Source organism: Pseudoalteromonas galatheae, from assembly GCF_005886105.2.
GTDB classification, from domain to species: domain Bacteria; phylum Pseudomonadota; class Gammaproteobacteria; order Enterobacterales; family Alteromonadaceae; genus Pseudoalteromonas; species Pseudoalteromonas galatheae.
In genome coordinates, this window is record NZ_PNCO02000001.1 from 3,820,001 (window position 1) to 3,876,017 (window position 56,017).

The window sequence follows — 56,017 nt, forward strand, 5'->3', positions numbered from 1 at the left end:
TAGCCCTAGGGGAACCTGGGGCTGGATCACCTCCTTATACGATTTAGAACTTATTTGTTCGAAGTGTCCACACAGATGATTGTTGCTTGGCCTGATGGCTAAGTGATATTGCTCTTTAAAAATTTGGAAAAGCTGAAAAATTAAATTCTGATAGATAACATAAAGTTATTTATCGAGTTTTCGAAAGAAAATGCCGATTAATCATTTCGATGATTAATTAGCGTCTACTTTAGTATTCAATATTAACTTCTGGCGAAGTTAAACTGTCTTTGACGATACAAACCATTTTGGGTTGTATGGTTAAGTGACTAAGCGTACACGGTGGATGCCTTGGCAGTTGGAGGCGATGAAGGACGTACTAACTTGCGATAAGCCTAGTCAAGCCAGTAAGAGGCGCTTGAGACTAGGATTTCCGAATGGGGAAACCCACCTGCTTGCAGGTATCGTTAACTGAATACATAGGTTAACGAGGCGAACGCGGAGAACTGAAACATCTAAGTACCCGTAGGAAAAGAAATCAACCGAGATTCCGAAAGTAGCGGCGAGCGAAATCGGAGCAGCCCTTAAGCTTTAGTGTAGTTAGTGGAACATGCTGGAAAGCATGACGAAACAGGGTGATAGTCCCGTACACAAAAACTTATCTAAAGTGAAATCGAGTAGGTCGGAGCACGTGAAACTTTGACTGAATATGGGGGGACCATCCTCCAAGGCTAAATACTCCCAACTGACCGATAGTGAACCAGTACCGTGAGGGAAAGGCGAAAAGAACCCCTGTGAGGGGAGTGAAATAGAACCTGAAACCGTGTACGTACAAGCAGTAGGAGCCTACTTGTTGGGTGACTGCGTACCTTTTGTATAATGGGTCAGCGACTTATATTCTGTAGCGAGGTTAACCGTTTAGGGGAGCCGTAGCGAAAGCGAGTCTTAACTGGGCGCTTAAGTTGCAGGGTATAGACCCGAAACCCGGTGATCTAGCCATGGGCAGGTTGAAGGTTGAGTAACATCAACTGGAGGACCGAACCCACTAACGTTGAAAAGTTAGGGGATGACCTGTGGCTAGGAGTGAAAGGCTAATCAAACCGGGAGATAGCTGGTTCTCCCCGAAATCTATTTAGGTAGAGCCTCGGACGAATACTTACGGGGGTAGAGCACTGTTAAGGCTAGGGGGTCATCCCGACTTACCAACCCTTTGCAAACTCCGAATACCGTAAAGTACTATCCGGGAGACACACGGCGGGTGCTAACGTCCGTCGTGGAGAGGGAAACAACCCAGACCGTCAGCTAAGGTCCCAAAGTGTATGTTAAGTGGGAAACGATGTGGGAAGGCTAAAACAGCTAGGAGGTTGGCTTAGAAGCAGCCACCCTTTAAAGAAAGCGTAATAGCTCACTAGTCGAGTCGGCCTGCGCGGAAGATGTAACGGGGCTAAACATACCACCGAAGCTACGGCTGCGTACGTAAGTATGCGGGGTAGGGGAGCGTTCTGTAAGTGGCTGAAGGTGTGCCGGGAGGCATGCTGGACATATCAGAAGTGCGAATGCTGACATGAGTAACGACAAGAGGAGTGAAAAACTCCTCCGCCGGAAGACCAAGGGTTCCTATCCCATGTTAATCAGGGTAGGGTGAGTCGACCCCTAAGGCGAGGCTGAAGAGCGTAGTCGATGGGAAACGGGTTAATATTCCCGTACTTGGTATGAATGCGATGGGGGGACGGAGCAGGCTAGGCAAGCATGGCGTTGGTTGTCCATGTGAAAGGCTGTAGGCTGGTGACTTAGGAAAATCCGGGTTGCTAAGGCTGAGAGTCGAGACGAGCCACTAAGGTGGTGAAGTTGTTGATGCCCTACTTCCAGGAAAAGCCTCTAAGCTTCAGTTCATACTGAATCGTACCCTAAACCGACACAGGTGGTCAGGTAGAGAATACTAAGGCGCTTGAGAGAACTCGGGTGAAGGAACTAGGCAAAATTGTACCGTAACTTCGGGAGAAGGTACGCTCTTGTTTGTGAAAGACTTGCTCTGTAAGCAAACGAGAGCCGCAGTGACCAGGTGGCTGGGACTGTTTATTAAAAACACAGCACTGTGCAAAATCGTAAGATGACGTATACGGTGTGACACCTGCCCGGTGCCGGAAGGTTAATTGATGGGGTTAGCTTAGGCGAAGCTCTTGATCGAAGCCCCGGTAAACGGCGGCCGTAACTATAACGGTCCTAAGGTAGCGAAATTCCTTGTCGGGTAAGTTCCGACCTGCACGAATGGTGTAACCATGGCCACGCTGTCTCCACCCGAGACTCAGTGAAATTGAAATCGCAGTGAAGATGCTGTGTACCCGCGGCTAGACGGAAAGACCCCGTGAACCTTTACTACAGCTTGGCACTGAACATTGACCCTACATGTGTAGGATAGGTGGGAGGCTTTGAAGCAGGAACGCTAGTTTCTGTGGAGCCGACCTTGAAATACCACCCTTGTAGTGTTGATGTTCTAACTTAGGCCCCTGAACCGGGGTTGAGGACAGTGCCTGGTGGGTAGTTTGACTGGGGCGGTCTCCTCCCAAAGAGTAACGGAGGAGCACGAAGGTTTGCTAAGTACGGTCGGACATCGTACGGTTAGTGTAATGGTAGAAGCAAGCTTAACTGCGAGACAGACACGTCGAGCAGGTACGAAAGTAGGTCATAGTGATCCGGTGGTTCTGAATGGAAGGGCCATCGCTCAACGGATAAAAGGTACTCCGGGGATAACAGGCTGATACCGCCCAAGAGTTCATATCGACGGCGGTGTTTGGCACCTCGATGTCGGCTCATCACATCCTGGGGCTGAAGTCGGTCCCAAGGGTATGGCTGTTCGCCATTTAAAGTGGTACGCGAGCTGGGTTTAGAACGTCGTGAGACAGTTCGGTCCCTATCTGCCGTGGGCGTTTGAGAATTGAGAGGGGCTGCTCCTAGTACGAGAGGACCGGAGTGGACGAACCGCTGGTGTTCGGGTTGTGATGCCAATTGCATTGCCCGGTAGCTACGTTCGGAACTGATAACCGCTGAAAGCATCTAAGCGGGAAGCAGGCCTCGAGATGAGTTCTCACTTTGACTTAGAGTCAACTGAAGGGCCGTTGAAGACTACAACGTTGATAGGCGAGATGTGGAAGTGCTGTGAGGCATTAAGCTAACTCGTACTAATTACCCGTGAGGCTTAACCATACAACGCCAAAGTGGTTTAGTGACAGAAGTTAATAGACTGAAGTAGACAAAAGAATTTAATAAGCTTTTTCCAGATTTAAGAATTAAACAAGGTGACCAACCTCAGCGGTATCGCGAAATCGGTTCACCTTGCGCAAATGGAATGCTCGTGCGAGGCACGATGTCATTAGACATTTGCACCCAGATTTCCTGATGACCATAGCGTTTTGGAACCACCTGACCCCATGCCGAACTCAGAAGTGAAACAAAACAGCGTCGATGATAGTGTGGGCTTCCCATGTGAAAGTAGAACATCGTCAGGGCCTTATTAAAGAAACCCGTTGCAGCAATGCGACGGGTTTTTTGCTGTTTGGGGCATAGAGATTTGAGATATAAAACCTCGCGAGGTAAACTCGCTCCTACCACAGCATCAGCACTGACCAGTGTGGTCGGAGGTGGTTTACCCACCGAGCTGTTGGGCTCCCCAAACAAAGAGAGTAAAACATCCTAGTTCGTAGCGAGCCAGGGCCTTATTAAAGATCGCGAGGTGAACTCGCTCCTACCACCGCATCAGTACTGAGCTGCATGGTCGGAGGTGGTTTACCCGCCGAGCTATTAGGCTTCCCAAACAAAAAGAATAAAACATCCTTCTTCGTAGCGAGCTAGGGCCTTATTAAAGATCGCGAGGTGAACTCGCTCCTACCACCACATCAGCACTGAGCAGTATGGCTGGAGACGGTTTACCCGCCGAGTATTTGAGAGCATGAGGCAGCTATATGGTTTTATGCAATAAGGGCTATAAGGAAAGGTTAATTAACGATATGATGGGTTAAAAACAGGGGCCTTAGCGTGTCATTTCATTTAATTGCACTGTTGGTAATATTTGCATTGTTTGGCACTTCAGCCACTTACTTAATTCGTTTTATGTATAGCTATTGGATTAAGAAGAGGCTTGAAGTGAAGTATATTGTTAACGCGAGTATTTGTGCGGTTTTAGTGATGGTGATCTCAGTGATCAATGAGCTTGTTCGATGACCTGAAGGCTCACTAGTTTATAGAGGTACTGCCTGACAGGTATGCGCAATACATAGTGTTTGTATTGGCATCACAGGTTCACAACTAACCGCTGGTGCTTTTTCTTTGTTATTCAGCTTTTCTTGCTCTGTAATAGCGCTAACGACAGTTTCTACATCTTGCTCATCAGTATGCTTCGTTGAATAGATCAGATATTCCCTTGGTCCACCACAGGTTAATCGTTCACCTACCCCAATTACTTTACACTGGTAGCTTGCATCACAGCCTAAATGTGCTCTTATCTCGGTGAGTGTATGCGCAGTATTAGAGCGACTTGTGGCATCGCTTGGCGTCATTTCACAGCCTGATAATGCTGCAATTAGTGTGCCGATGCAGGCGAGAGAAATAGCTAACTTCATTATTGCCTCTAGTATGTAGGACGACTATTTTCTAGTTTAACACACTTATTTTCAACGCATTGCGTTGCGGGTTCAATTAAATGCTGACAGATACTCATCATTTGATTTTGCATATTATAGGCGCGCTCTAATGTAGTAATTTGCTCCGCTAATTGTTTTACTTGTGCCTCATCTGCTGATTTAGTTGAATAAACCTGATAAGAGGAAGGGCCGCCACAGGCGCGATCGCCAACGGCAATGACTTTACACTGGGTATCGTTATCACAGCTTTTGTCGGCCACGACGTTTTCCAATGATTGTTTATGGGCTTTGATATCAGAGATGTCGAGCTTTTTACCCTCTTGTTGAATAGGTAAGCTTGCTTCTTTTGATTCTTTAATTTCAGTGTGCTTTTCGCTTACAGGTTTGGTTTCCTGCGCTTTTTGTTCAGTGGTTTCTTTTTTAGTTACCTCTTCTTGGCAGCCAAACAGCAAAAAGGTTGCGAGTAAAGTGGGGATCATCTTATTCATTATATGCTCTCCTAATGTTTGCTAATTAAACTACGCAAGTCTTTAAGGAATAGCAAGTTCTGCAGCCTGCATACACTATATGTGATTGCAGGCTGTGAACGACAGCGTTATAAACCGCCTTTGGTGAGTTTTTGCGGATCGAGTAATGATTGGAGCTCGTGTTCACTCAGATCGGTTTGCTCAGCAGCGACCTCAATAATTGGACGTCCTTCTTTGTAAGCAAGCTTGGCAATTTGTGCTGCTTTTTCATACCCGATCACAGGATTTAACGCGGTAACTAAAATCGGGTTTTTAGCGAGCGCCTTTTGAATATTCTGCTCATTCACTTTAAAGCTTGAAATAGCTTTGTCTGCAAGTAGCCTCGAGGTATTCGAGAGGATCTCAATACTTTGCAAAATATTTAATGCAATCAATGGCAGCATAACATTCAGCTCGAAATTGCCTGACTGGCCCGCAACACTAATCGTTGCGTCATTACCGATGACTTGAGCACTGGCCATTGCTGCCGCTTCTGGAATAACGGGGTTTACTTTACCTGGCATGATTGAAGAGCCGGGTTGTAGCGCCTCAAGCTCGATTTCACCTAGGCCAGCAAGCGGTCCTGAATTCATCCAGCGTAAGTCGTTAGCTATCTTCATTTGTGCTACTGCAAAGGTTTTAAGTTGGCCAGAAAGGCCCACAATCGCGTCTTGTGAACCGATGTGATAGAAAAAGTTGCTACCTTTACTGAAACGGATCCCGATGTTAGTGCTCAGGTTTTGGCTAAATAATTTTGCGAACTGTGGATCGGCATTAATACCTGTGCCTACCGCTGTTCCACCTTGACCTAACTCGTAAACCTTTTCTAAGGAATGAACAATGCCCTGACAAGCGTTATCCACCTGCGCCTGCCAGCCACTTAATGTTTGTGCAAAGGTCACCGGCATTGCATCCATCAAGTGCGTCCGGCCAGTTTTGACATGATGACCAACTTGCTCTGCTTTTTGTTCAATACTACGAGATAAGTGTTTTAGTGCTGGCAGAAGGTCATACACTGCTGTGATTGCACTACTCACGTGAATCGCTGTTGGGATCACATCGTTTGAGCTTTGGCCCATATTAACGTCATCATTAGGATGAATTGCTACGCCGCTTAATTCAGTAGCCAACGTAGCTATCACTTCGTTGGCATTCATATTGGAACTGGTACCAGAACCAGTCTGAAAGACATCTACAGGGAATTGGTCTAAGTGTTTGCCATCAATTAGCTGCTGACATGCACTCACAATTGCTTTTGCTTTATCACTTGATAGATGGCCAAGGGATTGATTGGTTTCTGCTGCAGCTTGTTTGATATAGGCCAATGCTTTGATAAAGCTAGTTGGCATTGTGATCCCGCTAATAGGAAAGTTATTTACAGCGCGCTGTGTTTGCGCCTTGTAGAGCGCATGCTCAGGAACATCTAATGTTCCCATACTATCGGATTCTTGACGAAATGTAGTCATCGTTGCTCCTAATAAAAAGGGTTAAACTGTTGGCAGGTTTGGCACGCATCTCGCTGGAGCTTCAGAAATTGCTGTGACGAAGTATGGTGCTGTTTATAAAACCGTTTTAATGCCAGCAAAGGTTTAAATAATTGATCCATGCATTGTTTACGTATGGCTGTATCAACGAGTGGATCGGCAATCTGTTCTAACAGTTCGGACAATGTATTTTTAAGATAAAGCTCTTGCAGCAGCGGGTTATTATGGCGCTCGTACCATTTCGCCATGCCTATGCCTGCCGCAATATATTCCGCAACCAAGAGTGGTGCTTCAAGTTGTGGTCGCTGGCAGTGGCGATTAAGCTTCGCACGGTAAGTCTGTAATAAAGTAGCTAGCTGCATGAATACAAAACCAAACGATGTAATGATAATGGTTATCATTACATCGTTTGTTTGGCAATTCAAGCTTTAGTATTTGCATTGCCAATCAATTTGTTTAGCATTCACCATAGCAGCCCACTATGAGTCTGAAATGAATTTAAAAAGAGTGATTGAGTTAATTATAGCCGAGGAGATATTGCTGCTCTGAATGCTCTTTCTCTTGTTCTTCGAGTTGCATTAGGTTGGCGACTTCTTGTCGGTAAGCGCGACCTTTAGTGAAGGTATTTTTACGCTTCTTCAGGACGAGTCCCTCGCTTTTAAGTTGGCTTGGCATTTGGGTGATCTCTGAAATTTTCATGCTCGCTTCTCCTCTTGGTACACTTTAAACTTAGCAGAAGTTGTACCAAAATAAATTTCTTTTCTAATTTTAATTGCTTAGTAGAAGTTTTAGCTGTTTGCCTTGCAATTGAGATAAATTCTTGCCTCAATGAGGCGCATAAACCGATCAAAATAGTGCAAACGAGATGACAAAACCTTACTCTCAAGCGTGTGAAAACAATAAACAGCCAATATTAGAAAAGCTCACTCCTTATCTAAACAAGTCTTTGGAAGTGCTAGAAATAGGCTCTGGTACGGGCCAGCATGCGGTGCACTTTGCTGCGACGTTACCACATTTAACGTGGCAGACAGCGGACCGAGAGGTCAATCACGCCGGTATTCAAGCGTGGCTTGATGATGCAGAACTTGAAAACGTTTTACCGCCACTGGCGCTAGACTTACACCATGCGTGGCCTGTTAATCAGCGTTATGATGTGATCTATACTGCTAATACTTTGCACATTGTGTCATCAACGCTCGTTGAGCGCTTAATCGCAGGAGTTGGACGACACCTTAAAGAAAGCGGCTACCTGATAGTTTATGGGCCTTTTAATTATCAAGGTGAATTTACCAGCGAGAGTAACCGAGAGTTTGATACGTATTTAAGGTCACAAGACAAAGAGAGTGGCATTCGCGATCAAGAATGGGTATTGGCGCTTGCGGCAGAGCAAGGACTTACACTACAGCAAGACTATGCGATGCCGGCTAATAATCGCTTATTGGTGTTTAAACGGTAGTTTTGCTCGACACTCGGTAAAGTAATGCTCGAGTGCGTCAGCTTCGCGCTTGGTAAAATCCTCAAGCGCTCGCTGAAAGTCAGGTTGAAATAAGCGGTGATACGATTGCCTCCACACCGGTTCAAAACCCCTCACTAACTTGTGCTCGCCTTGAGCACCTGCGTCAAAGACAGCAAGCTGATTCGCAATGGCGTACTCTATGCCTTGATAGTAACACAGCTCAAAATGCAAAAAGTCGTAACTATCCTCAATTGCGCCCCAATAGCGACCATACAAGGTATCACCATCCACAAGATATAAACTGGTGGCGATAATTTCGTGGTTTAAGTAAGCGCAGCAAAGACGAAGCTTATCTGGCATCGAGGTGATAACTTGCTGAAAAAAGTCGCGAGAGAGATAGCCGTGGTGTCGCGATCGTTTAAGGTAGGTGAGCTGGTAACTGAGAAAAAACGCATCGAGTTGTGCTGTGCTGATTTCTCTGCCAACAGTCCAACTTATGTTAATACCTTGGGCGGTCACAGCTTGGCGTTCTTTTATGACCATTTTACGCTTTCTTGATGTGAGTCGTGCGAGAAAATCATCGAACTTGGCGTAACCATGATTATGCCAATGAAATTGCACATTGCGGCGCATCGTTAAATGACTCTGAGTGAGAAAGTCGCTTTCACGACAAAAGTTAATATGGACTCCACTAATGCCCAGTTGGGCGAGGCTCGTGAGCGTAGCGTCAATATATTCAAGCAAGCAAGAAGACAGTCGTTTAGTTAATATTCTTGGCCCTTGAGTTGGCGTAAAGGGAACGCCACACAGCCATTTAGGATAGTAGTCTAATCCATGGCGCTCGTAGGCTTCAGCAAAAGCCCAATCAAAAACGTACTCGCCATAAGAGTGCGATTTAATATAACCTGGCAAAATTGCAACCAACTCGCCTTGGCGTTCAATCATTAGGTGATGCGGTATCCAGCCAGTCTCTTTACTGGTGCAGCCGCTTAACTCTAATGCAAGTAGCCAAGCGTAGCTCGTAAATACATGTGATGGTGAAACACAGTCCCACTGTGCTTCTGTCACTTCAGTTAGAGAATGAATAAACCTATGTTGGTACTCAGTCATTGTGGCCGTCAAAAAATGCGAGCAGTGCTTGCTCAAAGTTACTGTAATCAGGGTTAAAAGTGATCCGTGCAAGCGAAGCGTATTGCGTCATGCTTTTTTCGTGACGCTCGCCAAAATGGACGGTTTTACCTGTGCGGCAGTTAATAAAGGCCTGGTCTTCTAAGTGGTAACTGGTGCAGTTACGATAAGGCCCTTTGCGGCCGTAAAAAATATGTTCAGGTGGTTGCAAAATACCAATATGAGACATATCGATAATATTGTCGGCTTTCACACTCCGATACTCCACTCCTTGCTTAGTCGATAGTGTTTCCGAGTAGATAAATTGGGTCAATGTTGATTTAGGTTGCCACTTTTCTAGCAGCTTTGCCGTTGCGTGATTGTCTATGGTGGTATCGACATCGCTATAGCTGATAAACATCGGTACATCTGGCAAAGTGGTGAGTGATTTGAGTGGCGCCATAGCTTGATGGGCTAACGTTGCGCCATGCCATGGGAAAGATTCATATTTGGCGAAATCCAAATCTGCGTCTTCATCTATCCAATTGACAAATGGCACGTAATCAATCCATTTGGCTAGCCAACCGTTCTTATTATGTGGCTCCGTAGCGGGTGAGATAAGTGCAACAGAGCCTAAATTATTAGGCTTGTGCTTCGCTATGCTACTTAGCACCAAGGCAGCACCAGTGGAGTAACCAAGCACGGAAAAATGCGTAAAATCTTGGCTCGTCTGTGCGATGGCATAATCCGTGTGGGTTTGCCAATCGTCAATATCAACTTCGGTTAAATCGCTTGGTGCAGTCGCGTGGCCTGGCAGTAACATGGTTCTGACATTGTATCCTGCTTCATAGAGTGCTGCCGCAAGGTAGTGAAAAGTAAAAGGAGAATCGGTCAGACCATGGATAAGTAAAATGGCTTGATCTTTGTTGTCATGCTCAAGTGAAAATGGCGCGATTAAGTCACTTACCTTGGGGGTTGTCAGGTTGAGTAATGTTGCAATAGGCGTTATTAAGGGGCATGGCAGTGTGGCGCGGGGGTTGCGGCTTTCAATAAGTTGCTTGGTCGAACGAATATAATCGTTATAGTTTTTTATATTCCCTACATCGACTGTGACGGGGCCTTTATCGATTGCATCGCGGAATAATCCCGACTTTTTGCTCTTCGTGAATAGCGACATATCACTCACTTGGGTAACACAGTCTTGTGCGATGACCAAAGGTGAGGCAAGCAGGCTAAAAGCAAATACTGTGGAGGTAAGGTAGTGGCGCATTGTCGGTCCTTATGAGCATAAAATCACATGCAGTATAGCGAGAACAGATGACGATAAAAATGGTTAGCGGATCGGTAATATGCGTTTTGCAAAAGTTTGCTTTAGTACAATCGTTGATTCAATCCCGCTAATTACCTTACAGGCCCCCAGTTGATGTTTGGCAAATTGTTCATAGCTGGGCAAATCCTTTGCTACGATTTCCAGTAGGTAATCATAACTTCCGGAGATCACTGAACAGCTGATCACCTGATCTTCAGATTCCACGTGTTGTTCAAATAAATGCGCTGCAGTTGCGGTATTTTCACTGAGTTTTATAAATGCATAAACCAAAATACTTAGGTCAACTTGCGCTCTATCCAGTGCCGCATGATAGCCTGAAATTACTCCTGTATCTTGCAAGCGTTTTACGCGTCGAAGACAGGGAGTATCGGAAAGGTTTGCCTTTTCGGCAAGTGAGGCATTACTCAAACGTGCATTATGTTGCAAGGCGTTAAGGAGCAATTTGTCCTTGGCATCTAGATTTACCGACATAAACCAAATAAAAGAGTGATTCTTGCTAATCAGTATTAAACTTTTAGAGAAAATTGGCAAATTATGCTCGTGGTGATTTGCTAGCCTTAACTGTGGAATAATCACGAGAAGTAATCATGAGTCCATTAGCCGTACAATTTGACGCTTGGATTAGAGGTCCGTTTGTTGACCTTAACGACAAGCTTGAACATCTTTATTGGCAGCAACAGGATAAAGCAAATGTTGAAGGCGTTGGTGAAACGCTAAAAGCACAGTTATTAGAAGAAGGTAATCAACTGATCCAAGCCTTGCTAGAAGAAGGCAATACCGACGAAGGCTTTGAGCAAGCATTCGACTTACTCGGTAACGTTGGTCTATTTATGGCTGCATGCAGACGCCACGAAATTACCGAGCCAAGCCGTGAAAAGGTGTCTCCACTAACGCAAGCATCGGCACTAGCCATGCATATTGGTGCCTCTTTGGGGGTTACGCCGCGCTTCGCAACGGCTCATCTCACCACACATAACCGCGCAATCAACGGCGTGTATAAGCGCTTTACTTCTCATCCGGCAGAGCGCTTATTCATCGACTACAATACGCAGGCCATTCTTGCCTATAAACGTGCGTCTGAATCGTTAATGAAAGTGCATCATTTGGGAATTTCTCATCCCATGTCATTGGTGCTACTCAAACAAGTTAAGCAAGCGCTGCTTGAGGTGATAGAGTCTAATCGAGAGTTATTTAAGGAGCTAGATACCGAGGCATTCTTTTACGTTGTACGACCCTATTACAAACCTTACCGAGTTGGTAAAGAGGTCTATCGTGGTGCAAACGCTGGAGATTTTGCGGGTATCAATGTTATCGATATGATGTTGGGGTTATGCCCAGCTAATGATATTAGCTATGGTCAAATGCTGGTGGAAAAATTCCTCTATATGATGCCAGAAGACCAAGCAACCTTGCGGGAATGCATGCGCACGCCTAATTTAATGGATGCGTTTCTGAGTGCATTGAAAGGGCCGAAAAGTGATTGGTTTGGCCCCGCCTGTAGTTTGTTTGTACAAGTGTGTAAGCTGCATGGAGATACGGCCATACAACATCACAATCAACTCGTCGAAAAGTATATCGCCAAACCTTCGCAAGCAATGCAGCAACAGCACTTAAGCAAAGTGACCGCCAGTGGTCCACCGATTGAAGTCTTACTCAAAGAACTCGCAGACTTAAGAGATAGGCGAGCCGCTGCCGAGCGCGATGATATCTTTACTCGGCATCACGACTTAAAACGATTACGCCAAGCAATAGGGATTAAGCATGAAGCAATATAAGGATGATTTTCACCTGTCTACGGGTCCCTATTTATTGAGTCATTCTGTTGGTTGTATGTTGAAATCTGCAGCGGAAGATTTTCATCAGCAATTTATGGTGCCGTGGCAACTACAAAACCAGGAGCCTTGGCAGCAGTGGCTAAGCGGTATTGATCGTTTTACTTCGTCCTTAGCCTCCCTATTACACACTGATCCTCGCTTGTTTTGTCCGCAAGCAAATCTTTCCAGTGGTTTAACGAAGTGGGCGATGAGTTTACCCGAAAGTGGCATTCGCAAAGTGCGCGTGTTAATGAGTGAGCAAGACTTCCCCAGCATGGGGTTTGCGTTACAAAACGCGCTGGACAATATTGAGATTGTTTATATTCCCGAAGCGATGAATATGCACGACCTTAGCGTGTGGCAGCAATATATTGACGAGCAAATTGACTGGGTATTTGTCAGTCATGTTTATTCGAATAGCGGTCAGCAAGCCCCTGTCGCCGACATCATTGGCCTTGCTAACCAATACGGCTGTAGAAGCATTATTGATATCGCTCAGTCACTTAGTGTATTACCAATAAATTTAAGCGAATGGGGCGCGGATTGCGTTATAGGCTCTTGTGTGAAATGGAGCTGCGGTGGCCCTGGCGCCGGTTTTATCTGGGTGAATGAGGATGTTTTGCCTTATTGCGAACCAAAAGACGTTGGCTGGTTTTCACATCAAAATCCATTCGAGTTTGATATTCATCATTTTGCGCTGAGTGAAAGTGCGCTGCGTTTTTGGGGCGGTACACCAAGTGTGGCACCTTATATCTATGCGGGGCATAGCCTTGGCTATTTTGCTGAGCTCGGGGTTGAGCAAGTAAGAGCGTACAACTTTGCTTTGTTGTCTGAGTTACAAGCGGCATTACCTGAATTTTATCGCTCTCCTACAGCACAGAGTGCTTGCTCTGGGACCGCTATTTTGCATTTTGGCTCGCGGCATGAGGCAGTGATGGAGCAGCTTAAGCGTGCAGGCATTGCTGTGGATAATCGTCGCTACGGTATTCGCGTCTCACCACATATTTACAATAGTCAGGAGGACATTGCGCGGTTGGTGCAGGTTATAAACGAAAGCTAGCTTCCTAATCCTAGTGCTTTTTTGGTCTTCTTCTTCACCGAGCGCCAATGTGTCATTGGCTGCTTGGGCGCGTGCGCTATCAATGCGTTAAAATCAATTTCTTCAGCAAGTACCTCTCCTTGGTGTGCCAAAATCACGGAGTGGGGTTTTAGTGCCTTTACTTTGGCAAGAGATTGGCGATACAAGCGTGGATAGAATACCGGAAAAGGCGCAACAAATTGTCCTTTCACTTTTACCGTCAAATCCGCCACATAGATGCGCTTACTGGGGAGATGATACAAACTCAAATCTCTATCCGTATGACCGGGTGTGTGTATCGCTTGCCATTCGTTAAAGTAGGGTAAGCTATCACCATCAGCTAGGAAAAAATCTGGTGATAATTGTCTTGGATACCAAAGGTTACGTTTGGCCTTGCGCTTTCGCCCAGCAACCCAAAGTGCCAGCGCCATATCGGAGAGATGCATCATGACACCATCAATACCTCGATACCACTGACTGGGGGCATTTGCGGTCGCAATCTTTGCGCCCGTGAGTTTTTTGAGTTTGTGCGCGCCACCGGCATGATCTGGGTGCATATGCGTGACCACAATCAGCTTTAGTGCGCTTAATGGTTTTTGCAATTGCAGGATGTAGTTGCAGACCAACTCAACATCGGCACGACAGCAACCATCGAGTAATAGCAGATCCGTTTCGTGCTCGACCAGATAAATATGTTGAATATAACCTTCTAAGACATGGATTTTCATTCGTCACACTCATTTCCCCAATCAGATCTCAACATAGCATAGGATAAAGACATCTGACCAGTTGTGTATGGCAGTGATAAATCGCAGACATAAAAAAACCGCAATTAAGCGGTTTTCTTATAAGTGATGGCGGAGAAGGAGGGATTCGAACCCTCGATAGGGCTACAAACCCTATACTCCCTTAGCAGGGGAGCGCCTTCAGCCACTCGGCCACCTCTCCGACGCAATACTTTAAAAATGGCGGAGAGATAGGGATTTGAACCCTAGATACGCTATTAACGTATGCCGGTTTTCAAGACCGGTGCTTTCAACCACTCAGCCATCTCTCCATGGGCAAAGATAATACTTAGCGATTTAGGCGCTGTAAACCGTTTTTAAACTGTTTGCTTAAAAAACGTTCTAAAAGTGAGGTTTTTTTTAAAATTGTGCTAGAAATTAGCGGTTTGTCGAAGAGGTTTTGTACAAAAGTGCTGGTTGAATAGGTGCTTTTATGGTCTATTGAAACAAATGCTGACGAGAGCATGGCGGGTTGGGGCGCCATGCTCTGTGCAGACTTACTTATACATAATCACGTCTTTTAACGCTAAGTGTTGACCACATACTGCCAACCACTTCGTCCAATTGATACGACGTTGTTTAGTTGGTTGTGTTTGGTTAAACGTGTTTTGTGATGGGCTGCAAGGTGCAGCTGAATTAAGCATGTCTGGCTCCTAATAAGTTATGATTGAAAACGAGGTTATTTTGCCCGCAATTTGTTTAAATTTAAAACGATAAAAATTGATGTTTTCGGATAAAAATAACTAATGAATTAATGCTTTATTCATTTTTGTTTTAATGGCTTTTTTGAATGGTTATGCATAATTGTGATTGTCTTAACTAGGCTTTACCCCCAGTTATTATAAGTGTTTGTGGTTTTTGCTTTTTATTTTGGGTTTTAGTTTTGGTTTTTTATTCATATAAGTTGAGTTTTTGTATTTAAGGGGTTTTATGCTGGTGGTAGTCAACCCTTTAGCGGGTGCTGAGGGGAAAGCGCAAATTGCATGGTTAAAGCAACAATTAAAACAACAGCAGTTGACAGCAACTTGGTTTAATACCACTGGAAACTTTGTCGCAGATAGGGAGGCAATTGCTCAAGCCGCGACGGCGGGAGCTAGCGTGGTGGTGATTGGGGGAGATGGCACTTTGCACCTAGTCGCCAATGCCATTGCTGAACGGGATAACACGCTTGCGCTGCTGCCAGCGGGTACTGGCAACGATTTTGCTCGGCAGTTTAATTATTCCAAAGTACAGTGGCGAGCAGCTGTATTTTCAGACAAGTTTACAAGTATTGATTTGGGTAAAGTGGACGGACGCTGGTTTGTCAATGTTGCTGGGATTGGCTTTAACGCGCATGTGATGAATAACCTAGGACAAACCAAACGTTTGGGAAAGTTGAGCTATACCTATGCGGGACTAATGTCGCTGTTTACTGCCAAGCTCATTCGCTATCGCAGCAAAAAATGGCCTGAGCAGGGTATGATGTTGTTACTTGCGAATGGCAAACACTTTGGGGCAGGGTTAACTCCCGCCCCAATGGCTTGTCTTGATGACGGTCAGTTAGAGCTGCTGTGGTTTACGCCGCAAACGCATTGGCAGCGAGTGATATTATTTGTCAATATGCTGCTGAAACGTCATATGGGCACGAGAAATGTGCATCACAGCCGCATTACTGAGCTTTTTATCGCACAAGAGGGGTATGACATTGAGGCGGATGGTGAGATTGTTGGGTGCACGCCTGCAACGATAACCTGTCGCCGCCGGGCGCTGTGCATAAAAAAAGCGCCATTATAAAATGGCGCTGGAAAGTAAGAAGCTAAAGCATTGGTAAGACTTCAACTTCTAACTGGGGACCGAATGGACAGCCAAGCGTAGATGCGATCTAAAGGTGTGAGTACAATCGCATTACCTAGGATGACCAAAATAAACCCAATAAAGGTGTTTTGCTGCCACTCAAAGCCTTCAAATAAGGTACTCAATGCCACGGCAACAAAAGGAAATAACACTATCAAATAACTCGCTTTCTCAGGCCCAATATTCTTGAGTAGTGAGAAATAACAACCAAAGGCAATAACGGTGCCAAACACGCTGAGGTAAATCAGAGACCACCAATATGATGCCGGCGCTTGGTTGATAAACTGATGTTCACTCAAGGCGACATAGGTTGCTAACATGACAGCGCTGTAAAGCATGCCCCAAGCATTTCCCGCCATAACATCAATTTGCTGATTGGAATTGCGTACGCTCACCATATTTCCGAGTGATGCGACCACTGTTCCTAATAAAGCTAATGATAATCCCAAGAAGGCCTCGCTTTGCAAATCAAATGCGACCAAATCGTGCCAAAACAAGCTGACTATCCCAAGCGTGCCCAATGACGCACCAAAGTAAATTCGTTTTGCAATAGGTTTGGCAAAAAATAACTTAGTATTGACAATGTTAACGACCAATAATAATGAAAACGCAATTGATGCCATCGCTGACGTTAGATGTGCCTGAGCCCAATATAAGAAGAGATAGTTGGCACCAAAATTACATAGCGCTAAGAGGATAAAAAAGCCGTGATCTTGGCGGGAAAAGCGCATTGGCACACGCTTATAGATAACAAATGCCCACATACAAATCGCGGCGAGACCAAAGCGGTAAAACAGTGACACAAACTCGTTGATACTGCCAAGTTGATATTCAATGGCAAGCCATGTTGATCCCCAAATCAACACAGTGATGGCATAAAGAAATAGATTTTTCATGATCGGCTCTAGATTTAAACAGCAGTGGAAGTCTGTAGTTTACGCTGTTATTCTGTATAAGCTATATACAGAGTTTGCTAATTTATACCTATACAGATTATTGCTTATGAGTACCGTTATTCAACGCCAACATTCCGCCTTTCTCTATCAGCAGGTGATCCAAATGATCTTGTCGATGGCAGAACAAGAGTCCATTTTACCGGGCGAAAAGCTTCCTTCATTGCGTGTTATGGCGCAAAACTTAAATGTCAGTATTCCAACGGTAAAGCAGGCCTATCAAGCACTTGAAGACCAAGGAAAAGTGGTTGCCAAAGAAAAGTCAGGCTACTTTTTATGCCAAAGAGCTTCGCACAACGACTCGCCAAAGCGTGCGAGATTACCCGCCAAACCCGTAGTGGTTAACAAGCAGGCGTTGATTGAACAAGTCTATAATGGGATCCATCAGCCACATGCAATCCCTTTAGGTATCGCTAACCCCATTGCCATCGCTGGTACTGAGCAAGTACTTGCCAAAATTATGCGCCGTGTAATGAAAGAAGCTGGGAATGAGCTCATCAATTATGGTCCTATGGATGGTTTAGATAGCTTAAAAAAGCAAATCGTGCGGCGTTATTTGGATATGGGCTTAGCAATAGACATGGATGAAGTGGTGATCACCAATGGCGCGCAAGAAGCATTAGCGATTGCGTTACAAGCGGTAACTAAGCCTGGAGACGTGATAGCGATTGAATCTCCTTGTTATTTTGGCATTGTTGAACTGGCTGAAAACTTGGGACTAAAGGCCATCGAAATCCCTGTTTGTCCGGATGACGGCATTTGGCTGAGCGACCTTGAGCGTGCGCTTGAAAAACATGATATTCGAGCTTGCGTGTTTTCTACCAGTATTAGTAATCCGCTCGGTAGTTTTATGCCAGATACGAGACGTGCGCAGCTGGTGGCACTATTAGAGCAACGTGGCGTGGTGTTGATAGAAGACGATGTGTATGGCGATTTATATTTTACCGAGCAGCGTGGCATACCAGCACAAGCATTTAGTCAAAAGGGCTTAGTGATCACATGTGCCTCATTCTCAAAAACCGCTGCACCTAGCTATCGAGTGGGCTGGATGGTTGCCAGTCAATTTAGTGCAAAAGCAAAGCGCATAAAACGTGCGTTGAGCTGCTCGTCATCTTTAATGAATCAATGGGCTCTGGCGGACTTTCTCAGCTCAGGGGGTTATGAGCGCCATTTAAAGTTGGTTCGTAAACGGTTAATTGAGAATCGAGATCGCATGATCCAAGCGGTGAATGCCGCATTTGGTAGTGAGGTAAGAGTCAGCCGCCCGCAAGGTGGTTGTGTGCTGTGGCTAGACTTAGGTAAGCATGTTGACGGAGCCTTGCTGTTCCAAAGAGCTTTGGTGTGTGGGATCAGTATTACGCCTGGTACGCTATTTAGTGCCAGCAAAAAATATCAAAATTGTATACGTATCAGTTATGGCTTGCCTTGGGGGAATTCGGTAGAGCAAGCGATTAAAACCCTGGGTGAGTTGGCCGATGCACAAAGAAAAGGGTTGGCATAACGTACCCTTAATTAAATTGTAAGTTATGCCAACGTCGGATTATTTAAATTTAAACAGTTGGTACTCTGACATGGCAGGGATAGACTTTGCGACAATGGCCTCGTTTTTCGCTATTTGTTCAAAGTCGCCACACAGTGCATCTGCTTTTTTCTCAATAGATTCTGCTTGTTGTTCGACCTTAGTTTCAATTTGCGTTGCGAAGTTTTCCATCCGTTGTTCAAAGCTGCTTATATCACCGTTTGCATCCGACATTTCGTTGCCAATTGCAACCAATAAGCTACCTATCGATTGCATCATGGCTCCCTGTACTGCCGTTTCGATTTTTTCTTCAAACTGACTATCGAAGTTTTGGCCAAACTCATCAAAGGTCTGCTTGCCCATCACGAATGCACCTTGCTGATAAAACGTATTTTGCACTTCCGTTTCGAGGTCATCGATCACTGCATGAATACTATCTAAACTGGTTAAATTAAAGGTTTGCGCTACTTCATTAAGGGCAACGCCCGCTAATTTTATGCCTTCAAAAGCAATATCAGCCACTTGTGGTAGGCGGCCTCTTAGTTCATCACCATATTGCGTGAGCATCGTTTTTTGCTGCGTATCGAGTGCAATGCGCTCGCCATTGAGTGTCAGTTCGCCAAGGTTGTTGATCTCAGCTGTTTTGTTTTTGGCTGTTGTGATCACCAAGTTATCAGGCGTGATCCTAACGTCATTTTGAAATTCTACTTCACAATTGTCACCGCTAAACGTGATGTTATTTTTTTCGTGTGCAGCGACAGTGGCTGTCATCATCGTTGCTGCTGTTAGTAGTAAAATTTTATTCATGGTCGATCCTTATTGGCTCAGTTACATGCTTTTTGTATCAAGAACAATGCCAAATATTAGTTGTATTAAGATCAATGCTTTATGTTTTTTAATTGAAAACTTATGTGCTCAAAAAGTGACGGAATTGACTAAAATATAGTTATTTTTATCAAAAAGAATTAGCAATAAAAAATTTTTATTGTAAGGATAAGAAACTCTCACTTTTCAGAATGACAATTTAGCGCTAAATAGTGATCTTGAGAGATGGCTCTCATTTTATTAATGACTATTTTATTTTGGAGTAAGTTGTGGGTAAGACATTCTCTTACGATGCGCTTGATGATGATTTTGCAGACGATGAATTTGAAAAGTTGGGTCGTAACCAACATGACAAGCAAAAGCGTAAAGTCAAAAGAAAGCTAGACGACTACTTAGAGCAAAAACGCCTACGTAGAAATCTAGGCGATGATGATTTCGACTATATTGATGATTGATCACTAGACGTCATCTACCAGTCTAGCACTGACAGTAATTCAATTTGGCTATGTGATTAAGCAGGGCTATGGGTTACTAGGTGCATTGTCTGAGTTACTGCGTTGTTGGTGTTCACTAAACAAGTGACGAAATATTCAGATAGTAAGCAGCCGCAAATATGCGGCTGTTTTGTTTTTATACGATTGGTATTAATCTTTAAAAGATTTATGGCAGTCTTTACAGCCTTTTGCCCAATCTTTAAATGCAGAAGCAATCAGCTTTTTGTCGCCAGAGTCAGCTGCAACAGCCAGTGCTTGAGCATACTCGGCAAATTGCTTGGCTTTGCCATCGAACTCAGCTCTGTTTGACCAAACGGCTGGTAGAGCATCAGTGTTGCCTTTGTCAGAACCGTCAATGAATGCTTCCCAAGGCATTTGCGATAATTGCGCAGCATTGTGAGCACGTTGTTTAAATACTTCAGCATCAAATGGCACTTTGCCTTTTAGCATGTCGCCCATATTACCAATCTGGAAACGGATCAATTGAAAAGATGCTTTGCGATATTCAATCGCATCTTCAGCTGATTCAAACATGGTGTTAGCTTGCGCTGTCGCGGCAAGGCAGCTAAATAGTGTGACGGTAAGTAGTTTCTTCATAGTAAACCCCTAATATTTTTCCCTATTTTCAATGTAAATTACAAATATAATCAAATAACTGCGATTAGTGCCCTGTGACGGAGGCAGCTAGTTTTAAATAGTCAGCTCTCTATGTCTTTGAATATCATACCCCTGCGCATACTGCGGGTGGCTAAAAAGATTTCTCCAAGCAAAGAGACAAATGCGCCAATGAGCAGCACCATAGCGGCGATAAAACAAGACGATAAAGTAATGCCTAATGGCATACTGTACAAGTGTGACATGAACAGTAGCATAACCACTGCACATACAAGCAACGCACTGAGTACACTCATGCTAAATGCAACGTGAATAAAGCGAGACCGTTTTAGCAGTGCACGCATTTCTCGACTAAAGTGCATTTTTAGCTCTTCATCTTGCGTGGTATTGATCTTTCGGTCAAGTAAACGAGCTCTATCTGTGATCCGTGCTAAACGGTTTGATAGCACTCCTAAGGTCGCAGCAATACCCGTAATTAAAAATACAGGGGCAACGGCGGTTTGGATAACTTTGGCCATCGTGAGAATGCTAACGACTTCTGGATTCATATAGTTACCTCGTTAATTCCAGTTTAGTTTTGATAAAGTGTTGGGTTGCTCACCGATGAGGGTTTGCATCACTTGGTTATGCTCATCAAGCAAGATGACTCTTGGAATGCCTTTGTTGGCATACGTGTTGTAAATATCTCGATTGGGATCGGCAACAAGATGTATGGGCAATTGCATGGCTTCGTTGAATTGCTCAAGCGTAGTGTTATTTTCTTCTCGGCCGATGGCAACGATGGTTAAATCTGCTTGGGTGAGTAGTTCCGATTGTTTTAGTTCGCTCAATAGACGCTGCGAATCAGAGCACCACGTCGCGAATAAAATTACGAGTTTTTTGTGTTTAGTATCGAACCGAATGGTTTGGTTTTTTATATCCGTAAATTGCAAGTGCTTGAAGATGTCACCGGTATGGATGTAGGTCTGATAGTCATCAGCTGCTTGTGGTAGCGCCTCGTTTGAGGCTTTACAGCCACTTAATCCGGAAGTGAGTACAGTACTGAGTAGTAACATTTTTATTGTTGTTTTCATGTCTATTCCTTGTTGCCGTGTCAGTGTTTTTGAAGTCTTGCACGCATTTCAGTATATTGCCCCACTTAGATGATTTCTTAAAGTCCAATTTCTTGTAGCCGTAGATATGATTTACCTTTCTTTATTTGGGCTTGCTTTTATTGCTGCAACCCTATTACCTGCGTCGTCTGAGCTAGCACTGAGTGGGCTTGTTGCGAAACAACAGGGCGGACTGGTTTGGTTATGGCTGGCCGCTACAGCGGGAAATTTACTTGGTAGCTGTATTAACTATTATCTTGGTTGGTTTATCGTTAAATGGCGGGATAGGCGCTGGTTTCCAGTTTCTCAAAAGCAGTACGATAAGGCTTGTGGGTTGTTTAATCGTTACGGTAAGTTTTCATTGCTATTTGCTTGGCTGCCCATAGTCGGTGATCCTTTAACTGTGGTCGCTGGATCTTTGCGGACCTCTTTTGGGTGGTTTTTTGTGTTAGTCGCGCTCGGTAAAGGTACCCGTTATGCTCTAGTGATCTACCTTGCTCTTCAGGTGGCTTCATAAGCTCTGAAGGCAAGGAGGGAACTACCAGTGTCAGCTCGCTTAGTTCCTGTGCCAATCAAGTGTGAGCGACACTGAGTCAGCGAAACGCAAAGCGTGTGGCTTATCTACGGTGACTTTTGCATAGGTCACGTCTTGATGTTGATGACATTCAGCGAGTATGTCAGCCACTAACTTCTCAAGTAACAAAAAGTGGCCTTCTTCTACTCGCGTGATGACCGCTTTAGTTACCGTTTTGTAATTAAGCGCATGGGCCACGTTATCATGATCTAAACATGCCGTATCAGCTGGGTAGTGAATTTCAATATTGATCACGACATCTTGCTTTTTCTCCCGCTCTTCGGGATTAAAACCAATAAAGGTACGTAATCTTAAATTTGTCACCTTGATAATGGCATTCGACATAGCGTGTTTATCCTTTCACTAACTGTAAAAACTCGTTGCGGGTTTTGGGGTCGCTTCTAAAGTTACCAAGCATGACTGACGTTCGCATGCTAGAGTTTTGTTTTTCAACTCCACGCATCATCATACACATATGTTTGGCTTCAACGATCACGCCAACGCCTTTTGCGCCAGTGACTTCCTCAACGGCCTTGGCGATTTGATGAGTTAGCTGTTCTTGGATTTGAAATCGACGGGCAAACATATCAACAATTCGGGCAAATTTAGATAAGCCAAGCACTTTACCGCTAGGTATATAAGCAATGTGGCAACGACCAACGAAAGGTAGAAGGTGGTGCTCACACATAGAGTACAATTCTATATCTTGGACCAGCACCATATCATCGGCATCCGAGCTGAATACCGCGTTATTGGTGATTTCATCCAGTGTTTGACGGTAACCCTGAGTCAGATATTCCATCGCTTTCGCTGCGCGCTTTGGTGTGTCTAATAACCCTTCGCGGTCTGCATCTTCACCCACGGCTTCAATAATCGTTTTATAACTCTGTTGTAATTTGTCTTGCATAATGCGTTACCTCAAATGGCGGCCACCGTCGATTTGTACCGTGCGTCCTGTCATATAGTTGCTAGAGAGTATCATATCGACACTATTGATAACTTCTTTGCTACCAGGCTCAATTCCCATAATAGACTTTTTCAAAGTTTTTGCCTTGTACTCATCACTATCGTCTTGATTAAAGATGATGAGAGAAGGTGCGATGCTATTCACTTTGACTTTAGGTGCAAACTTAGCGGCAAATGACCGAGTTAAGTTATCTAATGCAGCTTTACTAGCGGCATAGGCAATGTGTTTTGGACTGCCTTTTTCTACTACATAGTCAGTAATATGGATCACATCACTGACGTTATTGTTGGCAGTCAATAAATCGCTCAAGGCATGATTGATCAAATAAGGGACTTTAGCGTGGATCCGCATCATATTATCGAATAATGCTGAAAAATCAGGGTTGTTAGCTTCACAATCCCAGCTCGATGCATTGTGGATGATAGCACTGAGGGTGCTGGTATGAGCACGAATTTGATTGTTGAGCTGCGTGATTGCTTCTGGCTCGTCAAAATCAGCCTTGATACAAATGGCACCTAGCGATTCTAGTTCATCGATAATTTGGTGTCTGGTGCGATACGTCAGTATGACGGCTTGCTGTTTAGCGAGAAAGTGTTTCACCAAAGCAAGTCCAATGCGCTGTGCGCCACCAGTAATTAAAATAGGTGCAGCTGCTGGGCTCATAAGTTAATCACCTTGTGAATTGAGAGGTTAGGGGGCAGGATGAATAATTAACTAGTTATCTCCTGCCAACAATACTATTGTTCGTCGTATACCGTAGGAATTGGTTGACGCTTGTGTTGTGTACGCTGATAGATGGCAATAAGTTTGTCGCTCACTTCGCTACTAACGGGCTTACCTTCAAGAAAGTCATCAATATTGTCATAGCTTAGTCCCAGCGCTTCTTCGTCAGAAAGGCCTGGGCGGTCGCACTCAAGATCGGCTGTTGGCACTTTATGTACTAATCCAGCAGGCGCTCCGAGAAAAGCAGCTAGTGCGCGAACTTGGCGCTTTGACAAGCCAAATAAGGGCGCTAAGTCGCAGGCGCCGTCACCAAACTTGGTGTAAAAGCCGGTGATGTTTTCAGCGCTATGATCGGTGCCGACCACTAAACCACGAGTCAGGCCAGCGATTTCATACTGCGCAACCATGCGCTGGCGTGCTTTTACATTTCCTTTAATAAAATCCACGCTGGCTTGTGAAGGCAGTGATATGCTTCCACCCGCCATAGCAGCGAGCGCCTGCTCGTGCATGGCATCAGCTGCAGGTTTGATATTGACTGTTAAGCGCTGACTAGGTTGGATAAACTCAAGTGCTAGTTGAGCTTCATCTTCATCAGCTTGAACACCATACGGCAAGCGCATAGCAATAAATTTATAAGCCCCAGTATCATGCTCAGCATTGAGTTCATCGATAGCTAGCTGGCATAGGCGTCCACAGGTTGACGAATCAACGCCTCCGCTGATGCCAAGCACAAGAGTGAAGCAGCCAGAGGCTTGTAATCGTGCTTTTAAAAATGAGACACGTCGTTTGACTTCAAATTCCGGGTCAATAATTGGCTGAACTTTCATTTCGGCCATGATTGCTTCACGCATACTGGTTCCTCAATACTATCGGGGCGACAAACCTCTATTATGTTGGTGCTGACGCGCTTTTTAAAGCCCTAAATGTGCTTTGATGGTGGCGAGTTCTTGCTTTAATTGTTCAATTTCTGCAATCAAGCTTTCGATTTCACTGTCATTTTGTGTGCCTGCTAAAGATTCTGCTGAGGTGGCTGCAGGTTCAACTACTTGATCGCCAAACAAATGTTGATATCGACTTTCTCGTTTTCCAGGCTCTCTGGCGAGCTTAACCACATAATCATGTTCTTGCATCGCACTTAATGTTGATTCAACATCTTGTACGGAACTAAATTCTGCGAGACGGTTGCTGCGGGTGCGCAGTTCACCGGGGGTTTGTGGGCCACGCAATAACAATAAACAGATAATCGCTTTTTGTTTTGCGTTGACTTTAAGGTGACCAAAATCACTGTTACAAAAACGCTGACTATACTTGTCGACGCGACCTGACAGTGCCTCGTCACAGGTAATTAAGCGTTTTTCTTGTAGGCGGGTCAGTGTGTCTAGTACGTCATTTTGAGAGAGTTCCATCACCGGCTCGCGATTCGATTTTTGATTGCACGCATTGGTAAGGCCGTTGAGTGACATTGGATATTGTTCTGGGGTGGTGACTTGCTTTTCGATTAAGCTACCCAGCACACGTTGCTCTTGAGTATCTAATTGCATCACTTTCCTTATTTTTTGTTGCTAATGAGATGAATAACATCATCTTGATAGTAGCAATATAATACCAATCTTAGCTGTAGCAAAGCGCATGAACTAACTTTGTTGGACTGTAGGCGAAGGCGTCTGAGTTGTTTGCTGTGGTTTTATTTGTAGAAGTTTGGCTTTTAGTGCTTCAAAGTCAATGGGTTTGGTGAGATAGTCATCCATACCTGCATCAAGGCATTTCTCTCTGTCTCCTTGCATCGCATTGGCGGTTAGCGCTACGATCACGCTATGCTGATGGGTTTTTCCAGCAACACCTTGGCGGATTTGCTGTGCTGCTTGATAACCATCCATCACTGGCATCTGGCAATCCATTAAAATCACATCATAAGATTTGCTAGTTGATTGTAAGTGTGCAAGTGCTAACTCCCCATTTTCTTGACAGACCACTTTGGCGCCTAGACGCTCTAACATCGTCATCGCAACGGTTTGGTTTATCCGGTTGTCTTCTACCAATAAGATTGAGCATTCTAACAGGGGGTTAGTGCCGCTTGATGAGTCAGTTTTGGCGTATTTCGGCTTGTCTGGATCTTGATAATCAGAGTTGAAAACCTGAAGCGCTGCATGAGGTGTAATGGGGTAGTATATCTGCTCACAAGAGGAGAATAACGAGAGCGTTTCGCGACTTTGCTGTTCAAAGGCAATCACATGAACGATTTGTTGTTGTGCTAGCTGGGTTTTGAGAGCTTGTTGCATCTTACGCGGCGCAGCATCGAGTAACTTAGCATCCAAAATAACAGCAAGATGTGAGGATGGTTGTTGTAGTTGTGTCATGAGCATATCAAGTTGCTGCATGTGTAAACACGTAATATGCCAAGGCTTCAGTAGTTTACTGTAGTCTTCGTCGGTATCGGTTAAGATATATAGTGTTGAATTGTCTGATTTCTCATGCACGGTAATAGGCTTAGCTTCTGTCAAAAGCACATTGCAGGAAAACGTGCTGCCAACGTGTTCCTTACTAAATGCTTGTAGGTCGCCACCGAGCAATTGCGATAACTGCTTTGCAATGGTGAGACCAAGCCCTGTGCCACCATATTGCCGAGTAGTTGATAAATCAGCTTGGGTAAATGAATCAAACACTTTATTGAGCTTATCCTTTGAAATGCCAATACCGGTATCTTCCACACTGCACCATAGCCAAGTTTGATCGCCCGCTTGTTCGGTATGACAACTTAATGTCACCGAACCATCATGGGTGAATTTAATCGCATTGCTTAACAAGTTATTGAGAATTTGTTTGAGGCGGTTGGGATCCGTTTGCGCGGACTGGATTTTCATACCAGATAAATCGATATGTAGTCGGTTATTGTTGGTATCTGCGGCGTTTACAAACCCTGACAACATACTACTTAGCATCTCGATAAGATCGAACTCGACAAACTCTATCGTTAGTTTACCAGCCTCGATTTTTGAGAAGTCGAGAATATCATTAATGATGGTGAGCAAAGATTTCGCTGAGCCATGCGCCAAAGATAGCTGGTGGTGTTGAGTCGGAGTGAGCTGTGAGTGCATGACGAGCTCAACCATACCCATCACACCATTGAGGGGGGTGCGTATTTCATGACTCATGCTAGCTAAAAACTCAGCTTTCATTTTTGCAGATTGCTCTGCTAAGTCTTTGTCAATGATGGCTTGATTTTTTGCCTTTTGATGTACCTTATTAATAAATAAGCTACCTAACATCGCGGCAATAGATTTTATTAAACGGATATCGCTTTGGCCCCAAGCAGGGCTCACGACGTCATACTCGGCACAGAGTACGCCTAGGTTTTGATTCTTATGGCTGATTGGACAACAGAGCATTGCTTTAATTTCAAAAGGTTCAAGATAAGTTGTGGTCAGAGCCATCGTTGCTGGATGGGTTTTTGCTTGCTCAGCTGCGATTAATTGGCCTTTTTCGATTTCACTAAAGAACTCAGACGCTATCGCTTTTCGCCAAGGGGGAAAATGTTCAAGACTATCTGCGGTTGCATGCGAAAAACACACGGGTATTAAGAAGTTTTTATCATCGTTAAACTGCCAAATACTAACTCTATTGACCTCAGCTCCTTTTTTACAAGCGTCTGCGCATAGTGATAAGGCCTGATTTAGGTGGTTATTTAAAATGGCTTCATGTGAGCTCAAATAAGCAAGCAGCTCATTGTTTTTGGCAAACTTATCGTGTTCTATCTCCATCATCTTTCGTTTATGAATATTTTGAATCGAACCAAAAATGTGGGTAGTGCGTTTGCCACGGCGAATAGCGCGCGCTTTCACCAACACCCAAAGTTTACGAATATCGTGCGTCTGGATGATAAATTCTTCTTCAAACTCATGGCCTGTTTTTATCAAGTCATCCACACAGTCTTGCAAACGCTTTCTGTGCAAACCGGCTTTAAAAAATTCAGTAGTGTTCATCCAAGTAGGTTGAAACTGTCTTGGTACGCAAAAAATATTACGGGTGACGTCTGACCAAATAATATCTCGGGTTTTGATGTTGATTTCCCAAGCACCAACTTCAGCAAGCATACCCATATTGGTAAGCGACAGCGCATTGCGCTGGAGTTGCGATAGGAGTTGATTTATAAAGATAAATGCGCCAACAACGATAATAATAAGTGCGATGATGGCGAGGCGAAAAGGCCACACTGCGGTTGCTTCTGGATGCCAGCCTATACGAGGCACCGCATAAAGCGCCCACTCACCTGAGGGGACGTTAACCTTAAAAGAGATAGGCGCGAGCGCATGAATATCGGGATTGCCGTAAAAATAATCTCCCTCTCGGCCTTTGCCATCGACGCCTTGAATTGCAATGAGATATTGACTTTCAAGAGCAGTAAAGTTCGCTTGTTGATAGAGGTTATCCATATCGAGTACAACAGAGAGCAGTCCCCAGAACTGAGTTTTTTCAGTGTAGACAGGAACTCTAGCAATTAACCCTGTGCCGCCCTGAATCAATTCTAGAGGTCCTGCCATCACGATTTCACGACTCTCTTTGGCGAGTAACGCACCGTATTTTTGTGTGGGATGAGTTTGATAGTCTAGGCCTACGGCTTTTTCATTGCCTTTCAAAGGGTAGATGTAATCGAGCCGCATACCTGGCGCCGCCCCGATGTTTCGCAGAATTTGACTGCTGTCGAAAAGTGGTCTCGCGAGCTGTTCGAAGCGAGCTTGAGATAGCTCTGACTGATCTGAAAGTGCAATACCTAACCCTCTGACCAACTGAACATTTTTTGCCAAAATTCCTTCCATTTTGGTACGGTAGACATTTACTTCCTCAGTTGAGCGGCTCTTTTCTATCGCGATTAAGCGGCGATAGTTTACTTGATCAACATACCATGCCACCGCGATGATCACGACTAGCAACAGCCAGAAGCTATATTTTACAAAGCGAAATTTAAGTGGTGATGTTGATAGTTCAGAGATCATGGTGCTTCTGTGTTTAAGATGATGACTTAACTATAGTTCAGTCCTCACAAAGCGAAATCTAATTGACTAAAATAAAACGCTTTAACCTGATTGCCTTATATCTGTGACACAGTCGAGAATATTGGTTTATTGGCTGATGACATGATATATCTTCTAGACATAAATTAGCGCTGAATACATTGTGAAAGGATAGCCATGCTTACTTGGATTAAACGAATTGTTGTTGTACTGCTGTTACTCGTATTATTAGGGACTGCCACTATCTATGGTCTGCTAGCTTTGAGTTTACCTGCGCTTGATGGAAAAGGAAGTGCTACCACGATAGATAGTACCGTGACGATCGCGCGAGATGCGATAGGGCAAGCGGTGGTGTCGGCGGACTCGCGAGCGGATGCATCTTATGGCTTAGGTTTTGCGCATGGTCAAGATCGCTTTTTTCAAATGGATTTATTGCGCCGTAATGCGGCAGGTGAGTTGAGTGAGTTGTTCGGCTCAGCAGCAATAAATCTTGATGAAAGCATGCGATTTCATCAGTTTAGGAAGCGGGCAAAGCTTATTGTGATGTCTTTACCGGAATCATATCAACTAATGCTTGAACGTTACACGCAAGGCGTAAATGATGGTCGGGCGCAGTCTGGATTTACTAGCTTTGAGTATTTGTTACTTGGAGCTACGCCAAAACCTTGGCTGCCAGAGGATAGTTTGCTGGTTATTTTCAGTATGTATTTAGATCTACAAACGGCAAACTTTGAACGCGATGAAGCTTTGATAGCTCTTAAGCAGCAGTACGGTCAAGGTATGCTCGATTTCATTTTGCAGCCCAGTCACCATCAAGCTGCGTTGGATGGCAGTGTAATAACCGCACCAACTGCTGCAATTCCGGTTATCGAGCCTCAGCTGGCACAACATCAACCCTCGCATATTGAAGATATACCACTTTATGGTAGTAATAACTGGGCGGTAACTGGTGCGCTAACGAAAACGGGAGCAGCAATGTTATCGGACGATATGCATTTGGGCTTAACCGTGCCATCAATTTGGTATCGCGCACAGCTAAACTATCAGGAGCGAGGCAAAGAGGTACAAGTAACAGGTGTGTCTTTACCTGGTGCACCTGCTATTGTTGTTGGTAGCAATCATCACATCGCATGGGGGTTTACGAATGGCTATTTAGATGCTGCCGATTGGGTTGAACTTAATAGCGACACCAAAACACAGCAGATTGCTGAAGAGATTATGTTACCCAGCGGTGAGGTGCATACCTATCAGTTGGAAATGAGTGCCTTTGGCCCAGTAAAACAGGTAGGTGATAAAAAGTTCGCGCTCAGCTGGGTTGCGCACCAGCCTTATGCAGTCAATTTAGAGCTTTTACAGTTTGAGCTGTTTTCTGAAGTTGGAGAAGCGACTGCGCACGCAAAAAATGTTGGCATTCCAGTCCAAAATTTGGTGGTAGTCGATAGTCAAGGTAGTGCTGCGTGGACGCCGATAGGTGCTATTCCCGCTCGCAAGTTTACTCGTGACACTGCGCTGAAGCAGGAAGAATATGAATCTGCTTGGCAAAACAACGAGCGCATTCGCCCGGTGGTACAAAACCCAGAAAGCGGTAAGTTATGGACTGCAAACGCTCGAGTTGTGTCTACCGAAGATAATCAGCGCTTTGGGGATGGAGGCTACGCACCGGGAGCGCGTGCAGTACAGATCCGGGACGGTTTGATAAGTAAACAAGTGTTCAGTGAAGCCGATTTTTATCAGTTACAATTGGATAACCAAGCAAAGTTTTTAACGCCGTGGCATGAGCGCTTAGTCAAGTTATTGCAAACGCAAGACTCAACGTCTTTTGAAAAAGACTTAAGGCTACTTAAAGATTGGCAGGGTTGCGCTTGCGCAGATTCGGTTGGCTACACTTTAGTGAAAGCCTATCGTAATGCGTTGATAGACACTCTATATGCGCCGTTAGAGCAATATTTACAAACGCAGAGCTTGTCGCTGAAATCTGTTAAAGGTTATTTCGAACCAGGCCTTTGGCAGCTGTTAAATGAGCAGCCAAATAGCTGGCTTGGCGCGCATAGCAGCTGGAATGAACTCGAGCTGGCAGCATATCAACTCGCTAAGCAAAAACTCAGCGAGCGCTACGGCAGTAATATGGCGGCTTGGCGTTGGGGTGATGTGAATGCACTCAAAGTGCAGCACCCATTCTCCAAACAAATGCCAATGCTCAGTGGGTTATTGGATATGCCAACTACGCAGGCCTTTGGTGATACCTTTATGCCAGCGGTGCAAGGTAAAGCATTTGGTGCGTCACAGCGTTTTATTGCTCAGCCTGGTCACTTAGAAAATGCGATTCTGACGGTTGCTGGTGGCCAAAGTGGACATCCGTTATCGCCATTTTATCGTACCGGGTTTAATGACTATGCCGAAGGGGGAGATACTCCTCTGTTACCAAGCAAAATAACCCATCAGATAGTTATCACACCTAATTCCTCTAAGTAAAATAAATTTATAGAATGTATGAGGGAGTTAACTTACTCCCTCCGATACGCGCAAAATCGGCGCTGCAGTAATCCGGTTTCGTCCAGAGTGTTTGCTGTCATAAAGTGCTGCATCGGCATGTTGAATGATGACCTCAAAAGATTGGCTGGGATCCCAACTGGCAACGCCAAAACTCATGGTGACTTTAAGAATTTCGTTTTCAAAGCTTATGGCTTCAACGGCTCGTCGTAACTTTTCCATACGCTGCATTGCCTCTCCGCAAGAGCAAGGTGCCAGCACGATTAAAAACTCTTCGCCGCCCCAACGAACGGCAATATCCGCAGGGTAAATATGTGCTTTAATCGTTTCGGCCACGCTTTTTAAGATTTGATCTCCTTTGTCATGGCCAAAGGTGTCATTGATTTTTTTGAAGTGGTCAATATCCGCCATTACTAAACATAAAGGAGAGTGAGTAGAGATACAGCTTTCTTTCGCGTGAGTGATAAGCTCGCGCGCATAGCGGCGGTTGAACATTTGTGTGAGTGGGTCGTGTGCAGCGAGTTCTTCTAATTTATCTCTTTGTTGCACCGTCATTTTTCGTATGTGGCTGATCGTATAAATCATGGGTATACCGCATATGAGTACGTTGGCAAAATGCACGTACGGGAGCAACTGTTGATAGCGATATTGATAGGCAATATCACCGAACAACAACTCCAAGGCTGCGAATAGTGTGATCAACACAACGGAATAAATAACGGCATTACGTAACCTGAGTTGGTAATCTAACAACATAAGGCAAGATACTGTCCAGAGGTAGTATTGAAATCCAAGTGACATACCTAAGTAGGCACATACCAGTGTTGCATGTATGGCCACTTCTAGACAGAAAACCCGCAGTGCGATAGAGGGTTTACTCGCATCAATGAGTTTAATTCCGGTGTACCACATCAGCACACTCCACACATTGACCAAAGCGAGTATGTTCACCTCTAGATGCCAAAACACACCTATAAGACCGGCATGTAGCCACATGCAATACAAAGCCACGCGTCGTAATAATGCAAATTTTAATGCTTCTACTTGGTCTGGTTTGCTGTAAGGGTGGTATTTAGTCAAACGTAAGCTCTTGTGGTGTTCACAATAAAATAAGTATAGAAGCTCTATTGTGATTTGCCGTCTATTTGGCCTAAGCTCAGTTTATTCGCTCAGCATTCAGCAAGGTTGGCTGTAGTAGAGTGAGAGATAGGTAGATAACATAAGCTTTGGAGTTGATATGTCTATAGAAAAAGCGCGGATCACGCTATGTAACTTAGAAAAGTCTGACTACGATCAGGTCAAGTCATTAATGGATGAAGCTTACCCTGATCTTGGTGGTGCTTGGCCTAGTCATACGATATTTAGGTTGATTGACCAGTTTCCTGAGGGACAGATCGGCGTGAAAGATGGCGATCGTATAGTGGGTATTGCGTTGAGTGTTCAAGTTGACTATCAAACCTTTTCTAACCCACATACTTATGAAGATATTGTTGATGCGCATAGCCGAATCTTCAGTGATAGTAATGCCGATGCACTGTACGGACTTGATGTAGTGATAGCCAAAAGCCACCGTGGTCTGCGTCTCGGTCGGCGACTGTATGATGCCCGTAAAGAGCTTTGTCGTCAGTACAACTTACGTGCGATTTTAGCTGGTGGTCGGATCCCGCTTTATAAGCAATTCCGTGGCAGTATGTCGCCAATGGAGTATATAAACAAAGTCGACCATAAAGAATTACACGACCCCATTCTAAGCTTCCAACTTGCCAACGATTTCCAAGTAAAGCGATTGTTGAAACAGTATCTACCGGAAGATCAAGACTCCGAAGGCTATGCGACGCTGTTGGAGTGGAATAACATTCTCTTCGAGCCTACCGATACTGTGATCGAAAGTAAAAAAACCATTGTCAGAGTAGGGGCGGTACAGTGGCAAATGCGCCGGGTGGAATCAGTAGAGGAGCTCATGCAACAGGTAGAGTATTTTGTGGACACAGTCTCTGATTATCAAAGTGACTTTATCCTGTTTCCTGAATTTTTTAACGCGCCCCTAATGGGCCTTGGAAGCTATAAAAATCAGACCGAAGCTATCCGAGCATTAGCAACGTATACAGAGCAGTTTAGAGCCGCTATGTCGCAAATGGCGATTGAGTACAATGCCAATATTATCACGGGCTCTATGCCGCTGCTTGAGGGCGATAAACTTTATAACGTCAGTTACTTGTGTCACCGCTCCGGCAAAGTGGATGAACAACGTAAAATTCATATTACCCCTCACGAAGACTACGATTGGGTTATCAAAGGTGGCGATAAAATTGAAGTGTTCGATACGGATGCGGGCCGAGTGGGGATCCAAGTATGCTACGACGTGGAGTTTCCAGAGCTATCGCGGATCATGGCTGAAAAAGGGCTGGATATTTTGTTTGTACCATTTTGGACTGACACAAAAAACAGCTATTTAAGGGTAAGGCACTGCGCGCAGGCCCGCGCGGTTGAAAACGAATGCTACGTTGTTATCGCAGGAAGCGTTGGTAACTTGCCACAGGTAGAAAGCCTAGATGTGCAGTACGCCCAGTCAGCGGTGTTGACGCCATCGGACTTTGCTTTTCCTCATGATGCCGCACTCAACGAAGCAACACCAAATACGGAAATGCTGTTATTTAGTGACTTAGACTTAGATAAACTCAAAATATTGCATAGTGAAGGAACGGTGCGTAATTTACGAGACCGAAGAAAAGACCTGTATTCTGTGGAGTTGAAACAAAAATAGTATGGCGTGGGTTTATTTAATTATGGCTGGCTTGTTTGAAATAGGGTGGCCCGTTGGTCTGAAAATGGCTCAGCAAGCCGATACTCGTTGGTTAGGTATAGTGATAGCCGTTGGTTTTATGGCCTTGAGTGGTTGGATGTTATGGCTGGCACAAAAACAAATTCCACTGGGTACCTCGTATGCGGTGTGGACGGGTATTGGCGCGGCTGGCACATTCTTAGTGGGTATCTTTTTCTACGGTGACCCAAGTAGTTTTATGCGCTACTTGGGCGTGTTACTTATCATCAGTGGGGTTGTGGTACTTAAGTTAGCATAACCAAAATAGCGGCGATGGCGATGAGGAAGAGCCCCATTGAGTCGCGCTTCCTTACCGGTGCTTTGAGCCATAAGAAAGAGATAAGCAAAGTGAAAAACACTTCGATTTGGCCGAGTGTTTTTACGTACGCTACATGCTCTAGGCTCATTGCGCTAAACCAGCCTATAGAACCGATGCAACTGCTAACACTAATGGCCAGCGTCAGTTTGCGGCGTTGCCACAGTACGCGCCAAGAGTGTGCTTCGCGTATCGTCAAATACATACTCAACATCACAGTTTGGCAAACCAGTACTAACAATAACACCCAGGCTGCACTGTAAGGAAAAGGTAGGCCCGATGCGATACTGGCTTCACGTACCCAAAGAGAAGTGAGCGCGAAGCTTGTTCCACAGGCAAGTCCCACTAGTGCGGTTTTCCCATTGAAAGCACGCAGGCTAAACCCACTTAATAACAACACCGCGATGGCACCAATAAAGACACCAAGCCAACCAAGTAGAGTTAAGCTAGAGCCAAAAAAGAGCACGCCCAAAATTGCCGCCACGAGTGCCTCACTCTTCGCAAGTCCAGCACCTATGGCGTAATTACTCTGCTTAAACAGCACCACCATTAACCCCGTCGCGATGATCTGCATGACACTGGCCCCCAGTACATAGGCAAGAAAATCATTGCTAATGACAAGTGGCCCTGCGGGAGCAATCAGGTAAAGACTCCATAGATATAACCCTGCGAGTGGACTGGCTAGAATAAATCTTGCTAGGGTGACACTGGCTGTGGAGGCGCTTTCACTCAATTTGCTCTGAAAGGCATTTCGCCAAGCCTGAGAAAAAGCAGCTAGCAAGGTGAATAAAATCCACATAAAAACTGTCCCTACAATGCTCAAATGTAAATCAGCATACCGGAACGGAGCTTATCTGGATAAATGAATTATCGTGATAGTGAAAATAATTCATTTATTTAAGGTGATAGCAGATTGCACTACTGACTTGGTACCGCGACAATTTGCCACATGGTTAATTTCCAATATCACGATATGATTAAGATCGATGCTACAAGATTGGGCCATAGGTTCGGGTATCACGTATCCACTTATGGCTTTTCTTTTTAACGCTATTCTGCTCTACTGAGTTGAATAATCAAAAGGTTGAAGGAGTATCTTGTGGGTATACTAATCATCTGTGCAATTCTTGCCATCTTACTACCTTATTTTGCCAAAATTCCTGTGGCAGTAGCGATGAACAAAGAAGGGGGCTATGACAACAAGCACCCACGTGAACAGCAAAAGAAACTGACAGGGCTTGGAGCAAGAGCGCTGGCTGCGCATCAAAACTGCTTTGAATCATTAGCTGTTTTTGCTGTCGCCTTGGCCGTTGCGTTCGGCACCCAAACCTATACTCCTCTGGTCGAATGGCTAGCCATCGGACATATTGTCGCACGAGCACTGTATTGTGTGCTGTATTGGGCGAATATTGATGTGCTGCGTTCTATCGTATGGGCGCTCGGACTTGGCTGTGCCATTGCCATTATTGTGGTGTGTGGTTTGTAGTCGTTCTTTGCGTGACTCCACACTTAGGTCAACTGAATTAACTCTGCTGAAATCTCTTTCACTTCAGTAGAGTTAACCTCCAATTGTGTCAATGCTAAGTTTGCAATACGCACTCGGTATAAATCGATAACCCGATAACCACAGTAATGTGCCATTCTTCTAATCTGGCGATTGAGCCCTTGGCGTAACACTATTTTAAAGCGGTCATGAGCGATTTGTTCAACAGTACAGGGCAGGGTTATTTGCCCCTTCACTGGCACGCCGGCTGCCATTTTAAGGCAAAAATCTGGGTCCAGAGGCTTATCAACTTGCACCTCATATTCTTTCTCTTGATGATGGTCTGGGTGGATTAATTGCTGACACAGTGCCCCATCATTGGTGAGGAGTAGTAATCCTCGACTGTCTTTATCTAACCGACCTATTGGATACACACGACATGACTCTGGTAGTACATGGTAGATACTGGCAGGGTCATCTGGGTTTACTTTGCAGTCTATACCAACAGGTTTATGGTAAACAAAGAGTCTTCTCGCTTGTGGCGGCGCGACCGGTTCACCATCGACCATAATGCAATCGGTCAAATTGATATGATCTATGTGATTGGCCAAGCGGCCATTTACAGTCACTCTTGCTGTATCAATTAGGCGAGACGCTTGTCGCCTAGAGCAAACACCGCAGTGGCTGAGATATTTAGCCAAACGCATCGGATAGGACATAGACATTCACATGATCAAAAAGAGATAACAGCGCGTATTGTAGGGCAACAAACTGTTTGGATCTATGCATGGGAGACTATCAATGGCCATTGCGTTTTCAAAGTTAAAACAGCATCAACCGCTGCAAAAGGTAATAGTGCATTCCATTGATTTAGCGCTTTATCAAGTCAGCGTGCTTATTAATAACGTGGAATATTATGTCACGGAAGAAAATGGCGAATTTTTAAAAGCACACAACCCGCTGCAAATTCAAAAACGTCTGCTTGATATTAGCTACCTAGAAATGGTGATTAGGCATCAAAGTGCTTATGACGAAATGATAGGGCACCCAGTATCAGCAGATGATAATACGCTGGAAGTACCCTTTGGCCGTAATGACCTACTGTAAGCGTCATATATGTTTTGTGAGCACTTCAGCTATTGCGGTGGCAAAATCGCGTTGGTGAGAAATCCCCAAATCAATCAACCTTGTGTCTTTCAGAGCGCAATCTTGTGGTCTTGTGGCATCGTCACTCGGTTGGCTCAGCGGTACGAGATCTTGCGTCGGTAGCTGCAAAGCCTGCGCCATGACCTGCGCCATTTCATACTTAGTGAATGCTTGATTGCCACTGATATGAATAATCCCACCAAGGCTAGGCTGTGCGATAATATCTTTGAGCGTTAGTGCAATATCACTGACATGGGTTGGGTAGCGAGTAGCCCAGTGGTCGTGACTTGAAGCAGGGTTGGCTAACAGCTGTTTTGCAATAATGGTTACCGCAGATTCTTCCAGCGTTTTTACCTCGCCGTATAAAACTGGCACTCGTACTATGGTGTGTAATGCGCTATCCGCCAGTATGGCACGCTCCGCAGCTTGCTTGGTTTGGCCGTAGAAGTTCACAGGATTAGTGATATCTGTTTCAACGTAAGGTGCTGAGGTGCCGTCAAACACATAGTCAGTACTAATAAAGAAAAATCGAATATCTCTTTTGCGGCAGGCTTGGGCTAAGAACTCGGTTGCTGCAACATTGAGCGCAAGCGTTGCCGCTTGGTCTTGTTCACATTGTTCTGGTCTGCGCTCTGCTGCGGCATGAATAAGTATCTCAGGGCTATGATTATCTAAGAAATCTAAAACCGAATTGTGGTCAGCCAAATCAAGCTTGTGAAGTGGTGCGGCTGCTCGGCTAAAGCCACACCCTAGAATCTCGTGAGTACTACTTAGCTCTTGGCAGAGTGCGCGGCCAAGCAGGCCGGTTGCGCCGGTGATCATAACTTTGGACATAGATTATGGAACCCCTTTTTGAACGAGTCAGTACAGTAGCAAAGGCGAATGAAAAACTACAGGTTTGTGTCGATTTACGTTAAGTTAAATGATAACTAATTAAACAGGGAACAAGAATGAATAATAAAGTTAAGTTGTTAAGCATGTGCATGTTGTCTACATCAGTAAATGCAACACAGATATTTATGAAAGGAAGTGAATGTCGGCTTGATGAATCGGCTCAGCCAATAGAGTTATTTACCCAAAGTTCTGACTCAATTTATGCAGTTGCAGGCAGAGACCCAAGTAGTGGGCAAGTTCGAAAAGTAGCAGGTGAGTTGAGCGATGATGTAAAGTTGAAGCTATTCGAGATGCTTTCGACTAAAGCGCAAGCTTATCCGCATGGTGTTATCGTAGATAGAGTGGTGCTTAAAGAGCGTCTTAAAGACACCTCTAAAGAAGTGAATGTTTCTGGTCGTATTGTCGCTTACCCGGTGACTACCTGTGAGACTTCGGAAGTCATCACCGCTAAAAACTATGACATGATAACCGCCACATCGTTTTCAGGTAAAACTCAACGAATTACCTTTAACGTGGAAATAGACCCAAACCGTAATGCGTTTGTGCGTAAATCAACGCAAGTTGATGATACGGTAATATCCCAAAAACAAGTCTTTGGTATTGAGTTGGGCGATACCTATGCTGTTGCTGAGAAAAAAGTTGGGCGTTTTACATTAGTTTGGCCACTCAACGCACGGCAAAAGCTTGCAACCATTGGCAGAAATCATGCGTTGCTATTCGAAAATAATCGGTTTGTAGGCTATCAATATGCTTTCAATCTGTTGCCTTCAAGTCTCGCCAATCTCATTAATATTTACGACATTAACCTAGCAAGTCACATTCAAGGCGAAGCCATTGAAATCACAAATGCTGCATTGAGCGAAAAGATGGTAGCAGCTATTAAAAGCGATTTTTCCGGCGCGACATTTTATCAAGAGGGAAAATACACCAAAGAGCCAAAGACTAAGCTTTCTGGCCTACAGGTTGGTGAATTTAATGTCACCAAACCAGTCGCACTTAGCTGTTATAAAGGTCAAAGTGATATAGACGAGTTTGTAAAGCAGCACCAGCAAAGTCTAGCTCAATGGCAGAACGTGGATGCAAAAACGGTGTTTTACACTGGCTGTAACCAGCTAGTTGAATTAAATAAGCTTGGAAAGGTGACTTCGGTCAAACTACTTGAATCTTGGTCACTATCTAATGCAAATCTAATTGGACTTGCTGATATGAAAAGCGTGCTTTCACCTTGGGAATTTTATGGAGTACGTTATTTAGACCCTGAAAACAAAGCCTCTTTGATAGGAGATATTGAGGACTTTTACGGCACAATTGAGGTCACTGCTAAGCAGTGGGTTGGTCATTTCAAATCTTATGATGGTCAGCTTGTTTCTGCTGAATTTGAGAAGATGTAGAAGTTATCACTCCTACATCTGCATTTTATCTAAGCCGTTTGCTCTGTCAGCGGCTTTTCAGATTGCTTTTCCCAATGCTTGGTTTTTAGGCCAAGTACACCGACAAATACACCAATACCGATAGTAAATAGTGCAATTTGAAGGTACAGGTTGGGTAAGTCTTCGATATTATTCGGATCAAAGCTACCGGCGAGCAGACCCGAGAAGATATTACCAATTGAGTAAGTCAGTACGAAAACCCCCATCATTTGCCCTGCAAAACGCTTGGGAGATAACTTACTTACTGCGCTTAACGCCACAGGGCTTAAGCAAAGCTCACCCACAGTGTGCAGAAAGTAAGTGGTGATCAACCACATTGGCGCCACTTGCAGGCCCTGGGCTGCATATTGGGAAGCGAAAAACATCACAATAAATCCGCTCGCCATGATGATAAGGCCAATCGCACATTTCACGCTATAGGTTGGCGTGATCATCCGCTTAGCCAAGTTAATCCATAGCGCAGCAAAGAAAGGAGATAACACGATAATGAAAAAAGCGTTGGCTGATTGGAACCAAGCGGTTGGAATACTAAAATTGCCTACTAATCTGTCGGTGTAATCGCGGGCAAATAGATTAAGCGATGAGCCTGCTTGTTCAAAACCAGACCAAAAACAAGTGGACGCAACGCAAACCAAAAACAGTGCCCACATCCGGCGCTTTTCATCGGCATCAAGATTACCGCCAAAGTAGATATAACCGTAATACAAAAAGAATGTGACAGTAAAAGCAATCGCAACATATTTTGCGAGCTCTACAGGATTAATCACAAAAACACCTATAAACGCCGCTGCCGTTATTGCTGCAACAGCCGTAATAACTATAGCTATCGCCCCCCAAGCTTTAGTACTTTGACTTCCCGTCATTGGGTTAGTTGGCGCATTACCAACGGTAGCGATGTGTTTGTCTGTTAGGCGATAATTGACTAAACCGATTGCCATGCCTACTGCGGCTGCACCAAAGGCCCAGTGCCAACCAACGTTTTCCATAAAGTAACCACATACCGCATAGCCGATCACAGACCCAAGGTTGATCCCCATATAGTAAATCGCGTAGCCACTGTCGCGGCGGTTATCTTCATCGTTATAAAGCTGGCCAACCATAGCGCTAATATTGGGTTTTAATAAACCGGTTCCACTGGCAACAAAGATAAGGCCAACAAAAAAGGAAAATTGACTTGGGATGGCAAGAATGATGTGGCCGCACATAATGATAATGCCGCCGTACCAAACCGCACGTTGGCCACCTAATAAACGGTCTGCTATCCAGCCTCCCGGTAGGCCTAAGAAATAAACCGAACCAGTATAGAGGCCATATATTGCGGCAGCTGAGGCAACGGTGAAGCCAAGACCTTCTTGCTGTAAGGTGGCTGTCATGAAAAGTACTAACATGGCACGCATGCCATAATAACTCATTCGTTCCCACATCTCGGTGAGAAACAAAGTCTGTAGGCCTTTTGGATGACCAAAAAAGCCTGTATCACTTGTTGTGTCCTGTGATGACATATTTCACTTCCATTATTATCGTTTTTTGGAAGTCAATATTAGTACGTTATTCAAGCACCGAATGCAACCGCATGAAAGGAAACATTACATCATCTTTTTTAACATTTGTATGTCATCGATTTCCACGTTGGCTAATCCTTTGTACTGGTATGGCACAAATTGATTGCGAAGCCAAACACTAGGGCAGCCGGCACGGTGTGCTCCTTGTACATCGGTATCTAAGCTATCGCCAACATGCAGAAGTTGATGTGGTGCAAGGTTAAAATGCTGGCAGGCAAGCTGGTAAAGCTCAGGGTGAGGTTTGGCGCGGCCATCAATTCCGGCGCGAAGCACTAAGTCAAAACTATCGCGAAGATTGAACTTATCTATCTCGACATTACCATTAGTGATAGCAATGATGTGATATTGGCTGCGTAACTGAGCAAGCAGGTTGATGACGGCGTCGCTGACAATGATATTACTGCGGGCATCGGCAAAGGCTTGATAGGCCTGTAGTGCGCGCTGTTTACTTGTTGCGGCATCAAATCCCAGTGCTGTGAAGCCCCACTCAAGTGCCACTTGACGCCACTTTGTCACATCTTCTGCAAGCGCACTGTTTTGTTTGAGCACTTCGCTTCGACATTGAGACCAGAATGCCTCTCCTTTCGCTTGCCACTCGGGAATAGCATCCAGGTGTTTTGTCATGGCGTTAACGGCCGCAATGATAACAGGTCTGTTGTCGTATAGCGTATCGTCTAAATCAAAACTGATGGCGGCAATGTCTGAAATGGGCTTATTGAATCGCATTGTTACTCGTCTTTTTGCTTTTTCGCTCTTGGGTGAGCGCTATCATACACTTTTGCTAAGTGTTGAAAATCTAAATGGGTGTAGACCTGAGTGGCTGATAAGCTGGCATGTCCAAGCATCTCTTGTACCGCGCGTAAGTCACCGCTGGATTCTAGCATGTGGCTGGCGAACGAGTGCCTCAGTTTATGGGGATGAATAGGTGTACTAACCCCTTGTTTCAGGCCCCATTCTTTCATTCTTGCGCGGACATGGCGAGGACTGATCCGGCGTTTTAATTTACTCACAAAAAGCGCAGGCTCTTCCAATGTTGCAAATTGCGGCCTTATTTTGAGCCAATCAGCTAGCGCGTTTAGCGCTTTGCCGCCGACAGGCACAACACGCTCCTTGCCGCCTTTACCAAGCACGCGTATTTCACCGTCTTTGACATCCAATAGGTTAGCGCCAACCAATTCGCTTAATCGCAAACCACTGGAGTACATTAATTCCATCATGGCTTTGTCACGAATAGCAAGCGCATCATCTGCCTGAATTTCAAGAAGTTGTCCCATTTGGTCAACATCAAGGTTCTTTGGTAATGGTTTTTGAAACTTAGGTCCTCGGATCCCTTTCGCGGGATTGACGACAGCCTGTTGCGATTGTGACTTGAGCTTGAGAAATTTATATAAGCTTCGAATACAACTGAGCTTAAGGTTGATGGTTCTTGGGCTGTAATTTTGGCCGCGAAGCTTCATGCTATAGCGGCGGATTTGTTCGCCACTAACTTCAAGCCAAGAAGGGGCGTGATCACTAAAATACTGCGCTGCTTGGATTAGCTGAGTTTTGTATTGGGTGAGTGTATGTTCTGAGTAGTGCTTTTCGTGGCGCAGGTGTGCCATAAAGGCGGTTACTGGTTGCATCCAATCTTCAGGTAGTGGCGTTAGGCTCATGCCAGCGCTTCGAGCTTAAGCGATAATGTTTGAATAAAAGCCGTGATCAACATATTGTCGTGTTGTGGCGAAAAGTGTTCTGGTGAGCGGCTAGCAAAGGCCAGAATAAAGCGACCCTGGTCCGACGCATCAACGCGGTAAAGTGCCACCGAGCCCACTTCAATACCGGCAAACAAGAGTTCAGCTTGTGACTGGCTGAGTCGTCCTAAGTAGCAGTTGTTACTGCTCAGTTTAGCTGACACTAGTTCCAAAAGCGTATCATCGATGTTGATGAGTTTACATGCTTGGATGTCCGGGTGGTCCTCAAAGCGCTGTGCTAACGTATGATTGATTGCACTCAACTCTGTACAACGCATGATAGCCAATTGGCATTCACTCAATTGCTTGAAAATCAGCTCGTTGGCTTTTGCATAATGGACCATGTCTTTGATCTGCTGCTGTAGTGAGTTGACTTCGTCGCGGAGCATCCGCTGTTGGTGCAAAGCAAGGTTTGGGAGCCCTTGCTGCTGGTGGTGTAGCTGCAAATCCAATAGCACATAAGGGTGTCTGAGCAAAAAATCAGGATGCTTGCGCAGGTACTCAATGACTAATTGTTCAGTCGAATTTGCTTCTTTTATGGTCATATTGCGATTTGCCCATCAAAAACATGCTCCGCCGGCCCGGTCATTTTCACTACTTGACCTTGACCGCCCCAACGTACTTGAAGACTGCCACCTGGTAGGTCGACCCTAACGGTTTCTTCTAACTTGCTTTGCATTATGCCTGCAACTACGGCAGCACATGCTCCTGTGCCACAGGCAAGCGTTTCGCCAGCACCGCGCTCCCAAACACGTAGCTTAACGTGTTCACGAGAAACGACTTCCATAAAGCCAATATTGGCCTTTTGTGGGAAACGTTCATGGTGTTCAAGGAGCGGCCCAAGTGTCGCTACCTCAGCGGTTTCTACACTATCGACAATAATCACGCCATGAGGATTGCCCATAGAAACCGCGCTACAAAACACCGTATGTTCGTCGGCTCTTAAAATATAGGTGTTTTCTTGTTTGTTTGCACGAAATGGAATGGCTTGTGGGTTAAAGTTTGGTTTGCCCATATTCACGGTAACTTGGCCGTCTTTTTCGGTATAAAGGGTGAGATTGCCGCCCTTTGTAGAGACACAAACTTTGTGTTTGTTCGTTAAGCCCTTCATGCGAACAAAACGAGCAAAACAGCGAGCACCGTTACCACACTGCTCAACTTCGTTACCATCGGCGTTGAAAATACGGTAATGAAAATCTAAGTCCGGGGAATAAGGCGCTTCAACCATCAATAGCTGATCAAAGCCAATTCCAAAGTGGCGATCTGCTAACTTCTTAATTTGGTCTCGAGACAAAAACACATTTTGGGTGACATTATCTATCACCACAAAGTCGTTGCCTAAACCATGCATTTTTGAAAAGTTTATAAACATAGAGTGGTTATCTTTTGGTATAAAACCATGGCCTCACTTTACTAATACTTTGCCATGGATACTTCGGCTAGGGAAGCGGGCTTGACATTAAGCCTTGTTTTGCATCCCAAGGATGTATCCAAGTCGATTATTGTGGCAGTAGTTGTTCATATTGCCACAGAGATTCTAACGGCTCTCTTTGGCGGATTAGATGGTGTTGGTTGTTATCAACCATGACCTCCGCACAGCGGGGGCGAGAGTTGTAATTTGAACTCATGGTAAAGCCATAAGCGCCTGCGCTGCGCTGTACTAACAAGTCGCCAGCCTTTATTTTAAGTACTCGGTCTTTACCTAGAAAGTCACCCGTTTCACAGACTGGGCCAACCACGTCGTAAGTTATCGCGTCAACATCATCTCGCGGTATGACAGGCACGATATTTTGCCAAGCCTGATAAAGTGATGGGCGCAGCATGTCGTTCATGCCAGCATCAACAATGGCAAAATGCTTATGCTCGGTTGGCTTAATAAATTCGACTTTAGTCACCAACACACCGGCATTGGCAGCAATCGCACGACCTGGCTCAAAAATGAGTTCTAGATCATTGAACTGCGCCAATCGTGCTTTAATCTCTGCAGCATAAGCACTCGGATGCGGCGGTTTTTCACCGTCATAAGGCACGCCAAGACCGCCACCGATATCGAGGTGATGCAAGTAAATTCCCGCTTTTTCAAGTTGAGAGATTAGAGCCAGCACTTTATCTAACGCCGCTAAAAATGGATTAACCTCAACCAGCTGAGAGCCGATGTGGAAGTCGATCCCAACCACTTTTAAACCCGGTAGGGCATAAGCGAGTTGGTAAACATCAAATGCGGCTTTGATATCAATACCAAATTTGTTCTCTTTTAACCCGGTTGAAATATAGGGGTGAGTTTTTGCATCGATATCTGGGTTTACACGCAATGAAATTGGCGCAATTTTATCCAGTCTGGTTGCCACTTCACTGATGCGGTGAAGCTCCGCAATCGACTCAACATTAAAGCATTTAATCCCAGTCTCAAGTGCAAACGCGATTTCATCTTCCGTTTTCGCAACACCAGAAAAAACGACTTTTCGAGGATCTCCCCCTGCTTTTAGCACTCGCGCAAGTTCACCCTTCGACACGATATCAAAACCAGAACCAAGCTCAGCCAAGACGTTCAGCACGGCGATATTTGAATTCGCCTTTACTGCGTAGCACACTAAGTGGGGATGACCAGCTGCGGCGTCCGTAAAAGCGTGATAGTGCCGTGCTAAAGTCTTCTTCGAGTAGACATAGCAAGGAGTGCCATATTGCTCAGCGATAGTGGTTATGGCGACATCTTCAGCGAATAGTTCGCCATCTTGATAATTGAAATAATCCATTTTAACGCTCCTGTTGTTCTGCTTCAGGCTGGTTTGCTTGTGCTGCTTTCGGTTGGTTTGATTTTTTAGCCTGTTGTTCAGGCAAATAAAGCGGACCGCTTTGACCGCAACCCGATAATCCGATTAAAGTAGTAAAAACAAGTGCCGTTACGCTAAATTTATAAGGTGTCGCTTTCATTAGATAATTCGTGTCAGTGCCTTTATAATCGCAGAGTAACAGAATTGATAAAAAAAGCAGCTTTTCGCTATTGAAATTTCGTCTTCATCAAATTGCTCAAATAGCGAGTTAAGCTTAGGCACCATGCCGCAGTGCGTCAGTAAGAGGAAATCACGATGACAGAAAGTGAATATCATGAGTTAGCCGATGCGCTAATGTTGACTATTGAAGAGCAGATCGATGATTGTGACGCTGATTTAGATTACGAATCAGCATCGGGAATTCTAGAGATTATTTTCCCTGACAAGAGCAAAATTGTTATTAACAAACAAGCACCATTGCACCAAGTCTGGGTGGCGACTAAGTTTAATGGTCATCACTTTGAACTGCGTGGCGATCAGTGGATTGATAATCGCTCAGGTGCTGAGTTTTGGCAATTTATGAGCGACGCGGCGACGAAGCAAGCAAATATCGCAATAGAGTGGCAGCACGATTAATGTTGGAGTTTGTAGATTATCCTGCCAAAGGACAACATAAAGCGAGTATTATTTGGCTCCATGGATTAGGTGATTCAGGCAACGGCTTTTTACCTATTGCATCTGAGTTAAACCTGCCTGAGGAATTGGGTGCACACTTTATTTTTCCACATGCACCACAGCAGCCGGTCACCATAAATGGTGGCATGTTGATGCGTGCATGGTATGACATTAAATCATTTGATCTGGATAAAAGAGCGGATGAGCAAGGTGTGCGAGACTCATCAGCTCAGGTTGAAGCGTTAATTCAGGCAGAGCTAGATAAAGGTATCCCAGCTAACCGCATTGTCTTAGCTGGATTTTCTCAAGGGGGGGTGATTGCGCTCCATCTTGCACCGCGTTTAACTGTTAAATTGGCTGGTGTCATGGCACTATCGACTTATATGTGTGTGCCTGAAAAGCTCAGCGCAGAAGCACAGCAAAGCGAGCTCACTATTTTTATGGCGCATGGCAGTGCTGATCCTGTCGTACCTATGTTTGCAGGTGAGCATGCACTTTACACGTTACAACAGCAAGGTTATGAAGTGAGCTGGCAAGACTACCCAATGGAGCATCAGGTATGTCTTGAAGAATTAAAAGCTATTCGCGCTTGGTTAATTACGAGACTGAGTGATTAATATTAAGTGGTATAAGGTACTGGTGACAGATACAGGAGCAAAGCAATGTCACAAAAGATTGTCATAAAAACGTCGGTGAGTAAGCAACCCTCAAAGCCCTCAGCGGTGACCTATCAATGGCACTGGAAACGCATTTTTATGGCAACGGCAGCGTTTGCTGGCATTGCAACCGCGGGGATTTATGGTGTCGTGGATAACGTTAACGCAGATGAAGACGATGTCCAAGTGGCAGTACCTATGCATGCCACCAATACGAAAACCGATACTTCGCTGAATGACTCTCCTGCATCAGTAGACTCTAATGAAGAGCGTGAGGGCGAGCAGCTAAGTGCGGATACCTCACCTGATACCGTTTTAACGACGCCCGAGCTCACCCCTACTGGTGCCGCGACGACCTCAATAGAGGTCGCTCAAGTCATTGCACTAGACCAAGAACAGCAACAAGCTTCTGAAGAAACAGAAACAGAAACAGAAACAGAAACAGAAACAGAAACAGAAACAGAAACAGAAACAGAAACAGAAACAGAAACAGAAACAAGGGCTGAAGCTAAAAATCAATTTGATGCTGAAGCGCGCATAGCCAGTGTCGCGCTAGGGGCAAAAATCGACACGCAATTTATCAGCCGCGCTGTACTCACTACTATGATTGATGACCGCGAACCAACGAACGTGTTGAAAGATGTGATCGCGACCACTCAGTTTAGTGACAAGCTTTACTTTTTCACCGAAGTACACGCGCTTAAAGATCAAGTAGTGTCGCACCTGTGGTTTCATCAAGACGAGTTGATGGCAGAAGTGGAGCTGCCGATCCAAGCCGCGCGCTATCGTACTTATTCAAGTAAGAACGTCATGCCGAGTCAGACCGGGGATTGGCGTGTTGAGGTGGTGACGCAGTCAGGACAACTGCTTGCCCAAAAGACGTTCCGCATTGTGGATAATAGTCAGCAATAATCTTACTCGCAGTATCGTGTATGGCAGCACGCGACTGACTGCCATCACCACATAGTTAACTCTTTGCAGCGGCAATAACGCTGCAATAAATGAAAGGCAAATCATGACAGAACAAGTTTCCATATTACGTATTGCAACGCGCAAAAGTGCTTTGGCGCTATGGCAAGCCGAATTTGTGAAGGCAGAGCTTGAAAAACACCATACGAATCTAAAAGTAGAGCTCGTGCCGATGTCGACGAAAGGCGACAAAATCTTAGATACGCCATTGGCAAAAATTGGTGGTAAAGGGTTGTTCGTCAAAGAGCTTGAGCAGGCCATGTTAGAAGGGCGCGCAGATATTGCGGTGCATTCAATGAAAGATGTACCGGTTGATTTCCCTGAGGGACTCGAGCTGCATACTATTTGTGAACGTGAAGACCCAAGAGACGCGTTTGTGTCTAATACTTATACCTCACTTGTAGAGTTGCCAGAGGGCGCTGTAGTTGGCACCTCAAGCCTACGTCGCCAATGTCAAATTCGAGCAGCTCGTCCGGACTTAGTTATTAAGGATTTACGTGGTAACGTGAATACTCGCCTAGCTAAGCTCGATGCGGGTGAATTTGATGCTATTATTTTGGCCGCGGCGGGACTTATCCGTCTAGAAATGGCTGATAGAATCGCAAGTTATATTGAGCCTGAAGAATCATTACCGGCCAATGGCCAAGGCGCTGTCGGCATTGAATGTCGTAGCGATGATGCTCAAACTAAAGCATTCCTCGCACCACTGGAGCACACTGATACACGCATTCGTGTACTTGCCGAGCGAGCAATGAACCGCCGTTTGGAAGGAGGATGTCAGGTTCCAATCGGTGCTTACGCAGAAGTCTCGGGCGATCAGGTGCACTTGCGCGGCTTAGTGGGGGCTGTCGATGGCAGTGAAATCTTGCGCGGCGAATGCTCAGGTACGGTTGCAGAGGCTGAGCAACTTGGAATTCAATTGGCAGAATCTTTACTTGCGCAAGGTGCAGATAAAATTCTTGCTGAGGTTTATAGGGACGCTTAAATGAAAGTTGTGCTAACTCGACCCGTTGGCAAATCAGAACCTTTATCTGAGTTACTGACACAGCAGCAAATTAGTTCAGTAATTTGCCCAGTATTGCAGCTTAACGAAGTGGCGGTGAGTGACACTGCCAAAGCAATGATAAACGAAGCCGAGTTAGCTATTTTTGTCTCGCCGGATGCGGTGCGATACTTTCACCAATTAGAAGTACCATTAGCCGGGCATTGTGCAGCTTTTGCTGTTGGCGAAGGCACGGCCGATGCTATCCAGCAGACCCTAAATATCAAGGCTAAATACCCTAAACAACCTGATTCCGAAGGCTTGCTTGCACTCCCGCAGCTGTCCTCTGTTGAGGGCAAGCGTGTATTGTTGGTCAAAGGGAAAGGCGGGCGTCCCGTTATTGCGCAAACTTTAAAAGCGCGGGGGGCCATCCTTGACAGTTTGGTGGTTTATGAACGTGTTGCCGTAAAAGACAATGCAGATGGCTGGTTAGACCACTGGCGAAGCCAGCAGATTGAAGGTATAGTCATTACCAGTAATAGTGCAGCGGATGCGATTTTTAATACGCAGTCGTCAGCAAGTAAAGATTGGTTGGCTCAGCGCACTTTCTTTGTTGTGAGTCAACGTATTGCTGAGCATGTACAGCAATCCTATAACATCGAACAGTCTCAAATTGTGGTATGTCATGGCCCTGATAATCGTGCCATCGCAGGGAGTATCATCGACTATACCAAGCAGCAAGGGCGCAAAATGACTCAGTCTGAATCGCAAACAAAGAATACAAATACTCAGCAAGCTGTAAAAGCAGCAGAGCAAACAGTAACGCCACATCACGCTAAGGCTGGTGTGAGTAAGGTTGCGCTCCTTGCATTATTAGTGGCGCTTGGCAGTGGTGCTGGTGCTGGCTATGTCTATTTGCAACAGCAACAACAGTTGCAACAAGCGTTGCTAGCTAACCAAGCGATTAACGCTGAAAATCAGCTATTAAACACCCAGCTGAGTGGCGCTAAATCGCAACTTCAGCGAGTAGAAAATGTGCTGGATTCGCTACAAGACAATGTCGCAAAGCGATTGGCTGAGCAGCAACAGCATGTGGAAACTCAGCTAACGCAGACGCTTGCCAAGGCGCAACAGCAAGTAAGCGGTGCCGTGGCCTCTGAGGCCTTGTATTTACAGCGCCTTGCTGCATTTAAGGTTGCGGCAGAGCAAGATTATCTCGGCGCAATCGCTATTCTGCAGCGCTTGCAAGAGAGCCTAGAGTCTGAGTCAAACACGGCTACTGTTAAGCAGGCGATTGCTAAAGATATTGCGGCTTTGAAGGCCTTGCCTAAGCCACAAACTGAGTCACTTTATTTTGAACTTCATGGTTTATTGTCTCAAGTTGATACGCTAACGATAAAAACCAAACAAATTCCGCAAAAGACTGCGAGTGAAGATGCTGCGCTATCGCAACAGGTTGATGATTGGCAAGCGAACTTAAAGCGCTCTTGGCAGGGGTTGGTTGATGACTTTATTACCATACGTCACCATGATGAAGTGGTGATAGATCCACTGCTAGATAAAAACGAGCAGCTGCTTATACGCACGCAACTGCGTGCTTATTTAACCCAAGCACAAACCGCATTAGTAGATCAGCAAGCAAGCATTTACTTCAGTGCGCTTGATAGTGCAGCCGACACGTTGGCACGTTACTTTGATACGCAACAAGCGCCTGTGAGCGCGATGCTGCAGGCTTTAAACAAGCTGAGCCGCAGTGAAGTTCAGCGCCAAGAGTCGATTGAACTTGCCACCCCAGCAGCAGTAAAAGGGTGGCTAAAATGATGGCAAAAATCATCACCTTCGCGCTTATTTTTATCGCGCTAGCCGCCAGTCATTTACTCATAGATGAGAAAGGCTATGTGTTGATCTCTTTCAATCAAACCACGATTGAAGGCAGCATAGTGTCTTTCACTATCTTGTTATTACTCGCCATCACCGCTTTGGTGTTGTTGGCTAAGATAGTGCGTTGGTCGTGGCATCGTCTAGTCAATACGAAAGGCCACTTTTCCAGAAAGCGTAAGCTAAAAGCGCAACAAGCATGGAACGAAAGTTTGTGGCTATTTATTAACGGCGAAGTGGAGCAGGCTGCAACCTTGTTGACGAAAACTCCGCAGCCGGATGAACGCCAAGACTATGTGCGTGCCATCGCAGCCAAAGCGGCGTTAAAGCAAGGAGATGTTGTCAAAGCGAATACGGAGCTAGAAGCAATATCGGATGACAACCAAGGGCAACTCGCGGCGTTGTGGTTGGAAGCAAATAATAGTGAACAGGCATTGGCTTTACTTGATGACAAAATGTCTGCAGCTAAACCAACTTCAGCGGTGCTTAGCGGTTACATTTTAGCTTGCCTACAGGCTAAACAACCCGAGCAGGCTACAGCACAAATCGCGAAGTGGCACAAAAAGCTTAACTGGAGTGATACGCAGTGGCAGAGTGTGTTCGAGCGCATGTTTGTGATAGCCCCAGAGCAAGCAGATACTTTGTTTAATACGCTACCTAAGGCAGTAAAAGCGCATGCAATACCAGCTCTTAATAAGGTGAAGCTGCAACAGGGGCGCATAACTGAAGTGTTAGGTGAGCTCAAGAAGCTGCTCAAACAAGGTCAATATCATCAGTTATCGGATTACTTGCAACACAGTACGCAAAGTAGTAATGAGCTTAAGTTAGCACTGCAGCAGCAATTGAAAAAACATCCAGAGGACAAGGAGCTGCTGTTTGCATTGGCTTGCCTTTGCAATGCTGAGGGGGATTATGAGCTTGCTGCGAAGATCTTTGACTCCTTAAGCGCAAACCCTTGGGAAGCGCGCTGGAGTAAGCAAGCTCAGCTCGCCTACGAAAAAATACATACCTACGAGAAAGCGTATTTAATCGCAAAGTCGTAAAGAAAAGCCTGTGCAGCAATGTGCAGGCTTTTTTGCATTAAAGTTAGCTATACTCAATTCTGACATATGTCCTTGCTATCTCAGTTTAGGTGCGTATGATCCCAAAAATTTTAACTGCAAATCGAGTCTCTTATGATCAATAACACACTTCCACTATTAGATTTACATCGCCACTTAGATGGTAACGTTCGTGCTACAACGATTTTAGAACTTGGCCAGCAGTTTAATATGGATTTACCTGCAACGGATCTTGAAGGTCTACGCCCGCATGTTCAAGTGTTGGACAATGCACCCAACCTAATGGCGTTTCTTGAAAAGCTAGATTGGGGCGTAAAGGTACTGGGTGACTACGATGCTTGTCGTCGTATTGCGATTGAAAATGTTGCTGACGCAGTTGCGCAGGGTATTGATTACACTGAGCTAAGGTTTAGCCCTTACTACATGGCAAAAACCCATAATCTACACCCGCAGGGCGTTGTTGAAGCCGTAGTCGACGGTGTACAAAGTGCAGTCAAGGGTCAAGACATTCAGGTTAACCTGATCGGGATTATGTCACGCACATTTGGTGTTGAGAAATGCCAATATGAGCTAGATGCGCTACTTGCCTTTAAGGAGCAGTTAGTTGCGATTGACCTCGCGGGTGACGAGCTGGGCTTCCCGGGCGAGCTGTTTATTGAACATTATAAGCAGGTTCGCGATGCTTACCTTGGTGTGACGGTACATGCTGGCGAAGCTGAGGGCGCGGTAAGCATCTGGCAAGCCATTAAAGAGCTTGGTGCAACACGTATTGGTCACGGAGTTAAAGCAATCCATGACCCGGCTTTAATGGACTATTTACGTGATAATCGTATCGGGATCGAGTCTTGTTTAACCAGTAACATCCAAACAAGCACCGTCGAAAGTTTAACTACGCATCCATTGAAAGCATTTTTAGATCATGGCGTATTGGCAACCATCAATACCGATGATCCTGCGGTTCAAGGTATTGAGCTAGATAACGAGTATAGCCATGCAGCTGCGGCGGCAGGTCTAGACTTGAGTGATATCCATAAAGCGCAGCGCAATGCAGTTGAGATTGCTTTTTTAAGTGAGGCCGATAAAAAAGCCTTACTTGCAAAGAAAGCCTAAATTGAACTAGCTGTGTGGGATTATCCAGCACAGCTAAGATAACTCTCTTTTAGCGCCGCAACGACTTGGCTGCGTGTCACAATTCCTATGACTTTACCTTCGTTTATGACGGGAAAAACCTTAGGACTATTTTGCTGCATTCTCTGTGCGAGGTCGACAACGGTTGTTGCTGCTGCGATACTGAGGGCAGGCGTTGCCAGTAAATCTCTCAGCTGTACTTTACCATCACAAAAGTAGCTGGAATTAAGCAAAGGCTTGAGCAGCTGCTGCTCTGAAATAAATCCAACAAGATGACGCTTTGCATCTACCACTGGCGCACCAATTAAATGATGCTTTTGCAGCAAACTAATAGCATCAGTGAGTTCAGTGTTAGCGGTTAGTGTTGGAAAATCGGGTGACATAATGTCACGAACATAGAGTTTACTCATCATACTTCTCGCGGTATTTGTGTGTACTAAGAGAATAGCGGGCGAGTGGTTTTTGGTAAAATGAATTGTTTTGATTGGTTTATTCTATTTTTTCAATGTGTGACTAAAGGCCAGCCACACATTGGATAAATTGCTATTAAATAACTTGGCTTAAGTTACTTAATAAACGCAAAGGCATCGGCGTACATAAAGTCGCGCTCAGCACCATGATTGATAAAGTCATCACGCACGATGCCAATCATGTCAAAGCGACCAGCCATATAAATACTGTACGGCTCTAAAGAAACGATATCTTTCATCACAGCCTGATGAACGAAACCGCGGTGACCTTTCCATGTTTCACTGGCATTTTCTACTACAGGAATAAACTGGAAGTGTTTATTTGAGGCGGCCCAAGTTTCCATCTCCGCTTTTGCATACAGCGCAGATTCTTCTTTTACACCCCAGTAAAATAATACTGGTTGATCGTAACCCGTTTCAGCCAAGTGATCGGCCATAGATTTGACATAAGAAAATCCAGTGCCGCCGGCAAGTAGAACTAGTGGACGCGCTTGATCAACACGGATCTGAGATACGCCAAGACCAACTTCTAATGCAACGGTTTGCTTTGTATCAAAAGCGTTACGTAGGTGATCTAGTGATTGCATGGCATAAGAGTCAGCGCCAGAAGCACCGATATGTAGCTCTAACTGCTCTGTTTTTGAAGGGCTGCTGGCAATCGAGAAAGCACGTTTGTCTTTTTCACCAAGTACCAATTGCAGATACTGGCCGGCTTCGAATTGCACCGCTTCTTCAGGTTTTAATATAACTTTGTGAACAAATTCCGTAAGAGGTGTAATTGAGACAACCTCTGCTGCTAATACTTGCATGTGTTACCTTTATTAAGCACGTGGCTAAAGTCTGTGCACTCTAGCATAGCTGAGTGCACAATGTTAGATGATATATGTCATTTGATGGTGATCCCTAGGGTATCCCAAATTTCGTCAACGCGTTGTTTAACCTCGGGATCCATAACGATAGGCTCGCCCCATTCACGGTCGGTCTCACCCGGCCATTTGTTGGTTGCGTCCATACCCATTTTAGAACCAAGGCCGGATACAGGGGAAGCAAAATCGAGGTAATCGATAGGCGTGCTTTCAACTACGGTGGTGTCTCTCGCAGGATCCATACGTGTCGTTATCGCCCAAATCACATCATTCCAATCGCGAGCATTCACATCATCATCACAAACAATGACAAACTTGGTGTACATAAATTGTCTAAGGAAAGACCATACGCCCATCATCACGCGTTTAGCATGCCCCGGATACTGCTTTTTCATGGTGACGACCGCCATGCGGTATGAGCAGCCTTCTGGTGGAAGGTAAAAATCGACGATTTCTGGAAATTGCTTTTGTAAAATCGGCACGAATACTTCGTTGAGGGCAACACCAAGAATAGCTGGCTCATCAGGCGGACGGCCCGTATAGGTGCTGTGATAAATTGGATCCTTGCGATGGGTAATATGGGTGACTGTCATCACAGGAAAGTCGTCAACTTCATTGTAGTAGCCGGTATGATCGCCATATGGACCTTCTGGCGCGAGCTCGCCCGGTTGAATATATCCTTCTAAGACGATTTCGGCACTCGCTGGTACTTGAAGTTCATTCGAGATAGATTTAACGACCTGCGTCTTACTACCACGTAGTAGACCTGCAAATGCGTATTCGCTCAAGGTATCTGGAACCGGAGTTACCGCACCTAAAATCGTCGCCGGATCAGCGCCAAGTGCAACAGATACCGGATACGGTTCGCCCGGATGCTCTTTGCACCACTCCTGAAAATCAAGCGCGCCGCCGCGATGTGATAACCAGCGCATAATAATTTTGTTTTTACCTAACAACTGCTGACGATAAATCCCTAGGTTCTGACGCTTTTTATAAGGACCTTTGGTTACCGTCAGCCCCCATGTGATTAAAGGTGCGGCATCACCAGGCCAGCAATGTTGAATAGGTAGTGTAGTGAGATCGACCTCATCGCCGCTCAATACGATTTCTTGGCATGGGGCTTTTTTCACTTCTTTGGCAGGCATATTCAACACTTGTTTGAATACCGGTAGTTGGCCAATGGCTTCTTTAATTCCCTTCGGTGGATCGGGTTCTTTTAAAAAAGCGAGTAACTTGCCGACTTCTCTTAGTTCACTGACATCGCTTTGTCCCATCCCCATTGCAACGCGCTTTGGTGTGCCAAATAGGTTAGCCAGTACTGGAATGTCATAACCTACAGGGTTTTCAAATAGGATAGCGGGTCCACCTGCTCGCAGCGTTCGGTCTGCAATTTCTGTCATTTCTAGTTTGGTGGAAATGGGCTGCTTGACACGAACAAGTTCTCCTTGCTTTTCAAGCTGGGTTATAAAATCTCGTAAGTCTTGGTATTTCATCGGCGCACTATGAGTTGAGTTTGGCCTAGTATATCAACTAGGCATATTTTTCCTAGCTGTACGGATGGGGTGGTGAAAAGGTTTAGTTATTCACTTTTGCGTCTACACTATTGCGAAATAGGCTACACTTTCAGAACTTATCCGCTTGTCAGTGCACCAGAGCAAGTGTATAAATTGTTATAAAAAGATGTGTGTGTTGAGTTGTTTTGATATGAAACAAGCAAAAATCGACTTTCGATGTAGCTCACATACCCTTTGCGCTATAGTCGCCGCGGTTGCATAAAACGATATCCTGAGGGGTCTGAGTTTGAAGTTGATGTCAAAATTGCTCGGGGGGCTGCTATTGCTGTTTTGTATGTCAGCACCAGCTAACGAGTTACCATATTATACTTTTTCTAATCACAGTGCGGTGATGTT

The 56,017-nt window shown here is 45.1% G+C and carries 57 protein-coding genes, 2 tRNA genes and 3 rRNA genes (2 of these 62 cut by a window edge); 25 read left to right on the top strand and 37 right to left on the bottom strand.

Annotated features, from left to right (window positions below; all coding sequences use genetic code 11):
- The 4 genes from CWC29_RS16955 to CWC29_RS16970 all read left to right on the top strand — a co-directional run.
- A 16S ribosomal RNA gene (locus CWC29_RS16955) occupies positions 1-37 on the top strand (it extends 1,496 nt beyond the left edge of the window).
- Positions 38-298: 261 nt separating this feature from the next.
- Positions 299-3,183, top strand: a 23S ribosomal RNA gene (locus tag CWC29_RS16960).
- Between the two features lie 188 nt (positions 3,184-3,371).
- Positions 3,372-3,485 (top strand): 5S ribosomal RNA (gene rrf, locus CWC29_RS16965).
- The 16S, 23S and 5S rRNA genes sit together here, the layout of an rRNA operon.
- 526 nt (positions 3,486-4,011) lie before the next feature.
- Positions 4,012-4,197, top strand: a complete 186-nt coding sequence (locus CWC29_RS16970; RefSeq protein ID WP_128725308.1) for a hypothetical protein — start codon at positions 4,012-4,014, stop codon at positions 4,195-4,197.
- A 17-nt stretch (positions 4,198-4,214) separates the two neighbouring features.
- Here the strand turns inward: CWC29_RS16970 and CWC29_RS16975 are convergent, their stop codons facing one another.
- The 5 genes from CWC29_RS16975 to CWC29_RS16995 all read right to left on the bottom strand — a co-directional run bounded on the left by CWC29_RS16975 (position 4,215) and on the right by CWC29_RS16995 (position 7,305).
- Positions 4,215-4,595, bottom strand: coding sequence for a hypothetical protein (locus CWC29_RS16975; RefSeq protein ID WP_128725307.1), 381 nt, complete (start codon positions 4,593-4,595; stop codon positions 4,215-4,217).
- Between the two features lie 8 nt (positions 4,596-4,603).
- A complete protein-coding gene (locus tag CWC29_RS16980; RefSeq protein ID WP_138524882.1) occupies positions 4,604-5,104 on the bottom strand; it encodes a hypothetical protein in 501 nt (166 codons plus the stop codon).
- 107 nt (positions 5,105-5,211) lie between these two features.
- Positions 5,212-6,588 (bottom strand): class II fumarate hydratase, encoded by a 1,377-nt coding sequence (locus tag CWC29_RS16985; RefSeq protein WP_138524884.1) that lies wholly within the window; start codon positions 6,586-6,588, stop codon positions 5,212-5,214.
- A gap of 8 nt (positions 6,589-6,596) precedes the next feature.
- Positions 6,597-7,007 (bottom strand): hypothetical protein, encoded by a 411-nt coding sequence (locus CWC29_RS16990; RefSeq protein ID WP_128725304.1) that lies wholly within the window; start codon positions 7,005-7,007, stop codon positions 6,597-6,599.
- A 115-nt stretch (positions 7,008-7,122) separates the two neighbouring features.
- Positions 7,123-7,305 (bottom strand): hypothetical protein, encoded by a 183-nt coding sequence (locus CWC29_RS16995; RefSeq protein ID WP_128725303.1) that lies wholly within the window; start codon positions 7,303-7,305, stop codon positions 7,123-7,125.
- 166 nt (positions 7,306-7,471) lie between these two features.
- Here CWC29_RS16995 and CWC29_RS17000 point away from each other — a divergent pair, with 166 nt between their 5' ends.
- A complete protein-coding gene (locus CWC29_RS17000; RefSeq protein ID WP_138524886.1) occupies positions 7,472-8,062 on the top strand; it encodes a DUF938 domain-containing protein in 591 nt (196 codons plus the stop codon).
- Here the strand turns inward: CWC29_RS17000 and CWC29_RS17005 are convergent.
- The 3 genes from CWC29_RS17005 to CWC29_RS17015 all read right to left on the bottom strand — a co-directional run bounded on the left by CWC29_RS17005 (position 8,042) and on the right by CWC29_RS17015 (position 10,970).
- Positions 8,042-9,172 (bottom strand): GNAT family N-acetyltransferase, encoded by a 1,131-nt coding sequence (locus CWC29_RS17005; RefSeq protein WP_138524888.1) that lies wholly within the window; start codon positions 9,170-9,172, stop codon positions 8,042-8,044. The genes CWC29_RS17000 and CWC29_RS17005 overlap by 21 nt on opposite strands.
- Complete coding sequence (locus CWC29_RS17010) at positions 9,165-10,439, bottom strand: alpha/beta hydrolase (protein WP_138524890.1); 1,275 nt, start codon at positions 10,437-10,439, stop codon at positions 9,165-9,167. Before CWC29_RS17010 ends, CWC29_RS17005 begins: the two co-directional genes overlap by 8 nt.
- 63 nt (positions 10,440-10,502) lie before the next feature.
- On the bottom strand, positions 10,503-10,970 hold the full coding sequence (locus CWC29_RS17015) for an Lrp/AsnC family transcriptional regulator (protein WP_128725299.1): 468 nt from the start codon (positions 10,968-10,970) through the stop codon (positions 10,503-10,505).
- A gap of 116 nt (positions 10,971-11,086) precedes the next feature.
- Between CWC29_RS17015 and CWC29_RS17020 the strand changes: the two genes are divergently transcribed.
- On the top strand, positions 11,087-12,274 hold the full coding sequence (locus CWC29_RS17020) for a PrnB family protein (RefSeq protein ID WP_128725298.1): 1,188 nt from the start codon (positions 11,087-11,089) through the stop codon (positions 12,272-12,274).
- A complete protein-coding gene (locus CWC29_RS17025; RefSeq protein ID WP_138524892.1) occupies positions 12,261-13,373 on the top strand; it encodes an aminotransferase class V-fold PLP-dependent enzyme in 1,113 nt (370 codons plus the stop codon). The genes CWC29_RS17020 and CWC29_RS17025 overlap by 14 nt, the downstream gene beginning before the upstream one ends.
- On the opposite strand, the gene CWC29_RS17030 is transcribed toward CWC29_RS17025, so the two are convergent.
- The 4 genes from CWC29_RS17030 to CWC29_RS17045 form a co-directional block, all read right to left on the bottom strand.
- The gene (locus tag CWC29_RS17030; RefSeq protein WP_128725296.1) at positions 13,370-14,119 is read right to left on the bottom strand and encodes an MBL fold metallo-hydrolase; all 750 of its coding nucleotides are present in this window, start codon (positions 14,117-14,119) and stop codon (positions 13,370-13,372) included. The genes CWC29_RS17025 and CWC29_RS17030 overlap by 4 nt on opposite strands.
- Before the next feature lie 127 nt (positions 14,120-14,246).
- Positions 14,247-14,339, bottom strand: a tRNA-Ser gene (locus CWC29_RS17035).
- Positions 14,340-14,357: 18 nt separating this feature from the next.
- A tRNA-Ser gene (locus tag CWC29_RS17040) sits at positions 14,358-14,448 on the bottom strand.
- A gap of 225 nt (positions 14,449-14,673) precedes the next feature.
- Positions 14,674-14,820 (bottom strand): hypothetical protein, encoded by a 147-nt coding sequence (locus tag CWC29_RS17045; protein WP_017219379.1) that lies wholly within the window; start codon positions 14,818-14,820, stop codon positions 14,674-14,676.
- A gap of 286 nt (positions 14,821-15,106) precedes the next feature.
- On the opposite strand from CWC29_RS17045, the gene CWC29_RS17050 reads away from it, so the two are divergent.
- Positions 15,107-15,949, top strand: a complete 843-nt coding sequence (locus CWC29_RS17050; RefSeq protein WP_128725295.1) for a diacylglycerol/lipid kinase family protein — start codon at positions 15,107-15,109, stop codon at positions 15,947-15,949.
- A gap of 41 nt (positions 15,950-15,990) precedes the next feature.
- Here the strand turns inward: CWC29_RS17050 and CWC29_RS17055 are convergent, their stop codons facing one another.
- Complete coding sequence (locus tag CWC29_RS17055; RefSeq protein ID WP_138523358.1) at positions 15,991-16,905, bottom strand: DMT family transporter; 915 nt, start codon at positions 16,903-16,905, stop codon at positions 15,991-15,993.
- Between CWC29_RS17055 and CWC29_RS17060 the strand changes: the two genes are divergently transcribed.
- Positions 16,904-18,463 (top strand): aminotransferase-like domain-containing protein, encoded by a 1,560-nt coding sequence (locus CWC29_RS17060; protein ID WP_138523356.1) that lies wholly within the window; start codon positions 16,904-16,906, stop codon positions 18,461-18,463. The two genes, CWC29_RS17055 and CWC29_RS17060, sit on opposite strands and share 2 nt — an antisense overlap.
- Positions 18,464-18,502: 39 nt before the next feature.
- On the opposite strand, the gene CWC29_RS17065 is transcribed toward CWC29_RS17060, so the two are convergent.
- Entirely contained in the window at positions 18,503-19,288 is a 786-nt protein-coding gene (locus tag CWC29_RS17065) for a DUF2884 family protein (protein ID WP_138523354.1), read from the bottom strand.
- Positions 19,289-19,575: 287 nt separating this feature from the next.
- Here CWC29_RS17065 and CWC29_RS17070 point away from each other — a divergent pair, with 287 nt between their 5' ends.
- Complete coding sequence (locus tag CWC29_RS17070) at positions 19,576-19,761, top strand: PA3496 family putative envelope integrity protein (RefSeq protein ID WP_010604204.1); 186 nt, start codon at positions 19,576-19,578, stop codon at positions 19,759-19,761.
- A 189-nt stretch (positions 19,762-19,950) separates the two neighbouring features.
- Here CWC29_RS17070 and CWC29_RS17075 read toward each other — a convergent pair whose 3' ends face one another.
- The 3 genes from CWC29_RS17075 to CWC29_RS17085 all read right to left on the bottom strand — a co-directional run bounded on the left by CWC29_RS17075 (position 19,951) and on the right by CWC29_RS17085 (position 21,488).
- On the bottom strand, positions 19,951-20,397 hold the full coding sequence (locus CWC29_RS17075; RefSeq protein ID WP_095727085.1) for a c-type cytochrome: 447 nt from the start codon (positions 20,395-20,397) through the stop codon (positions 19,951-19,953).
- A 101-nt stretch (positions 20,398-20,498) separates the two neighbouring features.
- Positions 20,499-20,963 carry a DUF2721 domain-containing protein gene (locus tag CWC29_RS17080; protein WP_017219384.1) on the bottom strand — a complete coding sequence of 155 codons (465 nt, stop codon included), beginning with the start codon at positions 20,961-20,963 and terminating at the stop codon, positions 20,499-20,501.
- A gap of 12 nt (positions 20,964-20,975) precedes the next feature.
- Positions 20,976-21,488, bottom strand: a complete 513-nt coding sequence (locus CWC29_RS17085) for a TlpA family protein disulfide reductase (RefSeq protein WP_138523352.1) — start codon at positions 21,486-21,488, stop codon at positions 20,976-20,978.
- Between the two features lie 106 nt (positions 21,489-21,594).
- On the opposite strand from CWC29_RS17085, the gene CWC29_RS17090 reads away from it, so the two are divergent.
- Positions 21,595-22,023: a YqaA family protein gene (locus CWC29_RS17090; protein ID WP_138523350.1), complete on the top strand. Its 429-nt coding sequence runs from the start codon at positions 21,595-21,597 to the stop codon at positions 22,021-22,023.
- Between the two features lie 39 nt (positions 22,024-22,062).
- Here the strand turns inward: CWC29_RS17090 and folX are convergent, their stop codons facing one another.
- From folX to CWC29_RS17120, 6 genes are all read right to left on the bottom strand, one after another.
- Positions 22,063-22,425: a dihydroneopterin triphosphate 2'-epimerase gene (gene folX, locus CWC29_RS17095; RefSeq protein ID WP_128725289.1), complete on the bottom strand. Its 363-nt coding sequence runs from the start codon at positions 22,423-22,425 to the stop codon at positions 22,063-22,065.
- Between the two features lie 7 nt (positions 22,426-22,432).
- Complete coding sequence (gene folE, locus CWC29_RS17100; RefSeq protein WP_128725288.1) at positions 22,433-22,987, bottom strand: GTP cyclohydrolase I FolE; 555 nt, start codon at positions 22,985-22,987, stop codon at positions 22,433-22,435.
- Positions 22,988-22,993: 6 nt separating this feature from the next.
- The gene (folM, locus tag CWC29_RS17105; protein WP_128725287.1) at positions 22,994-23,710 is read right to left on the bottom strand and encodes a dihydromonapterin reductase; all 717 of its coding nucleotides are present in this window, start codon (positions 23,708-23,710) and stop codon (positions 22,994-22,996) included.
- A 74-nt stretch (positions 23,711-23,784) separates the two neighbouring features.
- Complete coding sequence (nadE, locus tag CWC29_RS17110) at positions 23,785-24,621, bottom strand: ammonia-dependent NAD(+) synthetase (RefSeq protein WP_128725286.1); 837 nt, start codon at positions 24,619-24,621, stop codon at positions 23,785-23,787.
- Between the two features lie 60 nt (positions 24,622-24,681).
- Positions 24,682-25,311, bottom strand: coding sequence for a YceH family protein (locus CWC29_RS17115; RefSeq protein ID WP_138523348.1), 630 nt, complete (start codon positions 25,309-25,311; stop codon positions 24,682-24,684).
- A 93-nt stretch (positions 25,312-25,404) separates the two neighbouring features.
- Positions 25,405-28,761 (bottom strand): ATP-binding protein, encoded by a 3,357-nt coding sequence (locus CWC29_RS17120; protein WP_138523346.1) that lies wholly within the window; start codon positions 28,759-28,761, stop codon positions 25,405-25,407.
- Between the two features lie 195 nt (positions 28,762-28,956).
- Between CWC29_RS17120 and CWC29_RS17125 the strand changes: the two genes are divergently transcribed.
- Positions 28,957-31,251, top strand: a complete 2,295-nt coding sequence (locus tag CWC29_RS17125; protein ID WP_138523344.1) for a penicillin acylase family protein — start codon at positions 28,957-28,959, stop codon at positions 31,249-31,251.
- Between the two features lie 27 nt (positions 31,252-31,278).
- Here the strand turns inward: CWC29_RS17125 and CWC29_RS17130 are convergent, their stop codons facing one another.
- A complete protein-coding gene (locus CWC29_RS17130) occupies positions 31,279-32,349 on the bottom strand; it encodes a GGDEF domain-containing protein (protein WP_138523342.1) in 1,071 nt (356 codons plus the stop codon).
- Between the two features lie 157 nt (positions 32,350-32,506).
- Between CWC29_RS17130 and CWC29_RS17135 the strand changes: the two genes are divergently transcribed.
- On the top strand, positions 32,507-34,033 hold the full coding sequence (locus CWC29_RS17135) for a bifunctional GNAT family N-acetyltransferase/carbon-nitrogen hydrolase family protein (RefSeq protein ID WP_138523340.1): 1,527 nt from the start codon (positions 32,507-32,509) through the stop codon (positions 34,031-34,033).
- A 1-nt stretch (position 34,034) separates the two neighbouring features.
- Entirely contained in the window at positions 34,035-34,349 is a 315-nt protein-coding gene (locus tag CWC29_RS17140) for a DMT family transporter (protein ID WP_010604216.1), read from the top strand.
- Here CWC29_RS17140 and CWC29_RS17145 read toward each other — a convergent pair.
- A complete protein-coding gene (locus CWC29_RS17145) occupies positions 34,336-35,205 on the bottom strand; it encodes a DMT family transporter (RefSeq protein WP_138523338.1) in 870 nt (289 codons plus the stop codon). The genes CWC29_RS17140 and CWC29_RS17145 overlap by 14 nt on opposite strands.
- Before the next feature lie 300 nt (positions 35,206-35,505).
- Between CWC29_RS17145 and CWC29_RS17150 the strand changes: the two genes are divergently transcribed.
- Complete coding sequence (locus CWC29_RS17150) at positions 35,506-35,892, top strand: MAPEG family protein (RefSeq protein WP_039491002.1); 387 nt, start codon at positions 35,506-35,508, stop codon at positions 35,890-35,892.
- A gap of 23 nt (positions 35,893-35,915) precedes the next feature.
- Here the strand turns inward: CWC29_RS17150 and CWC29_RS17155 are convergent, their stop codons facing one another.
- The gene (locus CWC29_RS17155) at positions 35,916-36,608 is read right to left on the bottom strand and encodes a pseudouridine synthase (protein WP_138523336.1); all 693 of its coding nucleotides are present in this window, start codon (positions 36,606-36,608) and stop codon (positions 35,916-35,918) included.
- 82 nt (positions 36,609-36,690) lie between these two features.
- On the opposite strand from CWC29_RS17155, the gene CWC29_RS17160 reads away from it, so the two are divergent.
- Positions 36,691-36,996, top strand: coding sequence for a DUF6482 family protein (locus CWC29_RS17160; RefSeq protein WP_128725278.1), 306 nt, complete (start codon positions 36,691-36,693; stop codon positions 36,994-36,996).
- 3 nt (positions 36,997-36,999) lie between these two features.
- Here the strand turns inward: CWC29_RS17160 and CWC29_RS17165 are convergent, their stop codons facing one another.
- On the bottom strand, positions 37,000-37,869 hold the full coding sequence (locus CWC29_RS17165) for a dTDP-4-dehydrorhamnose reductase family protein (RefSeq protein WP_128725277.1): 870 nt from the start codon (positions 37,867-37,869) through the stop codon (positions 37,000-37,002).
- 116 nt (positions 37,870-37,985) lie between these two features.
- Here CWC29_RS17165 and CWC29_RS17170 point away from each other — a divergent pair, with 116 nt between their 5' ends.
- Positions 37,986-39,320 (top strand): hypothetical protein, encoded by a 1,335-nt coding sequence (locus tag CWC29_RS17170; protein ID WP_138523334.1) that lies wholly within the window; start codon positions 37,986-37,988, stop codon positions 39,318-39,320.
- A gap of 29 nt (positions 39,321-39,349) precedes the next feature.
- On the opposite strand, the gene CWC29_RS17175 is transcribed toward CWC29_RS17170, so the two are convergent.
- The 7 genes from CWC29_RS17175 to lptM form a co-directional block, all read right to left on the bottom strand.
- Positions 39,350-40,861 carry a peptide MFS transporter gene (locus CWC29_RS17175; protein WP_138523332.1) on the bottom strand — a complete coding sequence of 504 codons (1,512 nt, stop codon included), beginning with the start codon at positions 40,859-40,861 and terminating at the stop codon, positions 39,350-39,352.
- 84 nt (positions 40,862-40,945) lie between these two features.
- Positions 40,946-41,647 carry an HAD-IA family hydrolase gene (locus CWC29_RS17180; RefSeq protein WP_138523330.1) on the bottom strand — a complete coding sequence of 234 codons (702 nt, stop codon included), beginning with the start codon at positions 41,645-41,647 and terminating at the stop codon, positions 40,946-40,948.
- 2 nt (positions 41,648-41,649) lie between these two features.
- Positions 41,650-42,573, bottom strand: coding sequence for a tyrosine recombinase XerC (locus CWC29_RS17185; RefSeq protein ID WP_138523328.1), 924 nt, complete (start codon positions 42,571-42,573; stop codon positions 41,650-41,652).
- Positions 42,570-43,196, bottom strand: coding sequence for a DUF484 family protein (locus CWC29_RS17190; RefSeq protein ID WP_138523326.1), 627 nt, complete (start codon positions 43,194-43,196; stop codon positions 42,570-42,572). The genes CWC29_RS17185 and CWC29_RS17190 overlap by 4 nt, the downstream gene beginning before the upstream one ends.
- Positions 43,193-44,023: a diaminopimelate epimerase gene (gene dapF, locus CWC29_RS17195; protein WP_138523324.1), complete on the bottom strand. Its 831-nt coding sequence runs from the start codon at positions 44,021-44,023 to the stop codon at positions 43,193-43,195. Before dapF ends, CWC29_RS17190 begins: the two co-directional genes overlap by 4 nt.
- 127 nt (positions 44,024-44,150) lie before the next feature.
- The gene (lysA, locus tag CWC29_RS17200) at positions 44,151-45,404 is read right to left on the bottom strand and encodes a diaminopimelate decarboxylase (RefSeq protein ID WP_128725270.1); all 1,254 of its coding nucleotides are present in this window, start codon (positions 45,402-45,404) and stop codon (positions 44,151-44,153) included.
- A 1-nt stretch (position 45,405) separates the two neighbouring features.
- Positions 45,406-45,582: an LPS translocon maturation chaperone LptM gene (gene lptM, locus CWC29_RS17205; RefSeq protein ID WP_010604229.1), complete on the bottom strand. Its 177-nt coding sequence runs from the start codon at positions 45,580-45,582 to the stop codon at positions 45,406-45,408.
- A 155-nt stretch (positions 45,583-45,737) separates the two neighbouring features.
- On the opposite strand from lptM, the gene cyaY reads away from it, so the two are divergent.
- The 7 genes from cyaY to add all read left to right on the top strand — a co-directional run bounded on the left by cyaY (position 45,738) and on the right by add (position 52,753).
- A complete protein-coding gene (cyaY, locus tag CWC29_RS17210) occupies positions 45,738-46,058 on the top strand; it encodes an iron donor protein CyaY (RefSeq protein WP_010378141.1) in 321 nt (106 codons plus the stop codon).
- Complete coding sequence (locus CWC29_RS17215; protein ID WP_138523322.1) at positions 46,058-46,714, top strand: alpha/beta hydrolase; 657 nt, start codon at positions 46,058-46,060, stop codon at positions 46,712-46,714. The genes cyaY and CWC29_RS17215 overlap by 1 nt, the downstream gene beginning before the upstream one ends.
- A gap of 45 nt (positions 46,715-46,759) precedes the next feature.
- A complete protein-coding gene (locus tag CWC29_RS23595) occupies positions 46,760-47,665 on the top strand; it encodes a DUF2914 domain-containing protein (RefSeq protein WP_209319064.1) in 906 nt (301 codons plus the stop codon).
- A gap of 103 nt (positions 47,666-47,768) precedes the next feature.
- Complete coding sequence (gene hemC / locus CWC29_RS17225; protein ID WP_138524641.1) at positions 47,769-48,707, top strand: hydroxymethylbilane synthase; 939 nt, start codon at positions 47,769-47,771, stop codon at positions 48,705-48,707.
- The gene (locus tag CWC29_RS17230) at positions 48,708-50,525 is read left to right on the top strand and encodes a uroporphyrinogen-III C-methyltransferase (protein ID WP_138524643.1); all 1,818 of its coding nucleotides are present in this window, start codon (positions 48,708-48,710) and stop codon (positions 50,523-50,525) included.
- Positions 50,522-51,625 carry a heme biosynthesis HemY N-terminal domain-containing protein gene (locus CWC29_RS17235; protein WP_138524645.1) on the top strand — a complete coding sequence of 368 codons (1,104 nt, stop codon included), beginning with the start codon at positions 50,522-50,524 and terminating at the stop codon, positions 51,623-51,625. The genes CWC29_RS17230 and CWC29_RS17235 overlap by 4 nt, the downstream gene beginning before the upstream one ends.
- Positions 51,626-51,757: 132 nt before the next feature.
- The gene (gene add, locus CWC29_RS17240; protein ID WP_128725214.1) at positions 51,758-52,753 is read left to right on the top strand and encodes an adenosine deaminase; all 996 of its coding nucleotides are present in this window, start codon (positions 51,758-51,760) and stop codon (positions 52,751-52,753) included.
- Between the two features lie 20 nt (positions 52,754-52,773).
- On the opposite strand, the gene CWC29_RS17245 is transcribed toward add, so the two are convergent.
- The 3 genes from CWC29_RS17245 to ubiD all read right to left on the bottom strand — a co-directional run bounded on the left by CWC29_RS17245 (position 52,774) and on the right by ubiD (position 55,600).
- Positions 52,774-53,184, bottom strand: a complete 411-nt coding sequence (locus CWC29_RS17245) for a CBS domain-containing protein (RefSeq protein WP_235956601.1) — start codon at positions 53,182-53,184, stop codon at positions 52,774-52,776.
- Positions 53,185-53,336: 152 nt separating this feature from the next.
- Positions 53,337-54,050, bottom strand: a complete 714-nt coding sequence (fre, locus tag CWC29_RS17250) for an NAD(P)H-flavin reductase (RefSeq protein ID WP_138524649.1) — start codon at positions 54,048-54,050, stop codon at positions 53,337-53,339.
- A 77-nt stretch (positions 54,051-54,127) separates the two neighbouring features.
- Entirely contained in the window at positions 54,128-55,600 is a 1,473-nt protein-coding gene (gene ubiD, locus CWC29_RS17255) for a 4-hydroxy-3-polyprenylbenzoate decarboxylase (RefSeq protein WP_138524651.1), read from the bottom strand.
- A gap of 316 nt (positions 55,601-55,916) precedes the next feature.
- Between ubiD and CWC29_RS17260 the strand changes: the two genes are divergently transcribed.
- Positions 55,917-56,017, top strand: the 5' portion of a protein-coding gene (locus tag CWC29_RS17260) for a sensor domain-containing protein (protein WP_138524653.1). Its footprint extends 2,512 nt past the window's final position; only the first 101 of its 2,613 coding nucleotides appear in the window; the start codon lies at positions 55,917-55,919; the stop codon falls past the right edge of the window.

Excerpts from the sequence above, each read along its gene's own strand:
- CWC29_RS16975 (WP_128725307.1), bottom strand. The coding sequence starts at position 4,595 with ATGAAGTTAGCTATTTCTCTCGCCTGCATCGGCACACTAATTGCAGCA.
- CWC29_RS16980 (WP_138524882.1), bottom strand. The coding sequence starts at position 5,104 with ATGAATAAGATGATCCCCACTTTACTCGCAACCTTTTTGCTGTTTGGC.
- CWC29_RS16985 (WP_138524884.1), bottom strand. The coding sequence starts at position 6,588 with ATGACTACATTTCGTCAAGAATCCGATAGTATGGGAACATTAGATGTT.
- CWC29_RS16990 (WP_128725304.1), bottom strand. The coding sequence starts at position 7,007 with ATGATAACCATTATCATTACATCGTTTGGTTTTGTATTCATGCAGCTA.
- CWC29_RS16995 (WP_128725303.1), bottom strand. The coding sequence starts at position 7,305 with ATGAAAATTTCAGAGATCACCCAAATGCCAAGCCAACTTAAAAGCGAG.
- CWC29_RS17000 (WP_138524886.1), top strand. The coding sequence starts at position 7,472 with ATGACAAAACCTTACTCTCAAGCGTGTGAAAACAATAAACAGCCAATA.
- CWC29_RS17005 (WP_138524888.1), bottom strand. The coding sequence starts at position 9,172 with ATGACTGAGTACCAACATAGGTTTATTCATTCTCTAACTGAAGTGACA.
- CWC29_RS17010 (WP_138524890.1), bottom strand. The coding sequence starts at position 10,439 with ATGCGCCACTACCTTACCTCCACAGTATTTGCTTTTAGCCTGCTTGCC.
- CWC29_RS17015 (WP_128725299.1), bottom strand. The coding sequence starts at position 10,970 with ATGTCGGTAAATCTAGATGCCAAGGACAAATTGCTCCTTAACGCCTTG.
- CWC29_RS17020 (WP_128725298.1), top strand. The coding sequence starts at position 11,087 with ATGAGTCCATTAGCCGTACAATTTGACGCTTGGATTAGAGGTCCGTTT.
- CWC29_RS17025 (WP_138524892.1), top strand. The coding sequence starts at position 12,261 with ATGAAGCAATATAAGGATGATTTTCACCTGTCTACGGGTCCCTATTTA.
- CWC29_RS17030 (WP_128725296.1), bottom strand. The coding sequence starts at position 14,119 with ATGAAAATCCATGTCTTAGAAGGTTATATTCAACATATTTATCTGGTC.
- CWC29_RS17045 (WP_017219379.1), bottom strand. The coding sequence starts at position 14,820 with ATGCTTAATTCAGCTGCACCTTGCAGCCCATCACAAAACACGTTTAAC.
- CWC29_RS17050 (WP_128725295.1), top strand. The coding sequence starts at position 15,107 with ATGCTGGTGGTAGTCAACCCTTTAGCGGGTGCTGAGGGGAAAGCGCAA.
- CWC29_RS17060 (WP_138523356.1), top strand. The coding sequence starts at position 16,904 with ATGATCGGCTCTAGATTTAAACAGCAGTGGAAGTCTGTAGTTTACGCT.
- CWC29_RS17055 (WP_138523358.1), bottom strand. The coding sequence starts at position 16,905 with ATGAAAAATCTATTTCTTTATGCCATCACTGTGTTGATTTGGGGATCA.
- CWC29_RS17065 (WP_138523354.1), bottom strand. The coding sequence starts at position 19,288 with ATGAATAAAATTTTACTACTAACAGCAGCAACGATGATGACAGCCACT.
- CWC29_RS17075 (WP_095727085.1), bottom strand. The coding sequence starts at position 20,397 with ATGAAGAAACTACTTACCGTCACACTATTTAGCTGCCTTGCCGCGACA.
- CWC29_RS17080 (WP_017219384.1), bottom strand. The coding sequence starts at position 20,963 with ATGAATCCAGAAGTCGTTAGCATTCTCACGATGGCCAAAGTTATCCAA.
- CWC29_RS17085 (WP_138523352.1), bottom strand. The coding sequence starts at position 21,488 with ATGAAAACAACAATAAAAATGTTACTACTCAGTACTGTACTCACTTCC.
- CWC29_RS17090 (WP_138523350.1), top strand. The coding sequence starts at position 21,595 with ATGATTTACCTTTCTTTATTTGGGCTTGCTTTTATTGCTGCAACCCTA.
- folX (WP_128725289.1), bottom strand. The coding sequence starts at position 22,425 with ATGTCGAATGCCATTATCAAGGTGACAAATTTAAGATTACGTACCTTT.
- folE (WP_128725288.1), bottom strand. The coding sequence starts at position 22,987 with ATGCAAGACAAATTACAACAGAGTTATAAAACGATTATTGAAGCCGTG.
- folM (WP_128725287.1), bottom strand. The coding sequence starts at position 23,710 with ATGAGCCCAGCAGCTGCACCTATTTTAATTACTGGTGGCGCACAGCGC.
- nadE (WP_128725286.1), bottom strand. The coding sequence starts at position 24,621 with ATGCGTGAAGCAATCATGGCCGAAATGAAAGTTCAGCCAATTATTGAC.
- CWC29_RS17115 (WP_138523348.1), bottom strand. The coding sequence starts at position 25,311 with ATGCAATTAGATACTCAAGAGCAACGTGTGCTGGGTAGCTTAATCGAA.
- CWC29_RS17120 (WP_138523346.1), bottom strand. The coding sequence starts at position 28,761 with ATGATCTCTGAACTATCAACATCACCACTTAAATTTCGCTTTGTAAAA.
- CWC29_RS17125 (WP_138523344.1), top strand. The coding sequence starts at position 28,957 with ATGCTTACTTGGATTAAACGAATTGTTGTTGTACTGCTGTTACTCGTA.
- CWC29_RS17135 (WP_138523340.1), top strand. The coding sequence starts at position 32,507 with ATGTCTATAGAAAAAGCGCGGATCACGCTATGTAACTTAGAAAAGTCT.
- CWC29_RS17140 (WP_010604216.1), top strand. The coding sequence starts at position 34,035 with ATGGCGTGGGTTTATTTAATTATGGCTGGCTTGTTTGAAATAGGGTGG.
- CWC29_RS17145 (WP_138523338.1), bottom strand. The coding sequence starts at position 35,205 with ATGTGGATTTTATTCACCTTGCTAGCTGCTTTTTCTCAGGCTTGGCGA.
- CWC29_RS17155 (WP_138523336.1), bottom strand. The coding sequence starts at position 36,608 with ATGTCCTATCCGATGCGTTTGGCTAAATATCTCAGCCACTGCGGTGTT.
- CWC29_RS17160 (WP_128725278.1), top strand. The coding sequence starts at position 36,691 with ATGGCCATTGCGTTTTCAAAGTTAAAACAGCATCAACCGCTGCAAAAG.
- CWC29_RS17165 (WP_128725277.1), bottom strand. The coding sequence starts at position 37,869 with ATGTCCAAAGTTATGATCACCGGCGCAACCGGCCTGCTTGGCCGCGCA.
- CWC29_RS17170 (WP_138523334.1), top strand. The coding sequence starts at position 37,986 with ATGAATAATAAAGTTAAGTTGTTAAGCATGTGCATGTTGTCTACATCA.
- CWC29_RS17175 (WP_138523332.1), bottom strand. The coding sequence starts at position 40,861 with ATGTCATCACAGGACACAACAAGTGATACAGGCTTTTTTGGTCATCCA.
- CWC29_RS17180 (WP_138523330.1), bottom strand. The coding sequence starts at position 41,647 with ATGCGATTCAATAAGCCCATTTCAGACATTGCCGCCATCAGTTTTGAT.
- CWC29_RS17185 (WP_138523328.1), bottom strand. The coding sequence starts at position 42,573 with ATGAGCCTAACGCCACTACCTGAAGATTGGATGCAACCAGTAACCGCC.
- CWC29_RS17190 (WP_138523326.1), bottom strand. The coding sequence starts at position 43,196 with ATGACCATAAAAGAAGCAAATTCGACTGAACAATTAGTCATTGAGTAC.
- dapF (WP_138523324.1), bottom strand. The coding sequence starts at position 44,023 with ATGTTTATAAACTTTTCAAAAATGCATGGTTTAGGCAACGACTTTGTG.
- lysA (WP_128725270.1), bottom strand. The coding sequence starts at position 45,404 with ATGGATTATTTCAATTATCAAGATGGCGAACTATTCGCTGAAGATGTC.
- lptM (WP_010604229.1), bottom strand. The coding sequence starts at position 45,582 with ATGAAAGCGACACCTTATAAATTTAGCGTAACGGCACTTGTTTTTACT.
- cyaY (WP_010378141.1), top strand. The coding sequence starts at position 45,738 with ATGACAGAAAGTGAATATCATGAGTTAGCCGATGCGCTAATGTTGACT.
- CWC29_RS17215 (WP_138523322.1), top strand. The coding sequence starts at position 46,058 with ATGTTGGAGTTTGTAGATTATCCTGCCAAAGGACAACATAAAGCGAGT.
- CWC29_RS23595 (WP_209319064.1), top strand. The coding sequence starts at position 46,760 with ATGTCACAAAAGATTGTCATAAAAACGTCGGTGAGTAAGCAACCCTCA.
- hemC (WP_138524641.1), top strand. The coding sequence starts at position 47,769 with ATGACAGAACAAGTTTCCATATTACGTATTGCAACGCGCAAAAGTGCT.
- CWC29_RS17230 (WP_138524643.1), top strand. The coding sequence starts at position 48,708 with ATGAAAGTTGTGCTAACTCGACCCGTTGGCAAATCAGAACCTTTATCT.
- CWC29_RS17235 (WP_138524645.1), top strand. The coding sequence starts at position 50,522 with ATGATGGCAAAAATCATCACCTTCGCGCTTATTTTTATCGCGCTAGCC.
- add (WP_128725214.1), top strand. The coding sequence starts at position 51,758 with ATGATCAATAACACACTTCCACTATTAGATTTACATCGCCACTTAGAT.
- CWC29_RS17245 (WP_235956601.1), bottom strand. The coding sequence starts at position 53,184 with ATGATGAGTAAACTCTATGTTCGTGACATTATGTCACCCGATTTTCCA.
- fre (WP_138524649.1), bottom strand. The coding sequence starts at position 54,050 with ATGCAAGTATTAGCAGCAGAGGTTGTCTCAATTACACCTCTTACGGAA.
- ubiD (WP_138524651.1), bottom strand. The coding sequence starts at position 55,600 with ATGAAATACCAAGACTTACGAGATTTTATAACCCAGCTTGAAAAGCAA.